Origin of the sequence: Pedobacter sp. N23S346, from assembly GCF_048515415.1 — a bacterium.
Taxonomy (GTDB): Bacteria; Bacteroidota; Bacteroidia; order Sphingobacteriales; family Sphingobacteriaceae; genus Pedobacter.
In genome coordinates this window covers 1-57,671 of record NZ_JBLYEE010000017.1, presented here as the reverse complement: position 1 = coordinate 57,671, position 57,671 = coordinate 1, and the positions used below count along the sequence as shown (strand labels likewise).

Annotated in this window: 33 protein-coding genes (1 of these 33 running past the window's edge); 16 read left to right on the top strand and 17 right to left on the bottom strand. The window is 38.9% G+C overall.

The features are described 5' to 3' along the window. Nucleotides 1–647, top strand: partial view of a glycosyl hydrolase gene (locus ACN1CD_RS21575; RefSeq protein WP_419132489.1) — the final stretch only. 2,131 nt of this gene lie to the left of the window's left edge; only the last 647 of its 2,778 coding nucleotides appear in the window; its start codon lies off the left edge, out of view; the stop codon is at nt 645–647. A gap of 7 nt (nt 648–654) precedes the next feature. Here ACN1CD_RS21575 and ACN1CD_RS21570 read toward each other — a convergent pair whose 3' ends face one another. Continuing rightward, nucleotides 655–960, bottom strand: a complete 306-nt coding sequence (locus tag ACN1CD_RS21570; protein WP_419132488.1) for a hypothetical protein — start codon at nt 958–960, stop codon at nt 655–657. 850 nt (nt 961–1,810) lie between these two features. On the opposite strand from ACN1CD_RS21570, the gene ACN1CD_RS21565 reads away from it, so the two are divergent. The 9 genes from ACN1CD_RS21565 to ACN1CD_RS21525 all read left to right on the top strand — a co-directional run bounded on the left by ACN1CD_RS21565 (nt 1,811) and on the right by ACN1CD_RS21525 (nt 19,412). Further along, a complete protein-coding gene (locus ACN1CD_RS21565; protein ID WP_419132487.1) occupies nt 1,811–4,033 on the top strand; it encodes a fasciclin domain-containing protein in 2,223 nt (740 codons plus the stop codon). Between the two features lie 6 nt (nt 4,034–4,039). Further along, complete coding sequence (locus tag ACN1CD_RS21560; protein ID WP_419132486.1) at nt 4,040–7,333, top strand: SusC/RagA family TonB-linked outer membrane protein; 3,294 nt, start codon at nt 4,040–4,042, stop codon at nt 7,331–7,333. An 11-nt stretch (nt 7,334–7,344) separates the two neighbouring features. Further along, entirely contained in the window at nt 7,345–8,820 is a 1,476-nt protein-coding gene (locus ACN1CD_RS21555; protein WP_419132485.1) for a RagB/SusD family nutrient uptake outer membrane protein, read from the top strand. An 8-nt stretch (nt 8,821–8,828) separates the two neighbouring features. Next, the gene (locus tag ACN1CD_RS21550) at nt 8,829–10,640 is read left to right on the top strand and encodes a fasciclin domain-containing protein (RefSeq protein ID WP_419132484.1); all 1,812 of its coding nucleotides are present in this window, start codon (nt 8,829–8,831) and stop codon (nt 10,638–10,640) included. 26 nt (nt 10,641–10,666) lie between these two features. Further along, nucleotides 10,667–12,109 (top strand): fasciclin domain-containing protein, encoded by a 1,443-nt coding sequence (locus ACN1CD_RS21545; RefSeq protein ID WP_419132483.1) that lies wholly within the window; start codon nt 10,667–10,669, stop codon nt 12,107–12,109. A 27-nt stretch (nt 12,110–12,136) separates the two neighbouring features. Continuing rightward, nucleotides 12,137–15,397 (top strand): SusC/RagA family TonB-linked outer membrane protein, encoded by a 3,261-nt coding sequence (locus ACN1CD_RS21540; protein WP_419132482.1) that lies wholly within the window; start codon nt 12,137–12,139, stop codon nt 15,395–15,397. A gap of 24 nt (nt 15,398–15,421) precedes the next feature. Then, entirely contained in the window at nt 15,422–17,167 is a 1,746-nt protein-coding gene (locus tag ACN1CD_RS21535) for a RagB/SusD family nutrient uptake outer membrane protein (protein ID WP_419132481.1), read from the top strand. Nucleotides 17,168–17,522: 355 nt separating this feature from the next. Continuing rightward, nucleotides 17,523–17,981 (top strand): hypothetical protein, encoded by a 459-nt coding sequence (locus ACN1CD_RS21530; RefSeq protein WP_419132480.1) that lies wholly within the window; start codon nt 17,523–17,525, stop codon nt 17,979–17,981. Between the two features lie 177 nt (nt 17,982–18,158). Beyond that, nucleotides 18,159–19,412 (top strand): glycoside hydrolase family 28 protein, encoded by a 1,254-nt coding sequence (locus tag ACN1CD_RS21525; protein ID WP_419132479.1) that lies wholly within the window; start codon nt 18,159–18,161, stop codon nt 19,410–19,412. 1,794 nt (nt 19,413–21,206) lie between these two features. Here the strand turns inward: ACN1CD_RS21525 and ACN1CD_RS21520 are convergent. From ACN1CD_RS21520 to ACN1CD_RS21455, 14 genes are all read right to left on the bottom strand, one after another. Next, nucleotides 21,207–23,564, bottom strand: a complete 2,358-nt coding sequence (locus tag ACN1CD_RS21520; RefSeq protein WP_419132478.1) for a glycosyl hydrolase 115 family protein — start codon at nt 23,562–23,564, stop codon at nt 21,207–21,209. A gap of 7 nt (nt 23,565–23,571) precedes the next feature. After that, the gene (locus ACN1CD_RS21515) at nt 23,572–25,008 is read right to left on the bottom strand and encodes a family 43 glycosylhydrolase (RefSeq protein WP_419132477.1); all 1,437 of its coding nucleotides are present in this window, start codon (nt 25,006–25,008) and stop codon (nt 23,572–23,574) included. Nucleotides 25,009–25,041: 33 nt separating this feature from the next. Beyond that, nucleotides 25,042–26,643 carry a family 43 glycosylhydrolase gene (locus ACN1CD_RS21510; RefSeq protein ID WP_419132476.1) on the bottom strand — a complete coding sequence of 534 codons (1,602 nt, stop codon included), beginning with the start codon at nt 26,641–26,643 and terminating at the stop codon, nt 25,042–25,044. A 10-nt stretch (nt 26,644–26,653) separates the two neighbouring features. Then, on the bottom strand, nt 26,654–28,321 hold the full coding sequence (locus tag ACN1CD_RS21505) for a GH39 family glycosyl hydrolase (protein ID WP_419132475.1): 1,668 nt from the start codon (nt 28,319–28,321) through the stop codon (nt 26,654–26,656). A gap of 35 nt (nt 28,322–28,356) precedes the next feature. After that, a complete protein-coding gene (locus ACN1CD_RS21500; protein ID WP_419132474.1) occupies nt 28,357–31,332 on the bottom strand; it encodes a glycoside hydrolase family 2 protein in 2,976 nt (991 codons plus the stop codon). A gap of 364 nt (nt 31,333–31,696) precedes the next feature. After that, nucleotides 31,697–33,664, bottom strand: coding sequence for a RagB/SusD family nutrient uptake outer membrane protein (locus ACN1CD_RS21495; RefSeq protein WP_419132473.1), 1,968 nt, complete (start codon nt 33,662–33,664; stop codon nt 31,697–31,699). A gap of 70 nt (nt 33,665–33,734) precedes the next feature. Then, nucleotides 33,735–36,947 (bottom strand): SusC/RagA family TonB-linked outer membrane protein, encoded by a 3,213-nt coding sequence (locus ACN1CD_RS21490; protein WP_419132472.1) that lies wholly within the window; start codon nt 36,945–36,947, stop codon nt 33,735–33,737. Nucleotides 36,948–38,174: 1,227 nt separating this feature from the next. Next, a complete protein-coding gene (locus ACN1CD_RS21485) occupies nt 38,175–39,674 on the bottom strand; it encodes an acyl-CoA dehydrogenase family protein (protein WP_419132471.1) in 1,500 nt (499 codons plus the stop codon). A gap of 312 nt (nt 39,675–39,986) precedes the next feature. Then, on the bottom strand, nt 39,987–40,808 hold the full coding sequence (locus ACN1CD_RS21480; RefSeq protein WP_419132470.1) for an MOSC domain-containing protein: 822 nt from the start codon (nt 40,806–40,808) through the stop codon (nt 39,987–39,989). A gap of 404 nt (nt 40,809–41,212) precedes the next feature. Then, nucleotides 41,213–41,968 (bottom strand): class I SAM-dependent methyltransferase, encoded by a 756-nt coding sequence (locus ACN1CD_RS21475; protein WP_419132469.1) that lies wholly within the window; start codon nt 41,966–41,968, stop codon nt 41,213–41,215. 221 nt (nt 41,969–42,189) lie between these two features. After that, on the bottom strand, nt 42,190–43,680 hold the full coding sequence (locus tag ACN1CD_RS21470; RefSeq protein ID WP_419132468.1) for a TolC family protein: 1,491 nt from the start codon (nt 43,678–43,680) through the stop codon (nt 42,190–42,192). After that, nucleotides 43,680–45,035 (bottom strand): HlyD family secretion protein, encoded by a 1,356-nt coding sequence (locus tag ACN1CD_RS21465; RefSeq protein WP_419132467.1) that lies wholly within the window; start codon nt 45,033–45,035, stop codon nt 43,680–43,682. Before ACN1CD_RS21465 ends, ACN1CD_RS21470 begins: the two co-directional genes overlap by 1 nt. A gap of 1 nt (nt 45,036) precedes the next feature. Further along, entirely contained in the window at nt 45,037–46,041 is a 1,005-nt protein-coding gene (locus ACN1CD_RS21460; RefSeq protein WP_419132466.1) for an ABC transporter transmembrane domain-containing protein, read from the bottom strand. Between the two features lie 175 nt (nt 46,042–46,216). Beyond that, complete coding sequence (locus ACN1CD_RS21455) at nt 46,217–46,552, bottom strand: hypothetical protein (protein WP_419132465.1); 336 nt, start codon at nt 46,550–46,552, stop codon at nt 46,217–46,219. 633 nt (nt 46,553–47,185) lie between these two features. Between ACN1CD_RS21455 and ACN1CD_RS21450 the strand changes: the two genes are divergently transcribed. The 3 genes from ACN1CD_RS21450 (at nt 47,186) to ACN1CD_RS21440 (ending at nt 48,841) form a co-directional block, all read left to right on the top strand. Beyond that, a complete protein-coding gene (locus tag ACN1CD_RS21450; protein WP_419132464.1) occupies nt 47,186–47,614 on the top strand; it encodes a hypothetical protein in 429 nt (142 codons plus the stop codon). A gap of 307 nt (nt 47,615–47,921) precedes the next feature. Continuing rightward, on the top strand, nt 47,922–48,146 hold the full coding sequence (locus ACN1CD_RS21445) for a hypothetical protein (protein ID WP_419132463.1): 225 nt from the start codon (nt 47,922–47,924) through the stop codon (nt 48,144–48,146). Between the two features lie 149 nt (nt 48,147–48,295). Further along, entirely contained in the window at nt 48,296–48,841 is a 546-nt protein-coding gene (locus ACN1CD_RS21440; RefSeq protein ID WP_419132462.1) for a hypothetical protein, read from the top strand. A gap of 374 nt (nt 48,842–49,215) precedes the next feature. On the opposite strand, the gene ACN1CD_RS21435 is transcribed toward ACN1CD_RS21440, so the two are convergent. Both ACN1CD_RS21435 and ACN1CD_RS21430 read right to left on the bottom strand, forming a co-directional pair. Then, nucleotides 49,216–50,184: a S41 family peptidase gene (locus ACN1CD_RS21435; RefSeq protein WP_419132461.1), complete on the bottom strand. Its 969-nt coding sequence runs from the start codon at nt 50,182–50,184 to the stop codon at nt 49,216–49,218. 427 nt (nt 50,185–50,611) lie between these two features. Continuing rightward, nucleotides 50,612–51,838 (bottom strand): alpha/beta hydrolase, encoded by a 1,227-nt coding sequence (locus ACN1CD_RS21430; RefSeq protein ID WP_419132460.1) that lies wholly within the window; start codon nt 51,836–51,838, stop codon nt 50,612–50,614. A 455-nt stretch (nt 51,839–52,293) separates the two neighbouring features. Between ACN1CD_RS21430 and ACN1CD_RS21425 the strand changes: the two genes are divergently transcribed. The 3 genes from ACN1CD_RS21425 (at nt 52,294) to ACN1CD_RS21415 (ending at nt 56,556) form a co-directional block, all read left to right on the top strand. Next, a complete protein-coding gene (locus ACN1CD_RS21425) occupies nt 52,294–54,519 on the top strand; it encodes a S41 family peptidase (RefSeq protein WP_419132459.1) in 2,226 nt (741 codons plus the stop codon). Nucleotides 54,520–55,007: 488 nt separating this feature from the next. After that, on the top strand, nt 55,008–55,499 hold the full coding sequence (locus ACN1CD_RS21420; protein ID WP_419132458.1) for a GNAT family N-acetyltransferase: 492 nt from the start codon (nt 55,008–55,010) through the stop codon (nt 55,497–55,499). 376 nt (nt 55,500–55,875) lie between these two features. Next, nucleotides 55,876–56,556 carry a DUF6624 domain-containing protein gene (locus ACN1CD_RS21415; RefSeq protein ID WP_419132457.1) on the top strand — a complete coding sequence of 227 codons (681 nt, stop codon included), beginning with the start codon at nt 55,876–55,878 and terminating at the stop codon, nt 56,554–56,556. Nucleotides 56,557–57,671 lie beyond the last annotated feature (1,115 nt).

Genomic DNA, 57,671 nt, shown 5'->3' with positions numbered 1-57,671 from the left:
TCGATCCACAAAGTGGATTAATCGGCTTAGCAGCAATGCAAAATAATAAGGTGCGTGTGCAGATTAAATCAGGAGAAACACTTTTTCTGAATGTTTCTAATGCGCTGTTACAAAATACAGCATGGACTTACTTAAATAAAGCAGGCACAACGATTAACTTAACCAATCCCTGGGCACTTCATTTTACTACCGGCGGACCAGAACTTCCGGCTGATCAAAAGCTAGACAAATTAATCTCCTGGACGGAGTTGAAAGATCCAAAACTGGCAGCTTTCTCAGGTACAGGTGTATATACCACAAACTTCAACTTATCGGCTAAATCTGCCAAGGAGTATATATTGAACCTGAACCAGGTTGATGAAAGTGCCAGAGTTTGGATTAACGATCAGGAAGTTGGGATTTTATGGAGTATCCCGTTTCAGGCACGGATTGGTAAATATTTAAGGGCTGGAAATAATACGATTAAAGTGGAGGTGGTTAATTTAATGGCTAACCGCATTCGCGATATGGATCTTAAGAAGATTCAGTGGAGAAATTATCATGAAATAAATTTTGTAAATATTGATTATAAGCCTTTCGATGCTTCAAATTGGGCGGTTATGCCGTCAGGCTTAATTGGTCCGGTAACGATTACGCCGTATAATTAATTTTTTGCTAGCCATAGTTGGTATGAGCCCGTGGTTGGTGGCTCACCAACCACTTAAATATAAACCCCGCCATTGCCTTTGGCTTGCCTCGGCTGGCCGCCGAAGGGCTTTTCTCTTTTCCTTGATGAAAATAGAGAAAAATCAAGGCTTGGATCTGATGTCGGATGAGCTCGTCGAAATTTAAATGACGGTAGCGCAAGGGCTCAATTTGGCTTGTAATAAAGATTTGTTTTTTTAGAGCCATTCGCGCTACCTTGGGTTTAGGGTATTTGAACGTTGGTGCAAAAATTTCAACGGCTTCTCCTTCCATCATCTCCTAGGCCGGATAGCAGGGTGGAAATAGGAGGGTGCCGATTGCAGGCTGTGAAGAATGGTTTTTCATGCGCCCTTTCTCCTCCGGGGAAAGGTGCCGACAGGCGGATAGGGGCCTTTTACGCTGCGCTGGCTTGCCTCGGCTAGCCGCCGAAGGGCTCTTACTTTTTTGCTTGATCAAAAAAGTAACAAAAAAATCAAGGCTTGGATCTGATGTCGGATTAGCGCATTGAAAATTAATGAGCGGTAGCACAAGGGCTCGATTTGTTTTAATAAAGATTTTATTTTAAGAGCCGTTCGCGCTACCTTGGGTTGAAGTATTTGAACGTTGGTGCAAAAATTTCAACGGCTTCTCCTTCCATCATTTCCTAGGCCGGATGGCAGGGTGGAGATAGCGAGTGCCGATTGAGAGGTGCGAAGAATGCTTTTTTTTCTGCGCCCTTTCCCTCCCGGGGAAAGGTGCCGCTAGGCGGATAGGGCCTATAAAATTAAAATCTAGCTTTTTATTAAATAATTCTGTAGGACTAAAATTACATTATCGATGTTACATAAACAAAGTAAATCGATTTATACGCATTTCAGATCAGGTTTTATTTTTGATGCTAACATCTTATAATAAATAGGCAGGATGGTACAGGATGGGCGTAAATCGTTATGTTTCTATATTTAGTCAACCATAACACTAACCAAATAACTTTTAACCAAATATTTAATAACGATCGCTAAACAGAATCTATGCAATAGAAATCTACATTTCTTTCCGACCCTTTATTTTCCTTTCCTGATCCGCTCGTAGAATACCTTTTTTTGCATACTAGTTTTTTTGGTCGTTCGCATCCAATAAAATTGCTATGAGTAAAATTTTACCAAAATTTTTAATCTTCATTCTGACATTTGTATTTTTTCTGAGTAGTTGCAGGAAAAAAGAATTTGACGAATTTTATGGTCGCCCGGAGAATTTGGGAGAACCGATTTATCAGCAACTTCAGGCTAAGGGTAATTTTACTCAGTTTTTAAGTTGTATCGACAAAGCCAATTACAAGGAAACCCTTAGCACCGCAGGTTCGTGGACTGTTTTTGCGCCTACCGACGAAGCCTTCAAAACTTATATGCAGGAGAATGCACTCACCGAGATTACTGCAGATCTGGCCACAAAGATTGTTCGCTTTTCGATGATTTATGATGGCGAAAAAACAGAAAGACTCAGTGATTTTTTCTCTGTAAAAGGCTTTATAAAAAATACGGCTTTCAGAAGAAGGACCGTTTATTATGATTTTGTTTACGATGATAAAGATTTGAATGGTAAAGCAATCAAAGCCATTGCCACAAATCGCAATGGCATATATTTTCCAGGAGATTTTAATAATAAAAGCGTAACCTATTTCTTATCGCCATTTATGGGCTTCTCTGGTCTATCTGCGGCAGATTATAATTTCTTTTATCCAAACATTGCCTATAATGGTAACAATGTGGGGTCGGCTCATATTCTGGGCGATCAGCAAAATATCATCGCAGAAAATGGCGTAATCCATGTGATTGACAGGGTAATTACCCCACCACTAAATATTGACCAATACGTGAGTAGTAAGGCAGATTACAGTGCGTTTAAAAACCTGCTGGATAAATTTGTCACTTTTGGTGTAAATGCAGAAATCTCTCATCGATATGAAGTATTAAGTGGTAAAGCCGGAAACGTTTATGTAAAAAGCTACAGCACCTTACTAGGCTTTTCGCCCAACAATGAGAACTATTTAAAGGTAGATGCCAACGATGCACAACAAAGCTCGTATAGTATTTTGGCACCAACTAATGCCGCTGTAGATACTTATGCTAAAACCGTATTGCTTAAATACTGGAAAAAAAGAGGAGTAACCACACTGAATGAGCTTTATGTAGTAGCGCCTGATGTGATTAGGGATTACGTAAATTCTCATTTGTATACCAGTACCATGTGGCCAAGCAAATTTGCGCTGACTCAAAACTTCCTGGGTGATGTAACCAAGCAAACCACTGCAGATGTGATCGACAGACAAGTATTAAGCAATGGTTTCTTTTACGGTACGAATAAAAGTCAGGATGCCAGTGTATTCTCTACTGTATATGGAAATGTGAATCTTGATCCTGATTTTAGTATCATGAAACAAGCTTTACTGTATTTCAATTTAAATATTCCACTAAAAATACCGTCCATCAGATATCTCATTATTCCTATTCCTGATGCAACCTTAAGAAGAATGGGTTTCACTTACGATCCTTTTTTCGTTTCTCAGCCTATTCGTGGCGATCTTGCCGCCTTCAGACGTATTCTTCAAACACATATTATTCCTTTAGGTAACAGACCAATTCCGAATTTCACTTCAGGAGCTGGAATTTTAGAAGCTTCAAACGGTGAATACATCAAATACGATAGAGGCAGGTTGCTTTCTGCAGGTACACAAGATAGTGTTGCCGTAGCCAAACAAACCATCCCGGTAGATTCTATCAGTGCCACTCCTGTTAACGGAGCGGTGGTTTATGGTAAGGAAGCATTAACCTATACGGTGCAACCTGTTGGAAAACACATCGAAAGATATGGAAATGTACCTACTGCTCCCTATTATAATTTCTTTCAGTATTTATTCAACAGCTTTATATATAACAAAACAACAGGTGCCATTACTGGCTTAACCGATGGCGTTAACTACACGGTTTTTGTGCCAACAAATGCAGCTATTGTGGCTGCAGTTCGTGCAGGGTTATTGCCTGGGAATGTAACTACAGGTGTTCCGAATTTTACCGCTACAGATGGCGTTTCCGTAACGTTGGTAAATAAATTTATCCAATACCACATCATTAATAAAGCTACGGTAGTAAGTGATGGAGAAAAAATAGGCCAGTTTGAATCATTGTTAAAAGATGATAATGGCGATGCCGCTAAAATAAATGTATCCATTAATACGGTAAATTCTGTGCAACTGAGAGATGTAACGGGTGCAACTGTAAATGTGTTATTGGGAGCGAATGATAGAAGTAACGTGCTATCTAACAGAACGGTAATACACCAAATTAACACTTACTTAAAATATCAATTCTAACCAGATATGACTAAAAAAATTGCATACAGTGCATTTATTGTATTGTGCTGTCTGTTGGTGTCGTTTACAACCAGCGCTCAACAAATTAATTATGTAAAAGGAAGGGTAATTGATAAGAAGGATAAGCAACCTATTATTGGTGCCTCGGTGGTGATCATTGATAAGGATCGCCGGGTGATTAAGGGTGTTTCTACAGATATTGATGGTAATTATTCTCTTCCCGTTGCCGATAAAACCTACCGGATTTCCGTTTCTTATATCGGATACAAATCAAGTGCGCCACTTTCAATAGATAAAGCGGTTATTAACTTTCAATTAGAATCTGCAGATAACCAGATGGATGAGGTGCAGATCGTATCAAGAGCCAAAACGGATAACGGAAGCGGAATGGCGATTGATAAAAGAGATCAAACCTCTGCTGTTTCTACCATTAATGCAAAGGAACTCGAAGATATGCAGGCCGCTTCCATTGATCAGGCCTTGCAGGGAAGATTAGCAGGTTTGGATATTGCAGCAAGCAGTGGTGATCCGGGTGCGCCGATGCAGATCAGGATCCGGGGTACATCTTCTATCAATGGGGCAGTTGATCCGCTGATTGTGGTAGATGGTATGGCTTATGATATCACTATTCCTTCAGATTTCAACTTTGCTACTTCTGATGAAAATAACTACGGACAACTTCTTAACATTGCGCCTTCAGATATCAAGGAAATCAGTGTGTTAAAAGATGCTGCGGCTACAGCTGTCTGGGGTTCCCGTGCAGCAAATGGTGTATTGGTAATTACCACTAAAAGAGGGGTAATGGGTCCGCCGAATATCTCTTATAACTTTAAAGGTTCGTATTCAAAGCAGCCAAGCGCCATCCCGATGTTAAACGGTAATCAATATTCTTCCTTAATTCTGGAAGAGTTTTATAACGCAGGGCGACAATTTTCTACTTCGGATTTTGCTAAACAGTTTCAGTATGACCAAAACGATCCTTACAATTATTATAACTACAGCAATAACACCAATTGGTTAGAGGCCATTACCAGGGTTGGTTATCTTCAAGATCATAACTTATCCATTTCGGGTGGGGGTGAAAAAGCCAAATACCGTGCTTCGGTAAACTATTTCAACCAAAATGGAACAACAGTTGGTACAAGCTTGGGGCGTTTAAGTGCCAGGGTGAACTTGGATTATACGGTATCTACGAAGATTCGGTTCAGTGCAGATATTGCCTATACCCACATTGATAATCAAAGTTTATATCCAAGTGGGTCGAGAGATGCGAATGTGCGGGATGTGGCCTATACCAAAATGCCGAATCAGGCGGTTTATGAGTACGATGAATATGGAAATTTAACTTCAAACTATTTTAGTCCGGCGAGTACTGCTCAAGGAAGTTTTGTTTATGATTATGCCAATTCACGCGTTTTAGGAACTTATAATCCACTGGCGATGGCTATCGCTGCCAGCAATAAACAACTCGGAGAGCGGATAATTCCTAAATTCGGTTTGCAATATCAGATCATTCCGGAAAGATTAAGATTAAATGCCAATTTCCAGGCAGATATCAATAACACCAAGGTTAAGAAATTCTTACCTCAAATAGCTACCGGAAGACCATTTTCTGAAGCCATCGTAAATTATGCAGGCGATTCTGACGGTGATTCTTTCACCATGGCGACCAATATGACGTTGACCTATACGCCGGAGATGGGTAAAAAACACGATTTAATTACTTTTGCAAGGTTTGACAGCTACGATAGCCGCAGAACCGGACAGGGAATGTTTGCCAGCAATACTGCATCATCATTTCTTGCAGATCCATCTATCGATGGAAGAACCAATCAAACAGGTTCGGCATATTCCTCGTATGCGCAAACACGTACAGTTGGTTTGTTGCTAAATGCACAGTATAAATTCTTAGATCGTTACATTTTTAACGCAGGTGTTCGGGGGGACGGAAATTCTAAGTTCGGGCCTAACAATCGTTATGGTTTGTTCCCTTCTGCTTCGGTGAGATGGAGGGTTTCTGGCGAACCCTTTATGAAAAATACCACTAATTACATTGATGACTTAAGTTTTAGAGCGAGTTACGGTGTGGTAGGTAATGCCCCTAAAAATGACTATTCGTACCTGAATACTTATCAAAATTATGGATTTGGTTACCTTGGTTCTTCAGGTGTTTTTCCTTCAAATATCGAGTTATCTGATCTGCGTTGGGAAAAAGTTACGCAGTCTAATGTCGGTTTAACGCTTGTTCTATTGAAAAATACGTTAAACATGGATTTCGATCTTTACCGCAAACGTACTACAGATCTTTTTTATCAGGATTTAGCCATTCCAACCTATAATGGATTTACAAGCATCGATATGAATGGCGGCACAATGGATAATCAAGGCTGGGAATTCAGCTTGTTCTATACCCCTGTAAAAAGCAAAAAACTTCGGGTAGATTTTAACTTCAATATTTCTCATAACCAGAACATGATTCGCGAAATTTCTCCATTGGTACCAAGAGAAAATAACGCCAGGATTACGCAAAACAATGCTTTTAAAGTATACCTGCAAGAGAATAACCCATTTGGTTCTTTCTATGGCTTCAAATTTAAAGGCGTTTATAAAGATAGAAACTCAACCATCGCGGTTGATGAAAATGGTAACCAGATTATTGGTCCGAACGGGCAGCAGATTTTTATGCGTTTCGCTTATCCAACAATTGATTATGTTTTTCAACCAGGAGATTCTATGTATGAAGACATTAACCACGATGGAAATATCGATTATAAAGATGTGGTTTACCTCGGTAACGGTAATCCAAACTTAACCGGTGGCTTCGGAACCGCAGTTACCTTTAACGGAAACCTGCGTTTAGGTGTCAACTTTACCTATAGAACGGGTTACGAAATCATCAACGGAACAAAAATAAATACCACTAACATGTACGGTTTTAGCAACCAGAGTACAGCGGTATTGCGCCGTTGGAAAGCGGAGGGTGATGTAACAGATATGCCACGGGCAACCTATGCCACTGGTTATAACTTCCTGGGCTCAGATCGCTACGTAGAAGATGGGTCTTACCTTCGTTTAAGAAGCGTTACCCTGAAATATGATGTTAATAAAGACTTGTTGAAACGCATTGGTTTAAAAGGTTTAAGTGCCAATGTAACCATGGAGAATATCTTAACCTTCACCAAATATACCGGTCAGGATCCTGAGGTTCCGGTAAGGCTATCTACTTTTTCTACCGTAGTTGATAACTCTACCACTCCTCCAATTAAAACAATTACCCTTGGTTTAACCGCTAATTTTTAATCTGCCACCACATGAAAAAATTGATATATAGTGTTGCAGTAGTCATGGTACTGATCATGTCTAGCTCTTGCAAAAAATGGCTGGATACCCAGCCCCGCGACGGAATTACCCGACAAGGATTTTGGAAAACGAAAGAAGATATTCAGGCAGCTGTTTCAGGTTGTTATGCCTCTTTGCTGGCTCCGCCTCCGGGTGTAAATGACCGTGCACTAACCGAGTATATGTTTATGTTCGGTGAGTTTCGTGCCGATATGATTGATCCGGCTGCCGCTGCACTGACAGATGAACTTGATGTTTTTAATGTTAACATTACAGATAATAATTCACTGGTTCGCTGGTCGGCATTCTACCGCACCATTAACTTCTGCAATACCGTTTTAGATAATGCACCTGGAGTGAGGGATGTTGATCCTACACTAACGGCCGGGCAGCTAAACGCCTATTTAAGTGAGGTGCTTACCCTGCGGAGCATGATGTATTTCTACCTGGTTAGAAGTTTTAGAGATGTTCCTTTAAAACTTACCGCTACAACAAGAGATACTGATTTACAGAACCTGCCAAAAACTGCTGGAGCGGCAATTTTAAACCAAATTGTAAGCGACTTAAAAACAGCAGAAACTGGGGCAGTAACCAGCTACGGCAATAATGTAACTGATAAGGGCAGGGTAACCAAATTTACAGTGAATGCGCTTCTGGCCGATGTTTACTTATGGATGGATAACTATCAGGGCTGTATTGCAGAATGTAACAAGGTGATCAACTCACAAAGATTTGCCATGCAATCTGCCGCATCTTCCTGGTACCTGAATGTGTTCTTTAATGGTAGTTCTACCGAAACTATTTTCGAATTTGCAAATACCGGGGCAGTAAGTAACATCTTTTTTAATCTTTTGGTCAATCGCAATAAGCGGTATACCGCATCCGCATATTTGCCATCTGATGTATTTATCGCAGATGATGTAGATCCCGACCGGAATTTTGATATCCGCGGTGATGCGTTTTATAATACTTCCGATTTAACCATTACAAAATGGGGAACAGAAAATATCTCGTTTGTAAACTGGCAGGCCTATAGAATTACAGATGTATTGCTGTTAAAAGCAGAAGCACTGGCACAAACCGATGCAGGGCAGGAAGCGTTGAATATTATTGCGGATATCAGACTGAGAAGAAATGCCGTAGCAGCTACTGCGCAAACGGTAGATCCAGCTGATAAAGATGGTATATGTGATTATATCCTGGCCGAGCGATCACGCGAATTTGCTTTCGAAGGTAAGCGCTGGTTTGATGTTTTACGCATTGCTAAAAGAGATAATTACCGCCGTTTAAGTGTGCTATTGGGTATGGTGGCGCAAACTGTTTCTCCGGCAGTGCAACAATCGGCATTAGCCAAGTATCAGGATTTTAACAGCCATTACCTGCCTATCCTGCAATCAGAACTTGTTACTGATCCTCAATTGGTTCAAAATCCATTTTACACCAGATAAAACTTAGCATGATGAAAAATAATTTTAACATCCGCAGCATCACCTTTATGGTGATTGTACTGGCTTTTATATTTGTGTTTATAAATGCTTGTAAAAGGGAATCATTCACATTGGCCACAACCGATGATGTAAATATAACGGGGTATCTGGATCGTTATCCGGAGCAATTCTCCTTGCTTAAGCAAATTATCGACCGATCTGGAACTACCGGATTTTTAGGGGCGTATGGAAAATATACCCTGTTTGCGCCAGATAATGCTGCCATTACAGAATGGCTAAAAGTAAAAGGTAAAGCTTCTGTTGCTGATCTGAGCGTTGAAGAATTAAAAGGTGTAATTACCTACCATCTATTGCCAGATACCATTGCCACTAACAAATTTACTGATGGCAAGTTACCGCAGATTACTTTATATGGGCAGTATTTGCAAACCGGAGCCGTAAACCAGGGTGGGGTGAGTAGTTTTATTGTGAACAAAACGGCGAAGCTAATCAAATCAAATATTAAGGTTGGTAATGGTATTATTCATGTTTTAGACCATGTGCTTTTGCCCGCTACACTAACGCTGGCACAAACTATCGAAAACAATCCTCGCTACAGCTATTTTACCCAGGCGCTAAAAGAGACTGGTTTTTACGATTCGCTAAACATTGATGGCGCCACGGCAAAAGATACTACGCGCAGGTTTCAAACTTTTATTGCTGAATCTGATTCTGCTTTAAAAGCAGCAGGTTATGCCAGTTATGCCAGCTTTAGAAGTCGGTATTCCAAAACCGGAAATCCAAAAAATCATGCCGATAGTTTATGGTTGTATATGGCTTATCACATTTCTGCCGGTCCGAGTTATATACCAGATATTATCAGTTCTCCGGCTATTTATACGCTGGCACCAAAAGAAATTATCACCACGAAATTTTCCGGTCAGTCTATTCTTTTAAATGAAGATGAGTTTAATGGCGTAGTAGAACCCGGTGTAGAAATTAATAGAACTTTTAGTGATAGAACCGCTTCAAATGGTGTAGCACACGAAGTAAAAAAACCTTTCGCCATTAAGGTTCGTTTACAAACGGCTGTTTATTTTGATGTGGCAGATCAGCCAGAACTAAGGGCAAACCCGAGGTGGAGGGGCTCTTCTGCGGCTACTATTCCATTATTTGCAAATGGCGCAAATCTTACTTCAGGGATCTTATTTTTTGATCCGTCAAAGATCACACAGGCGCAAAGTTATCAAACGGTAACGGTTCCAGATCCAAGCCGTAAATACAACGGTAATGATTATCTGTCGCTTTCATTAGGACAGAATGTCCAGCGGGCGCAATCATTTGAAATCAGAACCCCAATGTTAGTTAAAGGCCGGTATAGAATATGGGTTTGCTATGCGCAGAATGGTTCGTCTGGTGCTTTTCAGGTAGTGGTAGATGCAGGCCGTGCAGGCGAGCAAACTTTACCAAACCTGGTCGATTTAAGGCAAAACCTGGATGTATCTGGCGTAACCAGTGCTACTTCAAGTTTGCCATCTGCTGATCCATTGATGTTAACCAATGGCTTTAAAAGATATATGGCTACTACATCCGATGTTCAGGGAACATTGAGAGGTCTTCAACCTATAACAGGTAGTACCTGGGGTTTGATGGTCGGCCGGTTAGCGGGTACTGCTGATATTCAGACCACCGACAGGCATTGGATCAAGTTTAGCATTATCACCACTGGTAATGGGAGTAACGGTGCTACAAACATTGATATGATTCATTTTATCCCGATTGATGCTGACCAGAATTATCCGCGATTCTCCATATCAGGAACAGCATTTAACAGGCCATAACCAGTTTAACCATTAAGAATGTTCTAATGAAAAAATATATATTAAATACCCTGTTTATTTTCCTCTTTGCTTTCGGCCTTACAGGCTGTAAGGATACTTTGGAAGAACACAATGAGTTGATTAATATTGATAATACCACAGATGTATTTCAAAAATTATCAGCGCAACCAAATCTGAGCAAGTTTAGTGAGTACGTTCGCAGCACGGGTTATGATCAGCTGCTGAGTTCATCGCAAAATTATTCTGTTTGGGCACCTACAAATGATGCGCTTGCAGGTTTAGATGCCGCCATTGTTGCTGATCCGGTGAAACTGAAAGACTTTGTGGCAAACCATATTGCCTTAACTACGGTAACTGCGCCTCTAACTGCAAACGATACCTTAAAAGTAGCCCTGATTAATAAAAAATACGCCACCATTATCGGTAATAAATTTGAAGATGCTACAGTTGCAGGAAAGGGCCAGTTTGTAAAAAACGGCGTAGTTTATGCTATTAATCAGGCGGTACCAAGCCGGTTAAATATCTGGGAATATATGCTGGGCAGTACCGATGCCGCTGCGCAAACAGCTTACATCAGTACCATTACTGCGCAGGTAATAGATTCTGCCAATGCCACCATTATCGGTTATGATAATCTTGGTGCACCAATCTTTGCGCCAAACCCGCCATTGGTTTCCAGAAATGCCTATTGGGCAAATGTTGCTGATCTACGTGTTGAAAACCAGCAATATACCTTCTTTATGTTGCAGGATGGGACCTTCAATAGTGAGGCCGCAAAGTTAACACCTTACTTTTCTGTTGCCGATAAATTTGCACTGGTGCGCGATTTAACGGTGAAAGGTTTGGTTACACCAGATCAATTGCCAGATACCTTACTATCGCTACGCGGAGTAAAAATTCCTGTTTTAAAATCAGCAATAGTAAAATCTTACCGTGCCAGTAATGGAATTGTATATGTGATGAATGCGCTGCCCTTCAGGTTGAAAGACAAAGTGGCGAGTTTTAAAATTGAAGGTGAAAATCCAATATCCTTCAGAGCCATAAGAACTGCCAATACTTTTTATAGGTTAAAACTTGATGATAAGGGCGTTCAGTACAGAGATATTGAAATTTATAACCACGGCGTTGCCGAAAACTACATCCGATACTTACGAAGTGGCGTACCATTTGTTAAATATAAAGTTTATGCCAGGGCCATTGCTGGTAACTCCGGTGATGCACAGGTTGCAGCCTTCACCCAGCGATATTTCATCTTTAATTCGCTTACTTCTACCATCGATGCACCTGTTTACGATCTTTTTGCTACCCAATTGGTTAGTCCGTTAAATTATAATGAAGTTTATTTAGGCGATTATTCACCCAAACAATATGGCCTTTTAGATTTAAGACTAACATCTGCAAACAGCACATCAGTAAACGTTAATACGCTCATATTGGATTATTTGAGATTTGAACCTATTCTTCCTTAACCAAATAATTCTGAAATAAAATTGACTATGTATCATTTTACCATTATAAAAAGAGGATTATCATTGGCCTTATTCGGTTTAATATATGCTACTGCAGCACTTGCCCAGCAAACCGATACCATTGCTACAGACTCCAGCGAGTACAGCACCGATACCACAACGGTTAAAATCCGACAGAAAAAGCTGGTTGGCCAAAAAATTACCGGTACCGTTGTAGATGGGTATACCAATAAAGCTATTGTTGGTGCTAAACTTACGGTTACCGATTTTTCTGGCGCTTTAACTGATGATAAAGGACGGTTCTCTATCATTGTTCCGAACTTAAATTCGACGATTTTAATTAGCAACACAGGTTATCATACCAAGATGCTGGCCGTTCATGCAGGGAAAATGGCCGTGATTAAACTGTATCCTGCAGATTATACCTCCTTATTTACCGAGGTCGTGTTGCCATCAGGTACACAAAACCTGGCCCGTACTTCTTCAGCCATATCAACCGCTAATCCTAAAGGCGCCTGGAGCACCAATGGCGAAACATTAGATAGCTATTTGCAAGGCAGAATGGCGGGCGTAAATTCCATCAGAAGATCGGGTACACCAGGCATTGGCGCAGATCTTTTTGTTCGGGGATTTACCTCGCTTTATGGCACTAACCAGCCACTGTATGTGGTAGATGGAATGATCTACGATGCCAATGCTTACGGAACATCGCTTACAGAAGGGCATCGCAACAACCCACTTCAATTTATCGATGTGAGAGATATTGAAAGCGTTACCTTAATTAAAGATGCTGCGGCTGCAACAGTATACGGTACCAAAGCGGCAAATGGCGTAATGGTAATTACTACCAACCATGCACAGGATTTGGCTACACAAATCGATTTTTCGGCCTATAGCAGTATGAACCTGGTTCCGCGGAAACTTTCGGTAATGAACAGTGGCGATTTCAGAACTTACCTTTCTGATGTATTGCAAAGCCAGGGTTTAAGTAGCGGTGCAATTGCTGCGCTGCCTTATATGAACGATGACCCAAATGCTGCTACCAACCCAACTTATCCGGTTTATTATCAAAATACCGACTGGCAGAAAGAAGTTTTCAAACGCAGTTTTGATCAGAATTATTTTTTAAAGGTAAGCGGTGGCGATAACATCGCGAAGTATGCCTTATCGGCAGGTTATGCGAAAGATAAAGGCATCATCGATTCTACCAACAATGTGAATTATCACATGCGTTTCAATAGTGATTTAAACCTGACTAAAAAATTGCAGGCCAATACCAATCTTTCGTTCACTTATACCGAACAGGCATTAAAAGATCAGGGAATTGCGCCGCGTACCAATCCAATTTTTCTTTCACTGGTTAAAGCACCTTTCCTGGCGAGGAATGAAATCAGCTCTACCGGGGCAGTTTCGCCAAACTTAGCCGATGCAGATATTTTGGGCGTGAGCAATCCGAGGGCATTAATCGAAAAAGGATTAAACCAGAAAAAAGCCTATCGGATCTTCGGAAATATTAACTTTAATTATCAGTTATCTAAAAGCATAACGCTTTCTAATTTAACAGGTCTTGCCTACGATAAAACGCAGGAAACATTATTCATTCCGAGAAAAGGCGTTACAGATGAGGTTTTAGATAATACCATTGGCGATAGTAAATTAGGTTCTCAGGTCATCAGGTATTCGAATGTATTTAATGATCTTCGCTTTGCGTACAACAAAACATTTGCAAAAGATCATCACCTGAATATCAAACTCGGTTCCCGTTATTCACAGAATTCAAGCGAGCAGGATTTTGCCATCGGCTACAATTCAGCTACTGATGTATTGATCAGTATTGGCAACAGTAATGCCTCACTAAGGCGCTTCGGGGGCGATATTGGCAACTGGAATTCGTTAAATAATTATTTCACAACCGATTATAATTATAAGGATAAATACTACTTAAACTTTGCAATGGCAGTAGATGCTTCTTCCCGTTTCGGCAGAAGGGATGGCGCTTCAACCATCAGTTACAGCAAAGGCGATTTAAGTATTGTTGGCGGAAGAACAGCCTTGTTACCAGCTATTAGCGGTGCCTGGTTGGTTTCTTCAGAAGATTTTATGAAGGGCTATAAAGAAGTTGGCTTATTAAAATTACGCATGAGTTATGGTTTGGTTGGTAACGATGATATTGGCAACTACAACAACAGACAGTATTACGTTTCTCAAAATTTATTGGGTTTACAAGGGCTGGTTCGTGGAAATATTGCCAATCCAAACATCCAATGGGAGCAGGTGGCCAAGTTTAATACGGGTGTAGATGCCTCGTTTTTTAATGAACGTTTAAACCTGAGTCTGGATTATTACGTGCACACCACCAGCAAAATGCTCACCTATATTCCGGTAACATCCATCGGTGGAATCGATTCTTATATCGATAACCAGGGCGGAATGAAAACTTCGGGGCTTGATTTTGCTTTAAATGGCCGTATTCTGAATAAAACCTTTAAATGGGATTTAGGCATTAACCTCGGTACCTACAAGAATAAAATACAAAGCTTACCTGACGGAAATGATATTTTGACCACTTACGCAGATGGAACTTACATTACCCGTATTGGGCAGGCAGCCAATTTATTTTACGGACAAAGAACCAATGGCGTATATTCTACAGATGCCGAAGCGGCTGCCGCAGGATTATCAATTGTAAACAGCGCAGGTGTTACGCTGCCCTTTAAAGGTGGCGACATGCGCTTTGTAGATACCAATGGTGATAAAATCATCAATGGTGCAGATCGTGTGGTGATTGGAAATCCTAATCCCGATCTTTTCGGAAGTTTCAACAACACTTTTGGCTATAAAAACTGGTCGTTAGATCTTTTAGTCTCTTTTGTATTGGGAAATGATGTTTACAATTACACCCGCTCGGTGCTCGGATCTGGCGATGCATACTACAACCAATCCAACATCATTAGAAACCGTTGGAAAGGGGAAGGGCAGGTAACCAACGTACCTAAAGCCAGTTTTGGCGACCCAATGGGTAATGCGCAATTCTCTGACAGATGGATTGAAGATGGTTCTTACCTGCGCCTCCGTTCGGTAAACCTAACCTATAATGTACCGTTAAAAACAAAGGCCATTAAGTACGCCAGAATTTATGCTACCGGAAATAACCTGCTCACCTTTACCAACTATTTAGGCTACGACCCGGAGTTTAGTGCAACTGGAAGTATTTTTACCCAAGGTGTTGATACCACACTGGAGCCACAGTTCAGATCGGTGCAGTTAGGGGTAAGAATTGGTTTATAATTTATAATTGATAAAACGATGAAGATGGATTTTAATAAAAAAGTTGTCGCCATATTTACAGTAGCCATACTTGCAACAAGTTCATGGTCTTGCAAGAAAATAATAGATGAGGTGCCGGAAGATAAGCTTGATATTACCAATGCTTACCGCAATGTGGCAGATGCTGATGCAGCCGTAATTGGCCTGTATGGTCAGTTTTTAAGCCTGCAAAAAACCTATATTTTACAGAATGAACTGCGTGCAGATTTGGTTGATGTAACCGCAAATGCCGATCCTTATTTAAAGCAGCTGGCCAATCATACCACTACTAAAGATAATCCTTACATCGATCCCAGACCTTATTACAAGGTGATCTTAAACTGTAATGATATCCTGAAAAACTTTAAAATAATGGCTGATAATTTCCGCATGAGTGTGGATGATTATAACAAACATTATGCTGATGTGGGTGCTTTGCGCAGCTGGATTTACCTGCAATTGGGCATTCAATATGGGAGCATTCCTTATATTACAGAACCAATCGAAAATGTAGATGATATTAAAAACCTCAGCACTTATCCGCGCATTCCTTTCGACCAGTTGCTAACGCGATTGATTGACTTTACCGAAAAGTTACCGTATAAAGAAGTTTATGCCTATCCATCAGGTAATCCCTTGGTCATCACCATTGATGGAAATAATACTCAAAAAATATTCATTTGTAAACCTTTTGTCTTGGGTGATTTGTATTTGTGGAACAACAATTATGTTAAGGCTGCAGAAAACTACCATAAAATTATGAATGTAGAGAACGATAATACCAATATCAACTTCGCATACGATGCTTATAAGATTGGTTATTATCTTAATTCTGCATATAATGATCAATCGGTCAGGTATGGTAGATCTCAGGATGAAAGTACCCTGCTTTATGATCAGGGCTGGAAAACCATGTTCAGTTCTCCAAATACCGGCAACGTTTGGAACATGGAGTTTCTATGGGGGATTCCTTATAGTTCTAGTTTCAAGCCCGGTAACCCGATGATTGAATTTTGTTCGCCTCTCTATGGAAAATATTTAATTAAGCCTTCGAACGCTGCCATAGATAACTGGAATGAACAAAGACAGTACAACGGAATTCCGTACGATGCACGTGGACGTTTATCTTACGAAACCACTACCTCCGGACCAGCGATTACTAAGTTAACAGATAATCTTATTCCAATTTCTAACTTAAATAAAGGCGGCAAATGGGGCATTTATCGTGCAGCGTTATTGCATTTAAGAATGTCTGAAGCCGCTAACCGCGATGGAAAAGGGAAATTGGGTTGGGCCTTCTTAAATATTGGAATTGCCAATACGTTTTATGTAGGTACCAGAACTGCCGCCGGAGCTGCTGCACCGGTTTCTTTCGAAGAAATTAATACCATGGCATCGCCTTATAGTTATCCCTTCAACTTTGATGCAAGATTTAATGGCGATTACAGAAGTGCATGGTACCGGAATACAGGGATTAGAAACCGTGCAGGCGTAACCGCTTTAAATGTAAGTTTTCAAACCGATGTAATTGGTCTGGAAGGCAAGCTGATTGATGAGGCCGCTTTAGAGCTTGCCTTTGAAGGAAACCGCTGGCCAGATCTGCTGCGCATTGCCCGGAGACAAAATAATCCGGCTTTCCTTGCAGAAAGGGTTTACCAGAAATTATTGAAAGATGGCGATCCAAATGCAGCCGCTGCACGAGCAAAGCTGATGAATCCGGATAACTGGTATTTACCATTTGAATGGAAATAAAAATAGTAATAGAAGCTGTATCATAAATTCAAAATGTCATCCTGAGCCTGTCGAAGGACTTAAAGAAAATGTTCTTAATAGTGTTTCGACAGGCTCAATATGACAAATCTTAATAATTCAGAATGTCATCCTGTGCCTATCGAAGAACTTAAAAAATATTGAACTACTTTATCTATCGGTCGTGTGTCCAACCGACCGAAATGATGAATTCTATGAAACTAAATTATCCTTTAATATGAAAAATCTCAATGTAAGTAAATAATTAGGATAGCTTCTTTTTTGTTACCTGTAAACACGACTTTAAACTTGTGATTCCGAGGCATTATTTTTAAATTTAATCATCTAAAGCAAACCCATGAAAAAATCTCTCTTCTTGCTATTGATGTTTTCTTTCCTGTTTGCCTGTAAGAAAAAAACTGATGATACTACAGTAACAACATCTCTAAGCGGAAAATGGTCGACTGGTGGGTACGAATTGGTATTGTATGATGCTGCAGGGCAGATTGTTTCGCATGGTATAGCCGATGCAATTAAAACCTATTGGACATTTGATCAATCGCAGATTAAATTGAGTTATGATTTAAAATCAAATGTAGTTGCCTCTGGCTATAAGGTAGTGAAAACGCTTAACAACAGGCAATTGTTGATCGAAAACACTAATATTGCCGTTCAAACCGAATGGAAAATTGAATCTCAAACGGATCAATCCATGAGCATCTCGTCAGTCATTACTGATCAGGCATCTCTGAATTATGGACAAAATAAAAAGGCATCAAGAGGGATGAAAACGATTTATTTCGTTCTCGAAAAGTAGCCAATAGTGCAGGATACCACAGGATGCATTTCATACCCATATTGCTGATCTTTGAAACTGACGCAATAGATATTCGTCTATTAACCAAATATCCTCACGCACTACAAACAGCTTTTTATGGCTTTATTACTTCTTCCTTTTAGAAATTAATTAAGCAAAATCTGTATCCCTAAAACTATGAAACAAATACTTGCACTTTTGCTAATCCTTAATTTTTTTTACGCTGCTAATGCCCAGGAATATAACATCACTAAATTTGGGGTAAAAAGCGACAGTACTGTTTTGCAAACAAAAGCCATTCAGAAAGTAATCGATAAGGCTTTTGCAAAGGGTGGAGGAACGATCATAATTCCAAAAGGGACTTACTTAAGCGGCGCATTGTTCTTTAAGAAAAAAACCAGTTTAGTTTTACTGGAAGGTGCAGTGCTGAAAGGATCAGATGAGATCAAAAATTATTCCCTGATTCCATCCCGGATGGAAGGGCAGAGCCTTGATTATTATGCCGCATTGGTTAACGCTTACGGTGTTGATGGTTTTAGTATTACGGGCCCCGGAACTATTAATGGTAATGGTTTGAAATTTTGGAAAACGTTTTGGGCACACCGCGAAGACATGAAAAAAATTGGTAAAAGTTCAACCAATCTCGAGGTGAGCAGACCGCGTTTAATTTTTATCTGGAAATGCAATAATGTAAAAATTCAAAACATAAAGCTTTGCAACGCTGGTTTCTGGACAACCCATTTGTATCAATGCAATGATGTATTAATAGATCATGCAGATATCCGTTCACCATTTAAACCCGTTAAAGCGCCCAGTACCGATGGTGTGGATATCGATGTATGTAAAAGAGTAACCATCACCAATTGCTATATTTCTGTGAATGATGATGCCATTGTAATTAAGGGGGGAAAAGGGCCCACTGCACATAAATTGCCACAGAATGGCATTGTAGAAGATGTGCTGATTGAGCACTGTACCTTTGGTCCGGCCCATGCTACACTTACCCTGGGAAGCGAAAGTATCCATGCGAAGAACATTACTATGAGAAATTGCGTGGTGAATAACACTTGCCCGATTTTAAAATTTAAAATGCGTGGTGATACTTTTCAGTTTTTTGAAAATATTACTGTAGAAAATATCACTGGTTCCAGCGGTGCTGTGATTGATTTAAATCCATGGAGTCAGTTTTTTAATTTGGCTGGTAGCAATGAAAAGCCATTTGGTGTGATCAAAAACATCACCATGTCGAACATTAAAGTAACGAGTACCAAATTCGGAGAAATGCAGGGGAATCCCTTAGATCAGTTATCAGATTTTACCTTTAAAAATATTGAAGTGACCACGCCAAATCCGGTGCTTAAAAATAAGTATGATGGTGTTAAATTTGAAAATGTAATGGTGAATGGGAAGGCGCTGGAGGTGGTGAAGTAGCGGGAGGATTATCGTTGGTCGTTTTTCGCCTGTCGTTTTTCTTTCGATTTTGTCATTCAGAGCGTAGCGAAGAATCTCTATTGCGATCCTGTAACCAAATGTTATTTTTATGCTCCTGGCCATTCCCCTCCTCCGGAGGGATGCCTACAAGGCGGGGTGGTTATTTAGCTCATATAATAAGTTTTATAACGATTCCCATTCTTAGTTTCACTGATTGTTTTCACGTTGAAGATCCTGAATCAAGTTCACTGTTGTCCGGTTAAAGTTTAAACGATCCATTAAATCCTTTAAATCAAGCTAAAAAAGCTGTTTTTATCTCATTTTTAAAAGGTAAGCCCATTGTTTTATAGGTTTCCTAAAAATCTTGCACTAATTCGGCTGTCCGGTAAAAAACTATCATTTTCAGAGGTTTTAATATTTTAAACCGCTCATAGCTTCCATATCCTGCAAAATATTCTTTTGGTTAAGGAATATTGCAGCCATTTGTGATTAGGCTGTCCGGTAAAAATTTGTTCAAAAAGTTTTACCGGACAACAGTGAATCAAGTTCAGGAAGACGATTTTGCGAAGGGGTCTTCGTTTTTGTTTCCCCTATTGTTCATCGGGTTAAAGGTCCTGAATCAAGTTCAGGAGGACGATTTTGCGAGGGGGTTCTTCGTTTTTGTTTCACCTATTGTTTATCGGGTTAAAGGTCCTGAATCAAGTTCAGGAATACAATTCTGCGAGGGGTTCTTCGTTTTTGTTTCCCCTATTGTTTATCGAGTTAAAGGTCCTGAATCAAGTTCAGGAAGACGATTTTGCTAGGGGTTCTTCGTTTTTGTTTCACCTATTGTTTATCGGGTTAAAGGTCCTGAATCAAGTTCAGGAAGATGGTTCTGCGAGGGGTTCTTCGTTTTTGTTTCCCCTATTGTTTATAGGGTTAAAGGTCCTGAATCAAGTTCAGGAGGACGATTTTGCGAAGGGTTCTTCGTTTTTGTTTCACCTATTGTTTATCGGGTTAAAGGTCCTGAATCAAGTTCAGGAAGACGGTTCTGCGAGGGGTTCTTCGTTTTTGTTTCACCTATTGTTTATCGAGTTAAAGGTCCTGAATTAAGTTCAGGAATACGATTCTGCGAGGGGTTCTTCGTTTTTGTTTCACGTATTGTTTATCGAGTTAAAGGTCCTGAATCAAGTTCAGGAGGACGATTCTTCGAGGGGTTCTTCGTTTTTGTTTCCCCTATTGTTTATCGGGTTAAAGGTCCTGAATCAAGTTCAGGAAGACGATTTTGCGAGGGGTTCTTCGTTTTTGTTTCACCTATTGTTTATCGAGTTAAAGGTCCTGAATCAAGTTCAGGAATACGATTCTGCTAGGGGTTCTTCGTTTTTGTTTCACCTATTGTTTATCGGGTTAAAGGTCCTGAATCAAGTTCAGGAAGACGATTTTGCGAGGGGTTCTTCGTTTTTGTTTCACCTATTGTTTATCGGGTTAAAGGTCCTGAATCAAGTTCAGGAAGACGATTTTGCGAGGGGTTCTTCGTTTTTGTTTCACCTAATTATTTATCAAGTTGAAGGTCCTGAATCAAGTTCAGGAATACGATTCTGCGAGGGGTTCTTCGTTTTTGTTTCACCTATTGTTTATCGAGTTAAAGGTCCTGAATTAAGTTCAGGAATACGATTCTGCGAGGGGTTCTTCGTTTTTGTTTCACCTATTGTTTATCGGGTTAAAGGTCCTGAATCAAGTTCAGGAGGACGATTTTACGAGGGGCTTCTGCTTTAGTCTTTCTGCTTTGGTCTTTCTGCTTTAATCCTTATTCCTTCATCTCCAAACCTTAATCTGATCCAAAATTACACCTTCATCCAAAGCCTTGATTGAGATTACATGCGTGGTGTTCTGATTTAACAACTTTGCTTTGGTCATTCGGATAGCTTGATTGCTCAGTACGTTTTCTTTCCACTCTTCATTTCGGTCTACGGTATGGTAATCCACCACTTGCAAAAGCTTGCCATCAAGATAAATCTCGTAACGAATTAACTTTCCATCAACGGGGTGATTTGGTGCTAAGGCAACTTCGATATTAATCTCATTTGCTTTCAGATTTTTGAAGGTATAAGCCACTATATCTCCCTTTTTTATATTGATTGCACCACTTTGGTAACCCAAACCATGAGCCAATGGCTTCGAGCTTTTGAAAGATGAATAGTCAGTGCCATTAACAACTCCAAATGGCTTTTTAAATTCTGGCAATGGTGTTTCTATTTTGGTATGCGGCACTTTTTGAAAAACCGCTAAATCTCTCGGTTGAGCATTCATCATATTTTTCCATTTGCCATTACCAAGCGAATTATAACGTTTAGTAAGTTCCTGTATCGCATCAAATGCATCATCACTTTGTGCCCATTCCGCTAATCCGTGCCGGGCCAGCTGACCATATAAATGTTTCTTATTCATTTCGGCTGCGCCGCTTACCGGGTATTCCACCAGTTGAAACCAGGCATCCTGTTTTTCTGGTGCAATCTGCTTAGACAGTTCAATTATCTTTTTCTCCAGGTAGTCATATTCGGCAATGCGTGCTTTAATTTCCTGCTCGCTCCAGGGTAAATCTGCCACAGCCTTAAACTTAGGATCTTTTTCTTCGGTACGTGTGTTCGCCATAAATTCTGGTTTGCGAATATAGGCCAGGCGATAATATTCATTCATGATGGAACGAAGTTCCGGTGCATTTTTGGCTCCAAACTCACGACTGAGCCAGTTTTGTAAATGCTGATCTAAACCTTCTTTACTGTCTTTTATTTTGTTGATATCCCAAGCCATATCCAGAAATAATTCTGTTAAATATTCAGCGGGTTTGATGTCACCAACATTCAGCACCCAAATGTCTTTCGCACCTTTATCATAGGCCAGTTTCATCTGCGTATAAATTTGAGCAGGGTGGTTAGTGGCCAACCAAAGGTAATCGTGCGGACGGCCCCAGTAAGAAATGTGGTAATAAACACCATTTCCACCTTTACGCTGGCGTTCCGCTTCATTTGGAAAATGACGGATATAACCATAATTGTCATCACACCAGAGCAGTGTCACATCCTCAGGAATCTTTAAGCCCATGTTATACACATCCAATACCTCTTTATAGGGCACAAAAACCTGCGGTACTTTTTCAGGGTTGCTGTTTAAGGTGTTGGTGATCATTTCCCGCTGATCTTTCAATACATCAACTAAAGCATCTTTCTGTTCCTGCAAAGTATTGGCACCCTGCATCTTGCCGTCGTGTACGCCGCGGATACCCAAGGTATAAAGGTTGTCTGAATTTTTAAGTTGCGTTACCCGATCCTGCCAGAAATTCAGCACATTTTCACGGTTATTTACAAAATCGTAATTTCCTTTTCCATCAATTTTCCATTCGGTATTGGCATTTCGCATCATCGGTTCACAGTGTGATGCACCCATTACAATCCCATATTGATCAGCCATTTCTTTGTTTCCCGGGGTTTGGTAAAAAGCAACAGAAACTTCATGCATTGCAGGCCAGTAGGTATTGGCACGTAAACGCAACAGCAATTCAAAAATCCGGGCATTTGTTTTAGGTCCGATTTGCCCTTTAATTTTTGAAGGCTCATTGGTGAGGTAACTCCATGGCGTTAATCCCCAGTCTTCATCATTAATGAAAATGCCCCTGTGCGCAACTGAAGGATGTTCGAAAAGATTGAAGCCATTCTTGAGTACAATGGTATTTTGCTGCACAATGGCAACATCTGCCCACCATTCCCAAGGAGAAACACCAATCCGTCTCGATAACTCTAAGATCCCATAAGCTGTTCCCCGTTTATCGCTTCCCAAAATATAAACTTTATCATTTTTAACCTGAATCACATAGCCCTCCTGATGTAGTTTTAGCTCCTGGATAGATTTCAGATCAATTCCTTTTTCGGCCTCTGAACCATTTCCCAAAGTTCCGATCAAGATCTGCGCATTGCTGCTGATATTCACTTTTCCGGCAAAGACAGCATTATAATCCCGACTAAAAATATCCAATGCAGTATTAACCACAGCTGCCTCATTAGCAGAAATGGTAATATTGAGATCAGTATCCTTTTTAAAAATGAAATCTGCGAAAACCGGATAGGGAAGGGCTAGTGCAAAAACCGTAATGAAGGGAATGAGTTTTTTAAAATGCATATCAATATTATTCTTTGATGATCAGTTTTGAAATGGTGATGTTATTGGCCGTGCTGCCGTAATTTATTTTCTTTTTATCAAACCAGTTTGGTCTTTCGCCCGCCACTGAAACCGTTAATTTGTATTCAGCTTTGCGTAAAACCGGGCTCAAAAAAACTAATCTGGAAGCGGGAGTTTTTGCATACATATCCACCAGGTTATTAATCAGTACTGTACCTTTTTGATCGGCTAAGATAATTCTGGCATAACCGTTATCTGGTAACACGACTGTTTGCAAGCCTATTTGTATGCCTTTAAATGTGAAACTGCATGAAGCACGATCTGATGAAGAACGAGTTACGGGGATAGTTTCTATAACTGATTTTTCCCAATTTCCTTGGTATTGAATCTGCTTGCTGTCATTCGCAATGGTTTGGAAGTCAATTGTTTTTTCATTTGCCACGCCAGTTTTCGTATCAATCGTCCAGGCATCTAAATACTTCGGAAGCGAGATCGAATCGCCATTAAATTTGATCGGTTGCCACACATAGGTTGCGGCCGATCGCTGACGGGGATACGACCACCTGTCGCCCATAAATAGGTAAGTCGTGTCTTTGCTGCCTGCAATTTTTAATACGAATGTGGTTTGCGAATTCCAGGTGAGTTGATCTTTTGGTGCAATTAATCCGCGGGAAATCCATGGCCCTGATAAAGATTTGGAGGTATAATAATAGTTGTCATTTTTTTCCCAAGAGGTTAAATGAGAACCGATGAAATAATAAACATTGCCTTTTCTAAAAAGGGTGGGCGATTCAAAGCCCGAAGTGATCTGCTTATTGGTTTCTGCTACAATGGATTTATAATCATCGCTGAGCTGATGGATCACACCGCCGTGGGTGAGTAAATAGCCTTTGCCATCGTCATCTTGAAAAGTCCCCATATCCCACTTTTTGATGGGCTTTTCCTTAAAAAGCAAGGCACCTTTAAACTGATAAGGACCTGTAATATTTTTAGAAACAGCATATCCGACAAACTGATCTTTATAACCGGGTGTATCTACATGCATATACATGATAAATTCCCGACTTTTCGGGTTCTTCATCACTTTTGGTCTTTCACCAACGCGATTCGGCCCGAGTTTTCCGCCAGATTGAACTGGCAAAGCAATCTGTTCGAACTTCCAGTTATACAAATCTTTAGAAGAGTAACAATTGAAGCCCACAAAAGTATTACTCGTATCGGTATGGGCTTCCCCAAAGAAATAGAATAGGTTTTTTTCTTTGATGATGTTTGCACCATGCGAACTTATCACCGCTCCATTTGGATCATACCAGGGTAAACCGGAGTAAATGGCATCAGTTTTACCAGCCTGTTGTGCCGAGGAAATCTGACAATTGATCAAAAAAATAATTACTAATAAAGTTGTATTTAATGTCTTTATTGACAGTGGCTTATGATAGGTCATGCAGTTTCTGATTTATTGTTCATGCGCTATTCACTATTTCGTTTTCACCAGAGATACATCATCAACCAAACAAAATGCGTTGGCTTTTCCATCGGCTATAAATCCAATTTCAACTTTGCCATCTTTAATTGCAATGTTAGTAGAAATTGTTTTCCAGTTGGTGTTTTCATTTTTGATGGCATATTTAACCTCTTTTTTACCACTGGAAGCATATAGGGCTAACTTTTTAAAGCCTTCACTATTTTTTATTTTCGCTATTAATTGATAATCATCATTGGGTAAATCTACATCAGGTGATGAAGAAATGATTTGAGAAACCTTGCGTTCAAAATCAACCTGGTCGCTGATGTTTAAACTTTTCTCACCAATCACTACCTTTCTTTCCTCCTGCGTATTGAAATGGTTTAAATCTGGCGATTTTGCACTATCCAAACTCACCTGATTACCTTTTGTAATTTCAGTTTCCCAACCAGTCATGGTAATTTGAATAGGTTTTACCACACTTGGAATTCGTTTCCGATCAGCTTCAAAACTGCCATTTTTAACATAATTATTGTCTTCGGCAACCGTCCATTTTCCGGTTTTGGCATTTAAATTCCAGGAATGAAGTGAATTGAAATAAGGTATAGCTCCCTCAAAAGATAACGGGCACCATTGGTTATAGCCCAGGCCATTTCCAGCAAAATCAGACCAGCGATCGCCACAATAAATTACCGTTTCTTTTTCTGTTCCTTTAACAGTTACAAAAAATCCGGTTTGCGAAACGTGTGCATAATCTTCTTCACTGCCTTTGGTTACCAGCATTTTATTGGTGGGAAGATAGGGGCCACGTACATCATCAGCCACTAAATAATAAGCCAATGAGCCATCCCAGCCATAAATATTGGAGGCATACATGTAATATTTTCCCTGATATTTGAACATGCAATTCCCTTCGCGACTTTCGCCCTGAAAAATTTGTTTGCAATCCAATAGGTTCACCTTACCGTCTTTCACACCAATTTCTGAAACATAAATCTTATTGCGTCCGCGACCATAGGAGTAAACCAGGTAAGATTTGCCGGTATCTTCATCCGTAAAAACGGTTTGGTCTCCGGTATTCGAAGTGCCAATCATAGGCTCCATATTTATGCGCTGGTGCCAGGTAAATGGGCCAGTGGGAGAATTAGAAACGGTAATCAATACCTGGTTTCCATGCTGAACAAACATTGCATATTTGTTTAATTCCTTCACATAAGCTACGCCTAAACGGCCAACCCAGGTTTTCATGGTTTTATTGGTTTCGCTTTTAGTGAGTACATCGCCCTCAGCCTCCCAATTGGAGAGATCGGTAGAACTGTAGCAGGTTACCGATTCAAAGGTAGCATTTGGTTGGGTAACCGATGGATCATTACGGTAAAGATCGGCTTCTGCATAATGCACCCCATACCAATAATATTTTTTTATTCCTGATTTTGGATCCTTAAACTGAAAGATACCACCACCCTGACTGTTAATGGGCTGGCCATCTTTCGTTTTCCAAAAAGAATCATTTTTAATGTTTGTGTTTTGCGCCAACGATGTATTTGCATAGAAGAATAACAAGGCAAAAAGCAATACAAACGTAGACACGGTTCTTTTATTAATCAATTTCATGCGATCAATTTCATTTTATGCTCAATAAGGAAACACCTTGTCTGGGTAGTACGAACTTAAACGGACCACTATCTATGTCGTATTTTATTGGTTTACCAATGGTTTTCAGTTCACTGTATTTGGCCAATTTTGAAATCTGTGCGGTAGTGGGCTGTTGAGGCGATCCCATCTTTTTCCATTCTTCATAAGAATTGCTGTTTTCGTTATCAATGCGATAATGGGTTACCGTTGCCAGTTTTTTGTCTAAACCCTTTAAAGAAACTTCAACCGTATCTACGGAGCCTTTTTTATCTTCATCATGATAATTCCAAACGAGAACACTGGCAGATTGAGGATCTTTTGCCGCTAGTACGCCAATATCAGCACTAGATTTTCTGATACTCGAATCCAGAACGGTTTTTAATGCATACATCTGGTTACTTTTTACTTCAACTCTGTTGCCTTTCATCATGCCGAACATTTTGAAAACGTTTAAAACTGGTTTATTAATCCCATTGGTTGCAAGATCTCTGAACCCTGCAAACCAAGGTTGATTTTCAAACTCGAACGACCAGCTTACGGCGCCTAAAAGGTTAATTTGATATTGATCTGTTAACTCGTAAAGCCTGGCAAAAGATGCCGCGGTATAACTCGAATACATGGTGCCGTTTCGATAGGCATTTTCCGGATTGGTAGACATGCCACAGGCCGCACAGCCTTCCGGATCAAACTCGCCGATAATCACCGGAATATTTTTGAGCTGGGAATATTTACTAATCACTTTATAATTAGATTCCACATTTCGAAGTTCGGTGCGGATGTTCATCACCACCACATTGTTTACTACTTTCGGCGAACCTTTCGCATGAAACAAAACAGCATCTAAAGGTGATCCAATTTTGCTGGTAACGTAATTGGTATCTGTAAGGCAATGTTTTATAAATGCATCAAGGTATTTACTTCCGCCTCCGGTTACGTTAGCGCCGCCAATTCTTGCAGTGGGCAATGCTCTCTTTAATCCATCGGCAGCGTAATCATATAATTTGAAAAACTCTGCCTGCGTACCTTTCCAATAGGCACCATCGGCCTCATTCCAAACTTCCCAATACCAGCTCTCTACTTCCTTCTGGCCGTATCGTTCTACGCAATGTTTTACCCATTCGTACACCAGGTTGCCCCATTTTTGATAATCTTTTGGCGGATAAGCCCAGCCGGTTAAAATTTCTTCATAACGCGTACCTGGTTTCCATTTGTGCTGATAGGGTTGGGGTTTGATGGATAAGGCTTCGGGCATAAAACCAATCTGCGCCAAAGGTTTCATTCCACGCTTTACATAAGTGTCGAAAATCCGGTCAACGATGGTCCAGTTGTAAACAGGGTTGCCATTTGCATCTTCAGTATAGGCATTTGTAGATCCCCATTTTAGTGCGGGCGTTCCATCACCAGAAGTTAATAAGTTATGCGCCCGCACATAAATCGGTACCGGACTTAATTTCGAAAGATCGGTCAATAGCTTTTGACCATCTTTCATATAAGTATAATTCGGTTCATCGTAGCCAAACCAGGCCCAGATGGGTTTCATCGCTCCGATTGGTCGATCGAAGTTAACTTCAATATCAGCTTTATTTTGAGCAGAACTGATGTTTATCGTTCCAAAACTGAACAAAAGTAGCAGAGCGAATTTGATTTGATTTTTCATAATTGGGTAGATGTAGGTTTGAGATTGCATCGTTATTATTTGGATTCGTAAACTTCAGCTTCGATAATGCTTAAACCGCCTTTTGATTTTGTTTCAGCTCTTTCAATGCCATCATCCAGTTTTTTGCCATTTACTTCAACGCCAATTTTTTCGCTTTCAGCAGTAGCTTCGCCAGCATTAAGCAATTGTACCGTTACCGTTTTGCCTTTTGTTGGTTTACAGATGGCCGTAAAATAACCCAGGCTCGGAACGGTATTTCCCTTGAAAACTTCTTTACCATCAACCAGGATCCGGATCGGGTAGATTTTGGTTCTGAAACCGTTTACTTTTAATTCCACTTGTGTAACCGTGCTTGCTTTTTCAAGTTCATATTTAATCCATGCCGTACTGATGTTTCCATCGTTAACCCAGTCACTTAATTCATTATCGTCATAGCTAAACTTGGCTTTATCAATATTGGCACCAGCAGTAGCACCCACAATTTTCACCGCTTTTCTACTTACCTGATAGGTTTGAGCAGTAGGTGTGGCGCCTCTTTTTAGGTTTGATTTTAATCCATCAGCCGGGAATTGAGTGGATAATCCATCTTTAACCAGAACAGGTAAGGTTTCTAAAACGATCGCTGCTTGCTTTAATCCATCTGCTTTTGCGATGATATTGATTTTGCCTGCGGTAGTAGTCGATCGGATCAACACCCGGTTTACGCCACCTTCTACTGGCAACTGTTTTGATAAAATGTAATTATTCGGACCTTGAGCAATACCGCCTCGCCATTCACCCTGACCATTAATTTCAAAATTGATCATGTTCAAAGCAATAGGGCAACGGTTACCTGCGGCATCAACCACCTCGACTTGTACAAGCGCTAAGTCGGCGCCATCTGCTTTAAAACCTGTAGGATTTTGAATTTTACTAAGTTTAACAGCCACTGGCGCTCCTGAAGTTTTAAGCTGCGTTTCTGCCAGTTTATTGCCTTTTAGATCATAAGAAATGGCTTTTAAAGTTCCTGCCTGATAAGCGATGTCTTTAAATGTGTAAAGGAAACCATTGCTTTTTGTACCAAAGCCTAATGATTTTCCATTTAAAACCACTTCAGTTTTATCGCCTGCTGCCACCACATAAATATTCTTTTTCGTGCCCGTTTTGTAATTCCAGTGACCAATGATATGAATACCTGTTTTTTTAGCATCAACCCAGCCGTCCCACATTACCTGGTGTGCAAAAAATGCATCTTTAGGGATTCTCATCGGGTCTACTTCGCCGCTGCGGCGGTAGTTTTCTTCGCCCCGGTAATGCGTGTTAGAATCCGAGAAAATGATATTTACCCCGCCCGAACTTACCCGCGTTCCGGTTCCTGGTCTTTCCTTATAATATTCGTTCCACCTGATCACGCTTTCTATGGCGTGGGTATCCTGATTTCGGTTGTAAATGCTGGCATCGGCACCTTTGTAAAGTGGTCCGGCGCCATCTTTGTGAAAGGGAGGAGAGAATTCATCCCAGTATTTTCGTAAGCCTTCGTCGCGGGCATATTCCATGCTCCAGAGGGGTTTTGTTGCACTTTTGTTGATGTATAACATTTCGCCGCCGTATTCTGCTGCTGGAATATCCAGCATTTCCCTTGATCCGATTGCCCTGCCACCTAGTGGATCAAATTGATCTCTGATGGCTTTCATTTCTTCCATATGTTCGGCACTGATGGATTCGTTTCCACATTCGTAGAACAAGATACTTGGATTATTTCTATTGTAAATGATGGCGTCTGTCATTACTGATTTCCGCTGATCCCAACGCACACCAGTGACATCTTTCTCCGCATCTCCGGCTGGCATCGCCTGAATTAATCCCACTCTGTCGCAAGATTCTACATCTTGTTTCCAGGGTGAAATATGCATCCACCTTACTAAATTCGCATTACTTTCTACCATTAAGCCGTTGCTGTAATCACTTAACCAGGCCGGTACGGATAAACCAATAGCAGGCCATTCATTACTGGTACGTTGCGCATAACCTTTCATCATTAAAACACGGTCGTTTAAATAAACCATGCCGTTTTTAAACTCGGCTTTTCTGAAACCTGTTTTCGTATTTAATTCGTCGACCGTGCTTCCATTTACCTGTAAACGGGAGGTTACGGTATATAAATAGCCATATCCCCAGCTCCAGAAATTAAGGCCATTAACCAATGATTCTGCTTTAAGCATTGCTGTGGTGCCAGGCGCAACGTTTTGTGGCGCTGAACTAAAGGTTTTGATGATCTTTTCATCAGCATCTTTGATTTCTATTTCGTATTTTACGCTTTGCACAGAAGGCGTTTCATTTTTAACTTCTGATTCAGACACTACCACAGCGCTGTTGCCTGTAATATTAAAGCTTTTCGCATAAATATAATTGCCCGTGGTATTTAAAATGGCATGAAGGGGCAAAGTTTGATAAAGTTTTCCGGTGACGTGCAAACGTACGTTTTTAGAAATGCCACCATAGTTAGCATTGAAATTCTTATCACTCCATTGATAGCCGGAGTTGGTGGCCTTTTCCTTATAGTTCCAGGCATTGTCGATTTTAACTGCGAGAATATTCTCTTTGTCGGGTTCGATTAAATCGCTGATGTCGAAGCCGAAAGAAGTCACGCCGTTTTCATGTTTGCCGATGAATTTTCCATTCAGGTAAAACTCTCCAGCTTGTCTGATGCCTTCAAATTCTAAAAATATTTTCTTGTCTTTGGCATCTGCAATTTTAAAATGTTTGCGGTACCATGCGATTCCGGTGGATAATTGTTCGATTGATTTTTTAAATGCCTCATCTTCATTCCAGGCGTGGGGGAGGGTAATCGATTTCCATTTAGAATCATCGAAGTCAACTGTTTCCACACCTTGTGTATCACCTGTAAATAACTTCCACCCGGGATTAAAATTATAGGTTTTGCGGGTTTGATTTACGGTTGTATTTTGCGCAAAACTAATGGCTGAAATCCATCCGAAAATAAAGAGCAGGAAGATTTTTTTTAATTTCATGGGAGATGTGGTGAACTTGCAAATCTTTGATTTTTCAATACCAATTGATATTAAAATCATCATTGTAAGAAGATATTTGGTTAAAAGCTTACACGAGATTAAGGCTTTTAATCTAATGTGGCGTCCTGTTCTGTCCTGTTAAGAGTTGCATTGATGTGCTTTTAAAGGCTTATTTATAACATTACGGCTATTTTAAATTTGATTGTAAGGAAAAAATCACACAAACCTATGGTTGGTGGCTCACCAACCATAAAGTGTTGTCTCGTCCTGAAATACTTACCAACCATAAAAAGTTAAAGGCTGTATAACAAAAAATCGCAACTGGCTTTCGACCAGTTGCGATTTCAAAATCCATAATATTTAATTACCAGTTTGGATTTTGCATCGCCTGTTTTTGTGCAGGAGATAAAGCAGCACCATTTATTTTAATTACATCAAGATAAGATTGAGGGATTGGTCTTAAATAATGTTTGTTTTCCTGAGGTTTAGCCTCCAGGTTAAACGCTGTTGTTCTGGTTATTAACGTTTTGGTACGTGCAAGATCTTCCCATCTTTGCAGTTCTCCCATTAACTCTCTTGAACGTTCGTTTAAGATGAAAGCCGTAAATTTATCAGCATTAGAGACTGCGCCAATTTTATCATAGAAATCTTTATTTGAATTAAAGATATCAGCTTCGCTGTTTAAATGCATTGGCGTTAGCGTATTTGTAGTGCTCACAGGGATGTTGTTCGATTCGAAATAAGTGTTTCTGTCAGAATACGAAACATTGGCATTAGTAACCGCAGGATTGGTTCTGTAAGAGATTCCACCATCAACATAAGAAGAACGATCTTCACCGTCTTTATAAGCAGCACGATCGCGAACTCTGTTTAAATAGGCAATGGCCTGACCATATAAACCTTGTCTTCCGGCAGCTTCAGCAGCAATCAGATAGGTTTCTGCCAATCTTGCCAGGATTCCATCACGCTGACCAAATTGGGAAGCCACTAAATTTCTGGAACCATCCATGAACTTAGATAATGCCACATATTGACTCACACCATAATTTCCATGCGCATTCAAATAGCTTTGTGGCTGGCCGGAAAAATACCTGACAAATATACTTGGAGCCCTTAAGCCGATGTTCGTACTGGTGTAGCGGGTATCGCCAGCATCATTAACAATGTATAGAATTGATTCCTGACCAACAGTGAATTTCGGTTGATTTACCTGAGCAGGTGTTGGCGCGTTAGCCGCCGTCCATCTCGGTAAGTTTGCTGCATTATTTGCAATGTATCGTGTTTTAAAACTTTTCCAGAATCTGGAATCGTTTACACGGTCATAAACATCAATTGCATAGTCTGTAGTTTTCATTCTCTGAAATTCACGTCCGCCAGCAATATCACGAACCATACCCGGAAGGGTTTGATACACTGAAGGATAATACAAATGTACCTGATTTGCGTAGCGGCCCTGGGTAGCGGTATTGTTAGAGAACTGCGCCGACAAGATGACTTCTCTGTTGGTTTCGTTTGGCCCATCTACGGTGGTAAAGTTCCAAAGATCGCTGTAGTTAGTGGCTAAAGTATGTGCCCCACTATTAATTACCAGATCAGCATATCTCACTGCATTCTGAAGATCGGCAGTTTTGGTGTCGCTATTCCAGTCGTTATAAAGTTCGCTGGCACGGAATAAGTAAGCTTTTGCTAAAAAATGAGCAGCGGCCCATTTGGTAATTCTACCTGGTTGACTTGGAGTAGCAGGGAGTAGATCATACGCTTGTATAAAATCTTTAATGACCTGATCATACACTTCTTTCGCCGAATTTCTGGTAAATTCTTCTTTAATTACTTCTAAAGATTCAAGCTGAAGCGGAACACCACCATATTGTTTTACTAACTTAAAGTAATCGAAAGCACGCATAAAATAACCTTCACCTAAACGGACATTTTTATCGGCTCCTTCATAATAAACCGGTACATTTTTAATCAGAATATTTGCTGAATTGATGTTGGTATACATGTTATCGAAAACGGCTCTAACGTCAGCATTAAAAGAGTTTAACGTTCCGTCATAAGAGTTCCACATTTGCTCAGTTCTGTCACCACCTACCGTAAATTCGTCAACACCATAATTGGTACTGGTATAAGCCCATGTATAATTAAAGTGAAATTTTAGACTTTGATACATCCCCACCGCAAGGTCATTTAGGCCAAGTGTAGTCGTAAAATCGGAAGTATTGCGGGCGTTAATTACTTCTTCATCAAGAAAACTTTTTTTACAGGAAGTAGGTAGCACTATTAAGCCACCCAGTAAAGCAACGCCAGATATTAAATTTATAATTTTTTTCATCTCAATATTTTATTTTGAACTGCTGGATTATTTAAAATTGATTTATAAATAATCACCATCAGTATTAATGTTAGAAACTTGCGTTAATTCCAAATACAACACCTCTGTTAAAAGTAGAACCACCTAAATCTGGATCGATCCATTTAATATTTGAATAAATTAAACCTGGATTAATTGCCTGTGCATAAACTCTTAATCTGGATAAGGTTAGTTTTTTAGCCATATTTTCTGCAAAATTATACCCTAGAGAAATGTTTCTAATTTTGATAAAAGATCCATCTTGGTAATTCATAGCGCTTTTATATTGATCTCCTGAAGCACTGGCATAATTTGGTGAAGGATAGTCATTAGTTGGGTTTGTCGGGGTCCAGTAATCTAGAAACCGTTGCGCAAAACGACCTTGTAATGCTTCTGCACCAGTTTCGATCAGGAAATTATATCTTGCTACAATAAAGATGGATAAATCGAAATTTTTATAGCCAAAAGTATTGGTTAACCCACCAGTCCAGCTTGGATTGTAATGGCCTATTACCTGACGGTCGTTATTGGCATCAATTTTATAATCGCCGTTTAAATCTCTCACTTTGATGTCTCCAGCCCTGAATATTGCAGCGTTAGCTCGATATTTTTCAATCTCGGCTAAATCTTCAGGGGTATTTTGCCAGATTCCATCTTTTACAAAATCATAAGCAACGCCATTTCTTTGGCCGATAAAGAAACGGTTGGTAACCATATCACCGCCGTTAAGTTTAACAATTTCATCTTTACTGGTTGAGAAATTCAGCGTAGATTCCCAGGTAAAATCTTTTGTTTTAACGTTAACTGTACTTAAGGTTAAGTCTAGTCCTTTATTTTTGGTTTCACCTATATTATCATACGATGTTGGGTAGCCGTTTATGATGGCAATGTCCTTAAGCAAAATTAAATCGGTAGTGTTAGATTTATAGAGATCTAATGAACCGTTGATTCTTCCGCCTAATAAGCTAAAATCAATACCTAAGTTATATTGTAAGGTTTTCTCCCAGCTTAATAATTTATTTGGGAACGAAATCGGGTTTGCAAGAGAAGCATCAGATGCTACATAACCCACTTGTGCAGCACTGCCAAAGGTATACGTAAGTGGCTGTAAAAGCCCTAATGTACTACCAATATCTACAGATGAATTACCTGTACTACCAACACCTAACCGCGCTTTCAGTGAATTTACCCACTTAATATCTTTCATAAAGTCTTCCTGGTCTATTCGCCATGCAAAAGCAGCAGATGGAAAGAAATCCCACTTATTACCGGCAGCTAATTGCGAGGCACCATCCCAACGGCCGGAAGCAGTTAGCAAGTACTTGTTATTGAAGCTATAATTTACCCTGGCCATATAAGAGTTTAGTGTCGATTCTCTCAGGCTTGTGTCAAAGGCATCTAATGCAGTAATATTTGCGCCTCCTAATCCGTACCATAATGGTGCAGCCAGATTAATTCTGCTTCCCCTTATTGATGATGATTCATTCCTGAAAGAGGAGGAACTTTGTAATAAGGTTACCCCAAAATTATGTTTGCCCAGCGTCTTATCATAATATAATAAATGATCAAGGGTATAAGCAAACCTATTGTTTTGATCCAGTTGAGCAAAGTTGTTATTTGATCCCGGTACACCAGCATCGCGATTTACGGAACGCGCATCCTGGTATCTTCCATTATAAAAATTAGAGAAATCAGGGCCAAAATTTATGCGGTATTTTAATCCTTTAACCAGGTTCACTTCTGCAAATGCAGAGCCCAAAGTTCTTAGGGTTTTGCGTAAGTTGATGTTGTAATCTGCTTCAAGGATTGGATTCTGAATGTTGATATCACCACCCGGTAAGTTAATTCTGTTACCATTTGCATCAAAAGGGATAGCCAAAGGAAGCATGCCACGTGCAGCAGCATAAATGTTGCCGGCACCAGATGCACTTGCCGCCTGGAAACCATAATTCTGTAAGCCATAGGTAGCTGTTAAATTAAGCCCCATTTTAAACCATTTAACTGGATTAAGTTCAACACTTAGTTTTCCGCTGTAGCGTTCAAAATCCTGGCCCAACTGCGTTCCCGTTTGATTCAAATAACCGAATGAACCGTAAGCCTTAATTTTATCTGTACCACCACTTACACTCAAGACGTGATCTTGCGTAATCCCTGTTCTGGTTACTAAATTACCCCAGTCAGTAGTGGGTATTAAACTTCCGTCGTAAGTTCCACCAGCCCATGCTTTTTCGATATTGGCGATCACATTAGGGTCTCCAGCGAAAATTCTTCTATCATCCACTAATGTTGGCACGATTGGATAAGTAGCGTTCGCCGCAGCATTAGGATTTGTTACGATAACACGGCGAAATGCATCTCTTCTAAACTGAACGTATTGTTCGGAGTTCATCATTTCCATTCGATCCTGTAGGGTTTCGATGGTTGCTGTTCCCACATAATCCATGGTTAACCTTCCGGTTTTACCTTTTTTAGTCGTTACTAAAACCACACCATTTGCACCACGTGAACCATAAATAGCCGTAGCCGATGCATCTTTCAAAATGTCGATATTTTCAATATCATTAGGATTAATGGCATCGATCCCGCCTGCCTGCAATGGAATTCCATCCACTACATATAAGGGCGCATTACTTGCACCTAAAGATCTAACACCACGAATTAAGATGCTTCCAATTTGCCCTGGGCGCTCGTTTGAAGTAATATCAACCCCAGCCGCTTTTCCCTGAATCGCTTGCAAAGCATTGGTAACTGGTCTCGATCTGATTTCTTCCGCACCTACGCTCACAACAGATCCGGTTAAATCGCTTTTCTTAACCGTATTATAACCCACAACTACTACTTCTTCAAGATCGTTAATGGCACTTTTGATTTGAATAGTAATGTTGGCGCGTCCGTTCACGGCAACCTCCTGGGTGGTATAACCCACATAAGAAACAACAAGAACAGGATTGGCCGTTCCGGTCGGTATAGTGATGGAAAAGGCACCGTTAGCATCCGTAGTCGTAACTATAGTTGTATTCTTTACTTTAACAATTACACCTACAAGCGTTTCGCCTTTATCATCAGTAATTTTCCCTTTTACAGTTTCATCAAAACTCTTTGATCGTTTTTTACTGAAAGGATGTTCGTTTTTAAAGGTAAAAGCAGCGTTAACAGATGTGCTCGCCATCATCAATGAAAGGGCAGAAATCCCCATAATCAGGAACTTTTTACCGCCAGATGCATTTCGTCGATGAAGTGACTTTGAATGTAAATTAAAATACATAGTTTTTAATTATTGATTAGAAATATTTAGTTAGTAAAATCAGAATCGTTGCACTCGGCAAAATTCCAATATGAAAAAGATCAGTTGTTTTAAGCCAGTCTGAAAATCCAGACCTGATCAAATCAGATTTTTTAGCACTTATTTGGTAGACATTTTTATACTTGGTTTATGGAGAAATGGCTTTATAAAATAGATACCTTACTTAATTGTAAATTATTTGTTATGAAAGAGATTCTACTTTAATTCTGCGAAGTCTGAAAAATTTTTGGTTTGGTTATTTGGTTTTTTATGGCTTGATAAAGTGATTCTGGCTATAATTTGTAGAAATAACTGAATCAAAATCGCCGATATCTGTTTTTTTTAGCTTTATGGATATATTTGGTTAATTGTAGTTACGAGATTAAAACATTTATTTTGTTATCCCATCCTGATCCATCCTGCAATTAAAGCACTGCATTATTCTTTCGTAACATTTAACCCTTAAAAGTAAGTTAGGAAATGCCCGTGAAGACGGATTTGATTGGAGTCCTCTCAATGCTTCATCCTGAACTTGATTCAGGAACTATTACGTAAAAACCAGATTGCAACATGAGCTATATCCGATTAAAATATTGAACCATATAGGCATTAAGAAAATAAAGTAGGGCTCAAAGCCTTAATGCCTATATGGTTCAATTAAATAATTATGTCGTATGGAGATACGCTACGACCAGAATCCAGCCCCTCCATGCGTCATCCTGAACTTGATTCAGGAACTATTACGTAAAATCAGATTGCAACATCAGCTATCTTGATCAAAATATTTAAGCATTAAGAAAAAGATAAGTATGGTAGCGGAAACCCCAGCGATACGTCATCCTGAACTTGAGTCAGGAACTATAATAGTAAAACCAGATTGCAAGATCAACTATATCTCGATCAGAATATTTAGCCATTAAGAGAAACAAAGTAAGGCTCAAAGTCTTAATGCCTATATGGTTCAATTAAATAATTAGGTGAATCCAGCCCTTCAGTGCTTCATCCTGAACTTGATTCATCAACTATTTTGTAAAACCAGATTGCCAGATCAAAATCTTAATGCCTTAATGTTTCAGATGATGAAAATGGGTAGAAAGTTCATTGCTATTTCCAATAGGTATTGATGAATAGGCCTTAAAAATAAAACCCCTGAAATGAATATGCTTATCCGCATGCAGGGGTAATAAAAATGAATTGATAATTAATATATTAAGCGAAATCCAACCACAAACTATCCATATGATAATCGCTTACTTCTATAACGGAATTGCTGAACCGGAGGGAAGTAATCAAACTAGCAACCTCTTGTTGTATCATTATGATGCAATTCTCTACCAACGCCTTTCTAAACCCTTTTTCGCCAAGTTCAATCACGTAACCTACACAAATAATTCTGGCTACGATTCTTCCAAGATCAACCAGTTTTCTTTGCGCCAATTGTTCATCAGGGTTTAAAGACAGTTCATTCTTAAAGTAATCACTTGCTTTCGCTGTAAGTGGAAAATCTTTCAGATATTGGTAAAGTTGCGGCTGTTTTTGCTTTTTCATGGCTTTGATAATCATTTCACCGATTTGCGCATAAAGCATTTCATTTGATCCTTCAAAGATCTGGAAAGGTCGACTATCCATAATTCCCCTTCCACCGATGTGGCTGGTACGGTAACCTTTTGCGCCAGAAAGTTGAACCAACAATTGTGCAGCTTCCTGCATCAGGTCGGTTACAACGGTTTTCATGGTATTGGCTTCTAATCCTTCCGTTGCTAGATTATTTTCGATTCCGCTGATTGATGAACTCTTCGCACACATGGCAGAACAAATGGTATAGGCCGCTTGTAATCTCGAAATCTGAAACTTAACATTATCCATTCCGAGCAAATTACCCACGCCAACTTTTCTGTTGTTACATTGGTTGTAGGCTTCATCCAGCATACGCTTAATAAATCCCATTCCCATGCCCGGAAATTGCATCCTGCTTCTGTGAAGGATGTCTAACATCATTTTAATGCCTGTGGTTTCAGGTTGCAGCTTATGGTTTTTTGGAACAGTTAAATCAAGCTGGTTAAGGCCATAAGGGATCAGGTATAAGCCGGCATTATCATAATACTCTTCTACCGTTATTTTTTGATCTGCTTTGGTATCATCGCAAACGAAAAAATCGATATCCCGGGATAAGGAACCATCATTACCTTCATTTCGGGCAGCAACAATCCAATAATTGGCCATTCCGGTAAGTCCCTGCCAATGTTTGGTGCCTTTAATTTCATAACCATCTTCAGTGGGCTTATTGGTGGTTCGCATGTTTAGTGCATCACTTCCAAAATTAGGTTCAGTGATCATTAAACCTCCCATATTTTGCTCATGCAAAAAGCGATCAAAAATCTCTTGCTTAATCTCGTCATTACCGTATTTGGCTACAGGCTCTAAAAACAAGGCGATGTTAATGCCAAAAGTTAAAGAAAGAGATAAGGATTCATAAGAAGCTGCAGAAAGGATGCCCAGACATTCTTTAACTTTACACCCTCTGCCGCCAAAAGCAGAAGGAACCGCCACTGATAATGGAACATGATCCATAATTTCTTTCAGTAATTCTGGCGGAAGGCCTCTTTGCAAGCTTAGCTGATCAATATCATGTTTTTCCTGAAAGAGGTGTTTAAGATTTTTTTCAAATTTGTTTAAAAATTCAGGATATTCTTGGTTAAAGTTATTCATTATTTATGCTTCGTTAAGCTCATTTATGTGTGTGGTTCAAGGTTTTGCAGCCCTCGCTAATCAAATTGATTCGTGAAATGTATAATTTCCATCGTTGTACAACGAATTCGTCAAAGCCTTAGAACAGTCAGCAGCTCAATTAGTTTTAATGTATTATAAGTTATCGTTAATCAAATAAAGATCGCATTTATTAAATAGGTTAATGATTTAATTTGAGTTTTATGATCCTAATCTTTAAACTGATAATCATCCAAAATTCGTAATAATTATTTAGAATGCTTCTAAATAATTATCAACACCAGGATTTTTTCTTTAGTCGTTTGATTTCCAGTCTAGTAGCTGGATTTCGTCACCCACATTAATTACTCCGGTTCCCTGGTGAAGCAAATTTTGTCCAAACATGATCTTCTTGTTTTGCGTTCGGTAGGTAGCCAATGTTCGCAACGGCTCCTGGCTTTTTATTCCCGTTTCCTGGTCAATAGTGATCAACACGCATCTTGCACACGGTTTTACTGCAGAAAATAATATATCTCCTATACGAAAGTTTTTGAAACGATCTTCAACATGCGCTGCTCCGCCAGAGAAAACAAAATTTGGCCTGAATCTATTCATCTGCACAGGTTCGTCTAATTTCTCATTTAATCCATCAAGTGATGACTGACTAATAATCAGGCAGGGATAACCATCCGAAAAGCTTTTAATTTCTCCATTGGTGGCATAATTTGGATCAACCAGAATTTTTTCTTCATCAGACATTCGAACCAGTTTCACCTCAAATTGTAGGTAATCTGAAAACCAGCTGCTCACCATTTTACTCACCTCCAGCCCTACAGTGGTGTCATTCCAAACGGTTACGGCTATACTTTCACCCGTATCTTCGGTTAGGTTAAAAGAAATCTGTAATTGTTTGTCTTCCTTGTGGCTAACCCATAATTTATCCTGATGGATATTTACCTGAAGTAAAGAAAGCTGATGATGTTTGCGTTGCGTAATGAACGTTCCTTCCTGATCAATCAACATCCACTGCCTGTCGTACTGAAGCCCTTTCTCTTCGAGTATTGCTTTTTCCAGCCGGATGCCACCGAGCGATTTAATCGGGTAAATGTAGATATCGGTAAGGTAAAACGCATTCATCCGATAAATATACTAAAAAGTGGAATGCATCAAATAATGTATCGATTTGAGGAACTATTTAAATTTCATAAATCAAGATCAACTTGCGAAGTTTTGGTGGCCTATGTTGTAGGAAATACTTCGAAAGTTTTATGGTACATCTGATCCAATGGTTGGTGGCTCACCAACCACTTTCATTCTTGCTTCGGCTGGCCGCCGAAGGGCTTTTACTTTTGGCTTGGCCCAAATTAACAAACCTGAGCGCAGCGAAAGCATTGCCACTTGCGGGCACCTCCAGATGAATCGGTGGAATTGCATATCGCAGAACCTATATCCTACGCAAATGTCATTTATATTGATTTTTATAAAATAAATTAACCCTCAAGATGATATTTCGAATTTATGATACTGCCTCTCAAATCCCTTTATTCAAATGAGGAGAAATACAGTTTTGCATCATATTCCAGTTTTACAAAACCATTTTGCTGATGCTCAGAAAAAATCTGATCAATTTCTGCTACCAGTTTTTCATAATCTGGTTCTCCCTGAACCGGGGAGTAACTCGATGACCTGAAATAACCCAAAAGTTCATCTTTATTTAATAGGCGACTATGGTAAATTTCCTGGCGCACAATTGCCGCTGGTCCGAGAAAAGTTTCTATCCGGATGTTTTCTAACTTTTCGACATAGGGCTTTCTATCGGCATACTGGTCTTTTAATGCCTGATAAGCTTTTAGAAACTGACTTTTTTGCTGCAGAATATTCCAAACCAGCAGCACATGCCCGCCAGGTTTTAAAATTCTCTTAAACTCTGTTTTAGTTTGTGCCAAATCAAACCAATGAAAAGATTGGGCAACAGTAATTAAATCAACACTGTGATCTGCTAAATTAGTTTGCTCAGCCGTTCCGGTTATGTGATCAAGTTTTTCATACTGATTTAAACGAATTTCAGCCTGATTTCTCATCTGCACGTTCGGCTCAACGGCCAGAACCCGGTAATCATTTTTTAACAATAATTCTGTAAAAATCCCTGTTCCAGACCCAATATCTGCAATTAATTTATCCTTGTTTAAGCCAATATTTTGCTCCAGGTAAGTAATAATTGCTTCAGGATATCGCGGTCTGTATTTTTGATAGTCTTCCGAATGGTTCGAAAATATTGATATGGGACTTTTGTTCATTTAATTTAATTTTTGTGCACTGGGTAGGCGCAATAAACGATTATCGAATGCTATTTACTTACCAAAACAGATTGAAATAAATGTTTATCGATAAAGGATGCAAATAAACGGATAATATTAAGTTCAAACCTAATTTAGGCAGGTCAGGGTATGGTCATTTAAACGCTGACCTGCCGGTTTAAATTAGTCTCATTAACCCCATTTTCCATTAAATCAAATGATCAGTTGAAACGAACATCTTGTCTGGTTCCAGCTTTATAATACAATTCTGCTAGCGTTTTCTGATACCCGGCAACCATACTTTCCTGTTTGATTTTCATATCGATTAATTTCGTTTCCCGGCTATTGATTAAGAACAGTGTGCTTTCTCCTAAACTAAACTTTTGGTTTTCTCCGGCAACCAAAATCTGCTGGTTTTGAATGCTTTTAATTTGAACCGCTAATTGTACAGAATAAGCCGATAGATCATTGTAGGAGGCGGTTATATCGTTCCTGATCGTTCTACCATATTGTTGAAGATCGAAGTTCAGTTCCTGTTGTTTGATTTTTACTTCTCTTAATTTTCCTCTTTCTGACCTTAAAAAAAGTGGAAAGGCAAACTCTATTCCCACCTTATAATTGCTCCAGTTGAAATCATAATCACTTGGAATAACGCTGTTAAAATTAGTTCTGCTTGAAAGCAGATTTCCCATCACATTCAGTTTCGGTTTGAGCAATTCCTGCCGATAACTTCGCTCTACAGCAAGCTGTGCACCTTTGGTTCTTAACTTCACCAATTCCGGGTGCTGATTTGCCGCCTGCCCGATTAGCGTATCTAAAATTAAGGGATTGGGTTTGGCCTTGGCCAGATCTATGTTTTGAGGTACCGCATCAAAAGGCAATTCCAACGGGTTTCCATCTTCATTCCAAAGGTGATTAGAAAGTATAAGTTGTGCATTCTGCAGCTCGATTTTCATCTTTTCCTTCTGGATGATCCTTTCCTGTACCGTAATGTAGGCCTCTACAGAGTCGATGGCTGGCTTATCGCCCATTAAGGTTTGCCTGCTCAATGCCGTAAATCTGCGCTGGGCCAGTTCTACTCCTTCATTAATTAAGGCAAACTGTTTGTGGGCATAATACCAGTTCCAGTAATCTTTTACCGCACCATACCACACGGCATTAATTTGTTTCAATCGCTCTGCTTCTGCATATTCTACCATTATTTTTGCCTGGCGGAGGGTGTTCCGTCGGGCATCAATCAACAATCCTTGTCCCAAAGGGATACTCAAGCCAATGGCCGATAAACCTTGAGAATTGGTTCGGCTTTCTGGATTTACATAAGTACCCACGTTGCGGTCGTAGCCAATTTTTAAATCGGCACCAGCCAGCCAAAGCGGGATTTTTAATTCGCTGTTCCACTTATTGTAATATTCCGTATTGCCGAAAAGCTTCCGGGCAAAGCTTGCTTTAAGTTCGGGATCAAAATAGCCTAAAGATTGCAGCACATTTGCACGAGCCGATTCACTGAGCAAGGCAGCCTGTTTAATAATCGGGTGATACCGGAATACCAGCATCTGCAGGTCTTCCAATGCGAAAACCTTTGTACTGTCTGTTTCTTTTTTCGCCATTGGCGTAAGTTGTGCCATTGCTGTATTTGATCCGATAACAGAGAGCAGGAGGGATGTGATAACCAATAATGCTTTAAAAGCTTTTTTCATGATGATGTCTAACATTATTTTTTATCCTTACTGTTTCCTGTAGGCTCTTTTTCCAAACTTGGAGGGAAGCCATTCAGCTGGCGCCAGATCTCGTACCAAAGTGGTACAGACCTTAAAATAATACGTCCGTAAACGCCAGAGCCCTGCCGAAGCTGCACCGGCCATGGCTCATCTTTCGATGGTACCGGGTTGGTTTGACTAATTAACAAACGATACTTTCCACCAGTACTGCTCACCCGATCAATGGAGGAAACTTTTCCTGCAAAAGTTCCAACGGCTACCGATGGCCAGCCCGAAAACTGCACTGAGGGCCAGCCTTCAAATTGTAAACGCACATCACTCGTATCTAAAATTAAAGGTACATCCATGGCGCTTACATAAAGTTCTGCTGCAACCATTGGCGATTTTGGTTGCAATGTGGCCACTGATTCACCCTCCTTAATGTTTTCACCAATCCCTGCCTTCAGGGTTTTCACCACAAAGCCATCTTGGGGTGCCCTTACCACATACAATCCACGCCTGATGCTGATGTTAGAAATGTCATTCCGTAGTTTGGCAATTTCGCCTTGAGCGCTTGCCCTGCTCGAAATAGCCGAGCTCATATCAGATTGGGCTTTGGCTATAGATTCCTGGTACTTTGCACGGATGTTATCCAGTTCAATACTGGCGTTGAGCAAATTTTGCGTAGAGTTGCTCAGCTTGTTTTGCTGACTGATCACTTTCGCGTTATCTTCCTGAAGTTTTAACCTGCGGGTTTCAATATCGGTAAGCGAGAAGAGTCCGTTTTTATAGCCCGTTTCATAGCGCGCTAACCTGGTTTTGGTGGTTTCGTAAAACTTCTGAATGGCTAAAAGCTCTGCACTATCAATGCTAACATAGTTTTTTGCCTGGCGCACTTTATTTTCTGCGGCCTTCATCTGGAAGCGTAAACCATCACTCAAAGCCCGCATCTGGCCTTTGGTTGCATCAATTTTTTGTACGGCGGCAGTTTCACTTCCCCTTTTGGCATCCAGTTGCTCGTTCAATCGGGTAGGGAGTTCCGGGTCGAAGTAAGATTGGCTGGTTTCTGAAATCACCAGGATGGTATCGCCTTTTTTCACTTCTTGTCCTTCGCGGATTGCCCAATGTTCTATTCTACCACCAATTTGGTTTTGCACCGTTTGCGGACGGTCTTCCGGTCGAAGTGCTGTTACCGTACCACGACCAGGGATGGTTTGGCGAAAAGGTAGAAAAAGCAGCACAGCAAAGAAAATAAAGATAAACAGGAGCACCCTGCCCAGCATTTTTGGCCCTTTGGCATTCAGTATTTTACTATTGGCATGAACGGATAATTCTTCCCAATTTTTAATCTGAGCCAGATTGTTACTCATTTTACCCATGGTTCAAATCTCCTTCCTCTAATTCCAGATCGGTAACCACTGCAAGCTTTTCACTTCCGGTTACCATATCAAATACCGTATTTAAGTTGGTCATTAGTTTTTCAATGGCATAGCTAATCTGTACAATAATCACTTCTGCAGCCACAAACTGTCCGAAAGTCATTTGTCGTTCTACAACGAAATAAGAACCTAAAAGCAGTAGCGAACCCATTAAAATGGTACGCATGGCTACCGCACTGATGAAAAAACGCTTCAGAATCGAAAAGTGATCATTACGAGCCTGAATATAATTTGCCGTAATCTCATCCGTTCGGGTGATAATTTCTTTCCGCTTTTCGCTGCTGTTTCGGTAGGTATCCAAATCGGCGGCAATTTCTTCCAGATAACCGGCTACCTGATATTTATATTCAGACTCTTCAATGCTGGTTTGAACACCACGGCGATAATACAAGAGTAAAATTAAAATGATCACAATTAAAACAAACATCCCGAAGGCCATAAATACCGGGTGATAGAAGGAGAGCAAAATTACACTGAAGAATATTTGAACAGCAGCTGCGACAACATCTACCAGTAACTTAGTAAGGCCTTTCTGTATAGTTAAAATATCAAAAAAACGATTAATCAGTTCGGAAGGATTTTCGCCTTCTAACGCTTTCTTCTTAATCCGCGGCAAGCGAAAAGCAAATTCTATGGCTGTTTTTGCAAAAATCTTTTGCTCTATTACCTCCACTAAGGTAAGCTGACCAATCAGTAATAATCCTCCGACAATAATGCCCACTAAAATAACGGCGATGAGAATGTAGGTAGAACTGTACATGGCACCGTTAGATAAAAGGTTGAAAACCGCACTGGTACCGAGTGGTAAGGAGAGGCCGATAAGGCCGATTAAAATGGCATAAATGTAAATATAATTGATGGTGCTGCGTTCGTAATAAAGCATACGTACCAATCTTTGCCAGGGCGTAGGAGCACCGGCAACATGATGATTTTTCATTGTTATTTTTGACTTAATAGTGAAATATTTAAATCTGCAGGTTTGAAAAAACCGGCACAAAAGGAGTAGAAATTAATTACTTCGCAAGTATTATTGGCATGCTGCTAATTTAATAGCTAAATACATAAAACCTATAACACTCTTAGCTCATTAAACTGAGAAATCACTCCTTAAATTAAGAAAATGAATCAGGAGGGGGAGTGGGCACACTTTTAGGTGGGTGTGCATCCATGCGTACATGATAATGTTGTGTGGAAAGAGGAGAGTGATTGATACAGAAATAATGTGCAATATCAATAATAGAAGATTCGTAAAGGAGCAATTTCTTTTTGTTTTTATCTAATGCTTCATCTTCTTTGTCTTTATTTTCTTCTGCATTTTTTTCGATTGAAAATGCATCTGTTGAAGTAGAAAAATACGAAATAGAAAAAGCACAGACTTTTAACGCTATAACACTCAATAGTATTAGCGTAAATGTGCTTTTTAAAAAGTTATTTCTTAATCCTTCCATTATATCGGCTGCAAATATATATTCTTTCTACCTTCGCAAATCGCCATTAACCTAATTTTTGCTCATCAAAACGTCAAATTCGCCATAACCTTTTAAGCTTAAGCTAAAAAACCACTTATGTATTAAAACGAGATTAGGATATTGGTGGGTAGACCGATATTGAGCACTAGCTGGCATCTTATTGTTAATACGTCAAAGCTAATTTTTAATTTAGCATGCTTATCAGCGATTTAACTAAATTAATCCTGTAAAATTAGAAGCTGTCTAAATGTAGATAATCTCAAAAAACGAAGGTATCTATCCCTATCCCCTACTGTATATTTTTTTTTAAGCTGTAGTTTATCTGCACCATATGGCAAAAAGAAAAAATGCCTTATAAAGCGAATATTTTGCTTGCTCCAGACCCTAATAGTATTTCGACCTAATATATTTTGATTTACCAAAGAAGTGCTTAAATTACCACAGACAAACAGCGATCTGTCTCACTAAACGAAAGCATTTAATGGCAATTTTCCATGATTGCAAGAGTAAATATTAGTAAAATAAACAGCCAATTCATGGCTCCAATATATGTGCATTATTAGCGATTGGAGAAACTTACGGCTGTTATATATAAGTTAAGCATAATATTAAATGACAATAGAGCTCGCATTCATATCAGGTATAGTCATTACTTTGACGATTGTAGGATTAGTATTAGGTTATTTTCAAAACTTTTGGTGTGTGATAAAAAGAACGAAGAACCACATATTGGAAAAACAAAAGCAAAAGAAACTGAACCGACTGGCTTACCCAAAATATTTGCGAACTGACGATGAGATTAACCGCTATATCAAAAAGAACTATAAAAGTTTTTCAAATGCGCAAGAATGGGGTTCTTTGTTGGTCGATATGATTAAAGAAATGACAATTGCAGGTTGGAACACAGAGATACCCATCTACGTAAAATACAAATACGGAACCTACCAAACGCATCTAATTATGGACAATCAGGAACTTCGATATAATTTATACAATATAGCGCATAAGTATGAGGAAATCTATGACACAAAGGATTTATAAATGGTAATAAAAAACCATCTCTCAACAGGTTTAAATTAAGCCTCTGTCGAAGCGCGAACATAATAAATTGAAGCTTTTTATTTCGTTTACTACCGTGGGTACTTGCTTATACAAACTAAAACCTGTCTCAAAAAATGAATATTTTGCTGCTTCCAAACCCTAATAGTATTTCGACCTAATGTATTTTCTTTTACCAAAGAATTGCTTAAATTACCACAAAAAAACAGCGATCTGTCTCAAAAAACGAAGGAAAAATCATCTACAGTTCGTCTGGATATAACATTGTTTAATCTCAAAAATAAATATAATGGAAAACTCTTTTGAAATAAAATATTATATAATGATGGAGGTTTTAGTATTTATGAAAACTAACCATGCCTTCAAGGAGCAATTTTTAAAATTAACCATTGATGAAGTTTCTCTTTGGATGGATGAAAATATAAACAGTTACGCTGGGGATAAACTAAATGTAGAAAACAGAAAATTGACAAATGATTTTTGGCTTTTTGTTTTTGCTGATGTTTCTCAATAAACGAATATATTTTTAAAGTTATAGCTGTTATTATTTTCGTTTATTTACCTAACCTACTTTAATTTTGTTAAATCAAAGAATATACGGAAGCAGTAAAATCTAAAGTGTTCCCTATATTTATGTATTAGATGTAATTAAATAACGACTCAATGCATAAATTAAAACACTTCATTATAGCTTATTGCTGTTTTTTTTTACCAAGCTGCGAAATGTTTAGTGCAGGACACGGAGGGTTTATGTCCTATTCTTTTGAAATAAAAAAGAAAGAATTAGAAGGTGCAATTATAAAAGTTATTGAGACTGACAGTAACTTTTATCGAGAACCGGAAGTTAGTCAAGAATATAAAGATATCTATAAAGAAATAACAAAGGAAAGAAACAAAGAAAATCCAGATTCAGAAATCGACACTAATTATGTAGACTACTATAATGACGGCGAAAATTACGTCACCATAAAACTCAAAAATACAGATTATAAGTTTACATTCAGATATATTGGAGATGAAGAATACTGGAATAATTCACCCAACTCACAATTCTACATTGTATATATGCGTGACGAGTATAACCGAGGTGGTGGCTATAAAGATAAATTGGAACCTCAGTTCATAGATAAATTAACAAATGTGTTTGAAACAGAGTTTGTACAGAAAGTTTCAAAGGAATTAGGTATCCCATTTTCGGAGGAAAAATAAACTACACCTAACCGCGGTTTTGCAAATTGTTGAGTGACATACACTGGGCAAATTCAGTAATTGTTTATTAAGTTGATGCTTTGGGTGATTGAGGTTAATAAACGGTCGAATTCTGATAGACAATATGTTTGAGTGTAAATGATTTGTCTCAAAAAACGAACCATGAGCCAGACGCTAGCTGCTGCTGATCAGATCTGGAGTGAACGAAGTAAATAAAATTAGAGAAAACGAAAATTTCAACAAACGATCAATAGTAGGTACCATAAGAACTAAAACATGTTCAATAAAAATTGTAAAGGATTAAGCTGTTTCGCAATCACAAAATTTGAAAATGCCTTATAGATTTCGATCTAACTTCGTTGGCTTTATACTTGTTAATTCTCTTTTATCAATTTCAATACTATTTCAAGAGCCTTATCGGCTATTACTTCTTTATCAGGCTCTACGCCAACCCCCTCCCAGTTGGTTTTTGTTATCGGGTTTATCGCCCTCGAATTGGGAATATTAGCAGTAAAGTTATTGCCTACTGGTTCTGGTGCCACTGGATGTGCACCGCCTCCGGTACGCTCACCAACAATTATGGCGCGATGCTGGGCTTGAAGGTTGTAAGCAAATTCCTCGCCCGCCGAAAACGTTCGCTTATTGGTTAAAATATAAATAGATGTGGTTTTTAGGGCTATCAAAGAAGTATCTGGTATCGCCCAAAATTCTGTATAAGAGCCATCCTTACGGCAATAGAGATCGTTTAGGTGAGTTTTTTGATTGAAAAAGAATCCGCAGAAAAAGCTTACAGTAGCCGGGTCTCCGCCCACGTTATCCCTGAGATCGATAACGAGAGCCTTGCTGTTACTTACGAACAGTAACGCGGCAGTAATCGTAGCTTTCGTTTCCTGATCCAGCGGGAAAAACCCTTTTACCTTCAAATAGCCTATGTTCCCGGGCATAATCTCTGCCTTCTCCATTCCAAAATTCACTTCCTTTCTGAATTGAAGTCGTCTTGCTTTTTGTGCTACGGTATCAGGTCCTTCATCGATTTTTGCTGCAGGTGGATCATAGCTGATGGATAAGTGACCATCATGATACACCGACTGAAGATCGGAAGTTATTTTATACGCAAAAGCGTTCTGCGTATTGATGGTATCATAGGCTGCCATTTTAAATTGCTGAGTAATGAAATCTCCCATTCGTCGCGCAGTGTCAAGAAAAATATAATTGTCTTTTAAACTTTTCGAAATGCTGGCAATAGTTTCTTTTTTTATCCTCTTTGTGAGAACAGGATTTTGAGCCAATACCACAGAACCATACAACGAGATTATCAAAAGGAATAAGGCAAAGTTTTTCATATCAAACGAAAATAGGCAATTGTCGGGACAATTAACTAAAGGCATTCATCATATACCGTATTTTTGTTTTATCTGTAATTTTCGTCGCACCAATTTCGGAAAACAGAAAAAATGTTTTAAAAAACGAAGGTATGATTTGTTAATTTATTTTTCTTTCAGCTGTGGTTTTATTTATATGGAAATTATGACAAAGGCAAAAACGATCTTGACAAATCAGGATTTATTTGGGTAAATTTTATCAAAAACTCATTATCAAAAATATGAATAGCCTATTTGATTAGTGAAATGAGTATATGTCCATGGTAAAACAAACACAGATAAATTGGGCTATTTTTGGAGCAAAAACTAATACTATAATAATATCATATGTAATTAAATTATCAATTTAACAGGGAATAATGAGAAACTATATTAATCAGTTAATATCTTATTTTAAGGCTTTAAGCTTAGCAGCAGTTTCAGGGTAATCTAAAATTGATAATGCTTTAATGTAATACTTCTTAGCCTCTTTCTTTTCTCCTTTAGCAGAATAGTAATCACCTACTGCATCAAACACATTAAAACTTTTCGGGTGGTTAATTTCATTCAATTTAAAGAATTGATAAGCTGACTCTAATTTATTAGCTCTTAAAAAAGCATACCCAATACTATTAATTATCCTTTCTGAGGGGAGTATTTCATACCCCATGGAATTCGAAATTTGTTTGTATCCAGATTTCAACGCTTCCAAGATTGTTTTGTCTTCTATAGAGGTGCTAAATAAATCGTAGTTGTCAACAGACAGGAAATTATAGTCTCGAAAAATATAATGAAGCCCATCATACTCACTGATAAAAGGTGCCGTATTATGCCCCTCTTCCTCATAATATTTTATTTTCCAAAGTAATTTTTTATTGCCATTTCTTAGTAGAGCACTTTTCAATCGGTCCATCGCAAGAACAGCATCATTAAAAGGAGTTATGTTTTTTCTGACTTCTGCAGTATCAAGCTTTTTTTTGAAACCGTTAGCAATCGAGATAAAAACATTTTTATTATCAAACTTTTTATCAGATAAGATATTCTCTGCTTCTTTTGACAACTTAGAATTGTCGTACCACAAAGCAGGATCTATTGAAATATATGAATTAAATAATTCGGTATGCTTCAATAGTGTGTTAATAACAAAAAGCCCACCTAAAGAATGTCCTATCAACATACGGTAGGGTGCAGTTGAATATTTAGATTCGATTTCAGGAATCAGTTCCTTTTGCAAGAAAAGCGTAAATTTTTCTCCTCCACCTGATGATTTGGCTGAGGCGCTATCTAAAAATATTCCTGAAGTTATATGGGTCGGAGTAAAATCTCTTATCCTGTCGATATTCGGTATAGCTACAATTATACATTCCTGAAATACCCTGAGTGAACCCATGTTTTCCATCATAGCTGCAAGTCCCTGAAAATGTTGTTCCCCATCTAACAAGTAAATGACTGGATATTTTTGTTTGCCGAGGGTTTTCTCGGATGCACTTTCTGGAAGATATACAAAATATGGCCTTTCTTCCCCGAGAATTTTCGAATAGGTTTTGTAGGTTTTGCCTATTGGAATATCATTTTTTTCTTGTGAATAGCTAATTGTTGTTACTAGAAAAAATAACAAAAAAAGAGAAATTTTCATATAAGGTATATAGTGGTTTTCAAAAAGACAGTATTAGAATTTAATATGTTGCGCAACATACTAAATTTAAAAACACGATGAGCCAATGAATCTAGTATCATTATCAAGAAACAGTGGATTTTTGATAGGACTAGAATCTATTTTTAAGTTATAGTCTCAAAAAACGAATATTAACTTGGTACTGGTGATAAGCTACTCATGATCAGATTTGAAAGAAACTAGGTCAAGGGATGCTGATATAAGTCTAATAGTTTATTAGACGATCATCATAATCTATCTTTAATACCGTAAATACCATGGTTAGAAATCCATTAACTTTTCAAATCTGTTTTTTCTATAAAATCGCATATAATTTGTTTTTGTAGAAAGCTGTTAAGACACGATACTTTGTATTTAAGGATATAATCATTAGGTTCGGCAATAATCCATATCAACTCATTCCGAATTAATAGAATATGACGAAAATTTATTCACTTTTTTTTCTTATTTTACTGTCCGGATTTGATAAAGCACCGGATCACAATAACGGATTCGAGTCTGTAGACGAAACCAGCTCACTTCCTAGCGGATGGTCGTTCCAGGCACCAAATTATAAGAACGTCAAATTAGATTCAGGTATTAAATTTGAAGGAAAATATAGTTTATCAATCGAAAATTCAATCAATTACAATACTCCCCAAGAAGTAGGGAACTATTTTTCCTTCGGAGAAAATGATAGTTCAAGCATAGAAGGGGGTACTATTGAATTGAGGGGTTATATGAAAATGGACGATGTTCAGAATGGGTATGCAGGAATATGGTTGAAAGTTGATGGAGTTGACACCCTCTCGACATTGGTTGATAAAAAGAATGCTGGCACGTATGATTGGGTAGAGTATAGTATCAAACTCACCCACTCCAAAAAATTAAGGGGGATAGCATTTGGAGGCATTCTAGATGGGGTAGGCAAAGTCTGGTTCGATAATTTCCAGCTTTATAAAGATGGAAAACCCCTAGTTAGCTTAAGACGAATTCCGCAAAAAAAAGCTCAGGTAGATACTTCATATCGGAATGGGTCCAGAATAAATGATATAAGGATAGATGCAAACAATATAGCCAACTTGGCTGTAGTTGGACAGATGTGGGGATTTTTAAAGTATCACCACGCATATGCTGGTAGCGGGGATGTGAACTGGGACGCCGAGCTATTTAAAATATTATCTAATACACTTAAATGCAAGAATGTTATCGAACTTAGTAATTCTTTAGAGGCTTACTTAGATTCCCTACCGAAGGTGAGAAAGTGTGATAACTGTAAAACGCCTTCATCTTCAAAAGCGTTAATAGTTCCAGACTATGGAGATCTGTTTACTGGAAAAATATTGACAAAAAGCCTAACAAACAAACTAAGGAATATCCAACAAAACAATTCTTCAAGACAGAATTATTGGATTAAAAAAGAACCAAGCATCGGTTATCCTCAATTTGTCAACGAGAAAAGCTATGATGATATGCTATTTCCTGATACGGGATATAGGCTTCTTACGTTGTTTCGATATTGGTCTATCATAAACTACTTTTCACCTTACAGAAATGTTACTGAATACGACTGGAACCAAGTTCTGAAAGATTTCATTCCGCAATTTTTAGCTGCTGAAAATGCTGAGCAATATACACTCGCAACATTAAGGCTAATAGCGACAATTAAGGATACCCATGCAAACATCTTTAATAATTATCCAACCTTGGAATCAATCAAGGGTAAATATCGTGTCCCCTTTCGAGCCGATTTTGTCGAAGACAAGTTGATCGTAAGCGGATACCGTACCGATAGTTTAGGTATCCAAGAAAGGGTTAAAATAGGAGACATTATTGTCTCTATTAACGGCGAAAGTATTAAAAAACTCGTTAAAAGGTATTTGCCCATCACTCCTGCATCCAATTACGAAACTCAATTGAGAGATTTGCCTTGGAACTATCTGATGAGAAGTAACGACGAAGAAATGCAGTTTGTGGTTAAACGGAATGGGAGGCTAATCAAACTAAACATCACAACGCTTAAGGGCAAATCGACCTATAGAGCGCCGGGACAAAAAGAAAAAGGTGCATATTATTTAATTAACAATCAGATTGGCTACGTTAATGCAGGTAGATATCTGAATTCGGAATTGCCACAGATGAAAAAAATGTTTGCAAAAGCAAAGGGGATAATCGTCGACATAAGAGAGTACCCATCTGACTTTATGCCTTACACCTTTGTAAACAATTTTAAATCTGCCAAAAGCCTATTTGCAAAGATTTCATTGGTAGACTATTCAAATCCAGGCACTTTCATCATCGCTGATTCATTATATAATGGACCTGCAAAGAATGGCGATTTATATTATGGAAAGGTGGTTGTGATTGTCAACTCCGACACACAGAGCCAGGGAGAGTTCACGGCCATGGCACTTCAGAGTTCACCAAACGTCATAGTTATTGGAAGCCAGACTGCAGGCGCTGATGGAGATGTAAGCGCTATTGTTCTTCCGGGAGGTATTTTCACAATGATATCGAGTAGAGGCACATTCTACCCGGACAATTCTCCCACTCAAAGGATTGGGGTGAAAATCGATGTTGTCGTAAAACCAACAATTAAAGGCATAGTGGATAGAAAGGACGAATTACTAGACAAAGCTATTGACATCTTAACTAGCAACTAATTTGTATGTATAATAAACCTTAGTGATTTACAGAGAAAGAAAAAATCCAGCTTAGCGATATTTTATCAAAAAAACTGTCGGTTTTTGGTAGACCAAAGAATTCTACACTGTAAGTCTTGTTTCATAAAACGAATATTGTTATCTGATAAATATTATCAAAAACAAGAAAAACCTCTTTGATTAGCGAAATGAGATTATTATAATTGGGAAAACAGAAAATGTTAAATTAGCCTGTTTTTTGGGAAAAAAAATTATCATTAAAGGCAATATCACAAACCTATTAAATTATCAATTACCAGGGAATATTTAGAAATAATTGCTCCTTATTTTCAAGATATAAGCTGATTAATATTGAGGTTTCTAAACTCAATATTGACCTTTTAAAAAAAAAATCGAAACTTAATGGTAAAGACAAGCTAATATATTTTAAGAACTGAATATCCTATCCATTAATTTAGTCTGGAGAATATTTTCATATATTGCGATATATGATTAGAAAATCAGTGTCCAACGATTTGATTAAAATCGAAAAGGTATTGGAAGATGTAAAAGCACATATGTGTATTAAAGGCATTGATCAGTGGGATTCAGAATACCCTAACAAAGACATCCTTAAACAAGATATCAAACATAAAGCAGGCTATATCTGTATCGAAAACGGAGAGATCCTGTCTTATATGGTTTTAAACGAATCCTGCGATAAAGAATACAATCTTCTGACATGGAAGTATGCATCACCTTTCCTTGTGATACATCGTCTGTTCGTCAGTCCATCAGCTCAAGGGAAGGGAATCTCCAGTAAAATGATAAAATATGCCGAACTGTATGCACTTGAAAATAGCTATCGTTCTATTCGGCTTGATGCATTCTCTCTTAATGAAATTGCCAATGCTGTATATCTCAAAAAGGGATATGAGTTTGCCGGTACAGTGATATTCCGTAAAGGCTTATTCAATTGCTATGAAAAAGCAATAAAATAAAGATATTGGCGATTTGAACATCTTAAGATTGCCTGTGAATGCAGAAACCGGAATGCTTTTAAATGGAAGAAAAGACATCGTCAAATTCTAAATAGAAATAGGAGAAGCATTAGCACGAGTGCCTTTTATCAATTTTAGCAGCGGCACGGGTGATGTTTAGTTAAGGAAAAATAGATGCAGGTCATATAGCTGCTTTACTGATTAAACAACAAAATGTTTCATTTTGTTACAAGTCCTTCGACAGCTCAGGATGACAACCCGGGTTATGATTAAGCCACTTTAACTTATTTATCAAAAAACGGCAAAATTCTTAGAGGATCCCAATAAACCAGGATTTATCGATACCTTCAAGTACTTTCTATTTTAAACATGCAATATGAGTAAATTCATACTTCTTATCTTACTAGGTCTAATTGGATTTGGATGTAAATCCCAAACGAAAATCAATGAAGACTTGAAAAAGGAACTTGACAGCATACTTGTCCAAGATCAAATATTTAGAGAATATACTGATAATCAAACGACTGATTTACGAAAGCAAGAGATATCTAAGATAGTTGGTTATCCAAAAAATTATTTAGACAATAATATCTGGTCATTAATAACTAAAACAGACAGTGTCAATTTACTAAAAGTTGAAAAAATCGTCCTCAAATATGGTTACCCAGGCAGGTCAATGGTTGGAGAACCGACCAATACCGCTGTCTTTCTTGTAATACAGCATTCGCCGAAAATTTCTAAATATTATCCCTTGATCGAGGAGGCAGGTAAAAACATAGAGATACCATTCACTGATGTTGCCATGATGCTTGATAGAAAATTGATAGAAGAACGGAAGCCACAAATCTATGGCACCCAGTTAGAAGGAAAATCAATCACTGACGAGCAAACCGGCATAAAGCGCCAGGTAATCTATGTCTTGCCGATTGAGAAAGCTAAAGAGGTAAATACCCGAAGAAAAAAAGCCGGATTCGAGACTACCGTAGAAGAGAATGCTAGAAGGTTCAGAATTGAATACAAACAATATACATACGAAGAGATTGAAAAAATGAATTAAACTATCAGCCAGCACATGGATTGCGACGGCGGTTAGAGTTCATTCACAATGCGCTCACAGGAATTTTAGGTGGAAGAAAGGATTTTATTGTAAGTCCTTTCATTACTCTTTAGGATTAACAATGAAACTTATCAAAAAAGGGTGGATTTTTGATAGGACTAGAATCTCTTTTTAAGTTATAGTCTCAAAAAACGAAGGTTATTAAACTTAATAACTATTTTTGAATAAATAATTTAGTTTTTTTACATTCCCAAAGTCCTTCTCTCCGGCTTCAGTAAAATAGGTTTTGAATATTTCTTGAATTTTAATTGCTGAAATTCTTCCTGGACGTCCCGGACAGTGTTCTTCATAAAAGACAGGAGAATAAAATTTTAGGTCTTTAACCCTATCTTTAGTAATAAGCTTGAAGAATGGACCGCCACCATCGAAGATTTCAAGGCGGTTTTTATTAAATGTCTATATTTCAGCAACATAAGTTAATATCATTTATACTGATTTTTAAGAATAAATTGTCTATATGGATGGCAAACCTCGCTATTGCCACCCTGCTATCCGGCCTAGGAAATGATGGAAGGAGAAAACGTTTAAAGCTTCGACTACAATCTTTCATACTACCACTGCCCAAGGCAGCGCATTCTCTCCCGATTTTTCATCGGGTGCTTGTGCTGCTGAAAGAAAGCTTTAACGAGTTTATCTGACATCAGTTCCAAGCCTTGATTTATTCATAAGTTATTTATGTTTTACAGGTATTCATGAGCTCGCAGAAAAGCTCGGTTTTGCTTCTTTTCATCTAAGGAAAAGAAGATAGCCCTTCGGCGGCCAGCCGAGGCAAGCCAGCAGCGATAAGAAATGACCCATATTTATCTAAGGATAATTACATTTAACATTTACGAAAAGGTTATTGATCATGAATCTTTATGAATTGTTAAAGTATTAGCGGGACCCTACGACGAGAATTTAGCTTTATTAATATAGTTCCTGAATCAAGTTCACTGTTGTCCGGTAAAAAACAATTGTTGGAAAAAAGGTTTGATTTCGGTCAAAATAAGTGGGTTTATGTTTTGAAACTGATATCAAAGCCCCCCAATTTCAGCTGTTGGCTCTGAGGTGGGGTA

Bases quoted from the DNA above. Each gene is read 5' to 3' on its own strand.
- ACN1CD_RS21570 (WP_419132488.1), bottom strand. From the start codon at position 960: ATGATGGAAGGAGAAGCCGTTGAAATTTTTGCACCAACGTTCAAATAC.
- ACN1CD_RS21565 (WP_419132487.1), top strand. From the start codon at position 1,811: ATGAGTAAAATTTTACCAAAATTTTTAATCTTCATTCTGACATTTGTA.
- ACN1CD_RS21560 (WP_419132486.1), top strand. From the start codon at position 4,040: ATGACTAAAAAAATTGCATACAGTGCATTTATTGTATTGTGCTGTCTG.
- ACN1CD_RS21555 (WP_419132485.1), top strand. From the start codon at position 7,345: ATGAAAAAATTGATATATAGTGTTGCAGTAGTCATGGTACTGATCATG.
- ACN1CD_RS21550 (WP_419132484.1), top strand. From the start codon at position 8,829: ATGATGAAAAATAATTTTAACATCCGCAGCATCACCTTTATGGTGATT.
- ACN1CD_RS21545 (WP_419132483.1), top strand. From the start codon at position 10,667: ATGAAAAAATATATATTAAATACCCTGTTTATTTTCCTCTTTGCTTTC.
- ACN1CD_RS21540 (WP_419132482.1), top strand. From the start codon at position 12,137: ATGTATCATTTTACCATTATAAAAAGAGGATTATCATTGGCCTTATTC.
- ACN1CD_RS21535 (WP_419132481.1), top strand. From the start codon at position 15,422: ATGGATTTTAATAAAAAAGTTGTCGCCATATTTACAGTAGCCATACTT.
- ACN1CD_RS21530 (WP_419132480.1), top strand. From the start codon at position 17,523: ATGAAAAAATCTCTCTTCTTGCTATTGATGTTTTCTTTCCTGTTTGCC.
- ACN1CD_RS21525 (WP_419132479.1), top strand. From the start codon at position 18,159: ATGAAACAAATACTTGCACTTTTGCTAATCCTTAATTTTTTTTACGCT.
- ACN1CD_RS21520 (WP_419132478.1), bottom strand. From the start codon at position 23,564: ATGCATTTTAAAAAACTCATTCCCTTCATTACGGTTTTTGCACTAGCC.
- ACN1CD_RS21515 (WP_419132477.1), bottom strand. From the start codon at position 25,008: ATGACCTATCATAAGCCACTGTCAATAAAGACATTAAATACAACTTTA.
- ACN1CD_RS21510 (WP_419132476.1), bottom strand. From the start codon at position 26,643: ATGAAATTGATTAATAAAAGAACCGTGTCTACGTTTGTATTGCTTTTT.
- ACN1CD_RS21505 (WP_419132475.1), bottom strand. From the start codon at position 28,321: ATGAAAAATCAAATCAAATTCGCTCTGCTACTTTTGTTCAGTTTTGGA.
- ACN1CD_RS21500 (WP_419132474.1), bottom strand. From the start codon at position 31,332: ATGAAATTAAAAAAAATCTTCCTGCTCTTTATTTTCGGATGGATTTCA.
- ACN1CD_RS21495 (WP_419132473.1), bottom strand. From the start codon at position 33,664: ATGAAAAAAATTATAAATTTAATATCTGGCGTTGCTTTACTGGGTGGC.
- ACN1CD_RS21490 (WP_419132472.1), bottom strand. From the start codon at position 36,947: ATGTATTTTAATTTACATTCAAAGTCACTTCATCGACGAAATGCATCT.
- ACN1CD_RS21485 (WP_419132471.1), bottom strand. From the start codon at position 39,674: ATGAATAACTTTAACCAAGAATATCCTGAATTTTTAAACAAATTTGAA.
- ACN1CD_RS21480 (WP_419132470.1), bottom strand. From the start codon at position 40,808: ATGAATGCGTTTTACCTTACCGATATCTACATTTACCCGATTAAATCG.
- ACN1CD_RS21475 (WP_419132469.1), bottom strand. From the start codon at position 41,968: ATGAACAAAAGTCCCATATCAATATTTTCGAACCATTCGGAAGACTAT.
- ACN1CD_RS21470 (WP_419132468.1), bottom strand. From the start codon at position 43,680: ATGTTAGACATCATCATGAAAAAAGCTTTTAAAGCATTATTGGTTATC.
- ACN1CD_RS21465 (WP_419132467.1), bottom strand. From the start codon at position 45,035: ATGAGTAACAATCTGGCTCAGATTAAAAATTGGGAAGAATTATCCGTT.
- ACN1CD_RS21460 (WP_419132466.1), bottom strand. From the start codon at position 46,041: ATGAAAAATCATCATGTTGCCGGTGCTCCTACGCCCTGGCAAAGATTG.
- ACN1CD_RS21455 (WP_419132465.1), bottom strand. From the start codon at position 46,552: ATGGAAGGATTAAGAAATAACTTTTTAAAAAGCACATTTACGCTAATA.
- ACN1CD_RS21450 (WP_419132464.1), top strand. From the start codon at position 47,186: ATGACAATAGAGCTCGCATTCATATCAGGTATAGTCATTACTTTGACG.
- ACN1CD_RS21445 (WP_419132463.1), top strand. From the start codon at position 47,922: ATGGAAAACTCTTTTGAAATAAAATATTATATAATGATGGAGGTTTTA.
- ACN1CD_RS21440 (WP_419132462.1), top strand. From the start codon at position 48,296: ATGCATAAATTAAAACACTTCATTATAGCTTATTGCTGTTTTTTTTTA.
- ACN1CD_RS21435 (WP_419132461.1), bottom strand. From the start codon at position 50,184: ATGAAAAACTTTGCCTTATTCCTTTTGATAATCTCGTTGTATGGTTCT.
- ACN1CD_RS21430 (WP_419132460.1), bottom strand. From the start codon at position 51,838: ATGAAAATTTCTCTTTTTTTGTTATTTTTTCTAGTAACAACAATTAGC.
- ACN1CD_RS21425 (WP_419132459.1), top strand. From the start codon at position 52,294: ATGACGAAAATTTATTCACTTTTTTTTCTTATTTTACTGTCCGGATTT.
- ACN1CD_RS21420 (WP_419132458.1), top strand. From the start codon at position 55,008: ATGATTAGAAAATCAGTGTCCAACGATTTGATTAAAATCGAAAAGGTA.
- ACN1CD_RS21415 (WP_419132457.1), top strand. From the start codon at position 55,876: ATGAGTAAATTCATACTTCTTATCTTACTAGGTCTAATTGGATTTGGA.